The sequence below is a fragment of the Photorhabdus sp. HUG-39 genome, assembly GCF_963878365.1.
Classification (GTDB): domain Bacteria; phylum Pseudomonadota; class Gammaproteobacteria; order Enterobacterales; family Enterobacteriaceae; genus Photorhabdus; species Photorhabdus kayaii.
In genome coordinates this window covers 1-57,671 of record NZ_CAWNWY010000031.1, presented here as the reverse complement: position 1 = coordinate 57,671, position 57,671 = coordinate 1, and the positions used below count along the sequence as shown (strand labels likewise).

The 57,671-nt window shown below is 43.2% G+C and carries 52 protein-coding genes and 3 pseudogenes; 35 read left to right on the top strand and 20 right to left on the bottom strand.

The annotated features are described in order from the left end of the window. Window positions 1-326: 326 nt before the first annotated feature. A pseudogene (locus AAC155_RS18015) lies at window positions 327-1,189 on the top strand (tyrosine-type recombinase/integrase); the annotation flags it as partial. Between the two features lie 134 nt (window positions 1,190-1,323). Then, window positions 1,324-2,853, top strand: a complete 1,530-nt coding sequence (locus AAC155_RS18005; RefSeq protein WP_113043612.1) for a hypothetical protein — start codon at window positions 1,324-1,326, stop codon at window positions 2,851-2,853. Window positions 2,854-2,878: 25 nt separating this feature from the next. Here the strand turns inward: AAC155_RS18005 and AAC155_RS18000 are convergent, their stop codons facing one another. The 9 genes from AAC155_RS18000 to fecI all read right to left on the bottom strand — a co-directional run bounded on the left by AAC155_RS18000 (window position 2,879) and on the right by fecI (window position 15,622). Further along, window positions 2,879-3,763 (bottom strand): IS982 family transposase, encoded by an 885-nt coding sequence (locus tag AAC155_RS18000; protein ID WP_113043620.1) that lies wholly within the window; start codon window positions 3,761-3,763, stop codon window positions 2,879-2,881. 401 nt (window positions 3,764-4,164) lie between these two features. Beyond that, window positions 4,165-7,476, bottom strand: a complete 3,312-nt coding sequence (locus tag AAC155_RS17995; RefSeq protein ID WP_113043611.1) for a DEAD/DEAH box helicase — start codon at window positions 7,474-7,476, stop codon at window positions 4,165-4,167. 528 nt (window positions 7,477-8,004) lie between these two features. Then, on the bottom strand, window positions 8,005-8,772 hold the full coding sequence (gene fecE, locus AAC155_RS17990; RefSeq protein ID WP_113043610.1) for a Fe(3+) dicitrate ABC transporter ATP-binding protein FecE: 768 nt from the start codon (window positions 8,770-8,772) through the stop codon (window positions 8,005-8,007). Next, the gene (gene fecD / locus AAC155_RS17985; protein ID WP_113043609.1) at window positions 8,773-9,729 is read right to left on the bottom strand and encodes a Fe(3+) dicitrate ABC transporter permease subunit FecD; all 957 of its coding nucleotides are present in this window, start codon (window positions 9,727-9,729) and stop codon (window positions 8,773-8,775) included. Then, complete coding sequence (gene fecC / locus AAC155_RS17980) at window positions 9,726-10,724, bottom strand: iron-dicitrate ABC transporter permease FecC (protein WP_113043608.1); 999 nt, start codon at window positions 10,722-10,724, stop codon at window positions 9,726-9,728. Before fecC ends, fecD begins: the two co-directional genes overlap by 4 nt. Beyond that, window positions 10,721-11,629, bottom strand: a complete 909-nt coding sequence (locus tag AAC155_RS17975; protein WP_113043607.1) for a Fe(3+) dicitrate ABC transporter substrate-binding protein FecB — start codon at window positions 11,627-11,629, stop codon at window positions 10,721-10,723. Before AAC155_RS17975 ends, fecC begins: the two co-directional genes overlap by 4 nt. 59 nt (window positions 11,630-11,688) lie before the next feature. Beyond that, entirely contained in the window at window positions 11,689-14,049 is a 2,361-nt protein-coding gene (gene fecA / locus AAC155_RS17970) for a TonB-dependent Fe(3+) dicitrate receptor FecA (protein ID WP_113043606.1), read from the bottom strand. 84 nt (window positions 14,050-14,133) lie between these two features. Continuing rightward, window positions 14,134-15,099, bottom strand: coding sequence for a ferric citrate uptake sigma factor regulator FecR (gene fecR / locus AAC155_RS17965; RefSeq protein WP_113043605.1), 966 nt, complete (start codon window positions 15,097-15,099; stop codon window positions 14,134-14,136). Window position 15,100: 1 nt separating this feature from the next. Further along, entirely contained in the window at window positions 15,101-15,622 is a 522-nt protein-coding gene (gene fecI, locus AAC155_RS17960; protein WP_113043604.1) for a ferric citrate uptake sigma factor FecI, read from the bottom strand. Window positions 15,623-16,024: 402 nt separating this feature from the next. Here fecI and AAC155_RS17955 point away from each other — a divergent pair, with 402 nt between their 5' ends. From AAC155_RS17955 to AAC155_RS17940, 4 genes are all read left to right on the top strand, one after another. Next, entirely contained in the window at window positions 16,025-16,177 is a 153-nt protein-coding gene (locus AAC155_RS17955) for a molybdopterin-dependent oxidoreductase (protein WP_113043603.1), read from the top strand. Between the two features lie 320 nt (window positions 16,178-16,497). After that, complete coding sequence (locus AAC155_RS17950) at window positions 16,498-17,445, top strand: 2OG-Fe(II) oxygenase family protein (RefSeq protein ID WP_113043602.1); 948 nt, start codon at window positions 16,498-16,500, stop codon at window positions 17,443-17,445. Next, the gene (locus AAC155_RS17945; protein ID WP_113043601.1) at window positions 17,442-18,173 is read left to right on the top strand and encodes an SDR family NAD(P)-dependent oxidoreductase; all 732 of its coding nucleotides are present in this window, start codon (window positions 17,442-17,444) and stop codon (window positions 18,171-18,173) included. Before AAC155_RS17950 ends, AAC155_RS17945 begins: the two co-directional genes overlap by 4 nt. A 124-nt stretch (window positions 18,174-18,297) precedes the next feature. After that, window positions 18,298-18,591 carry a hypothetical protein gene (locus tag AAC155_RS17940; protein WP_113043600.1) on the top strand — a complete coding sequence of 98 codons (294 nt, stop codon included), beginning with the start codon at window positions 18,298-18,300 and terminating at the stop codon, window positions 18,589-18,591. Between the two features lie 103 nt (window positions 18,592-18,694). Here the strand turns inward: AAC155_RS17940 and AAC155_RS24555 are convergent, their stop codons facing one another. Next, window positions 18,695-18,811, bottom strand: coding sequence for a helix-turn-helix domain-containing protein (locus AAC155_RS24555; RefSeq protein ID WP_390904684.1), 117 nt, complete (start codon window positions 18,809-18,811; stop codon window positions 18,695-18,697). Between the two features lie 97 nt (window positions 18,812-18,908). On the opposite strand from AAC155_RS24555, the gene AAC155_RS17935 reads away from it, so the two are divergent. From AAC155_RS17935 to AAC155_RS17925, 3 genes are all read left to right on the top strand, one after another. Then, a complete protein-coding gene (locus AAC155_RS17935) occupies window positions 18,909-19,169 on the top strand; it encodes a type II toxin-antitoxin system Phd/YefM family antitoxin (protein ID WP_113043599.1) in 261 nt (86 codons plus the stop codon). A gap of 140 nt (window positions 19,170-19,309) precedes the next feature. Further along, entirely contained in the window at window positions 19,310-19,465 is a 156-nt protein-coding gene (locus AAC155_RS17930; protein ID WP_315901995.1) for an arylsulfatase, read from the top strand. 5 nt (window positions 19,466-19,470) lie between these two features. After that, window positions 19,471-19,785: a type II toxin-antitoxin system RelE/ParE family toxin gene (locus tag AAC155_RS17925; RefSeq protein ID WP_113043598.1), complete on the top strand. Its 315-nt coding sequence runs from the start codon at window positions 19,471-19,473 to the stop codon at window positions 19,783-19,785. A gap of 94 nt (window positions 19,786-19,879) precedes the next feature. Here AAC155_RS17925 and AAC155_RS17920 read toward each other — a convergent pair. Next, window positions 19,880-20,899 (bottom strand): annotated as a pseudogene (locus AAC155_RS17920) (IS630 family transposase). A gap of 87 nt (window positions 20,900-20,986) precedes the next feature. Between AAC155_RS17920 and AAC155_RS17915 the strand changes: the two are divergent. Both AAC155_RS17915 and dcm read left to right on the top strand, forming a co-directional pair. Then, window positions 20,987-21,463, top strand: coding sequence for a very short patch repair endonuclease (locus AAC155_RS17915; protein ID WP_113043597.1), 477 nt, complete (start codon window positions 20,987-20,989; stop codon window positions 21,461-21,463). Window positions 21,464-21,710: 247 nt separating this feature from the next. After that, the gene (gene dcm / locus AAC155_RS17910) at window positions 21,711-22,811 is read left to right on the top strand and encodes a DNA (cytosine-5-)-methyltransferase (RefSeq protein WP_113043596.1); all 1,101 of its coding nucleotides are present in this window, start codon (window positions 21,711-21,713) and stop codon (window positions 22,809-22,811) included. 61 nt (window positions 22,812-22,872) lie between these two features. Here the strand turns inward: dcm and AAC155_RS17905 are convergent, their stop codons facing one another. Together AAC155_RS17905 and AAC155_RS17900 are read right to left on the bottom strand one after the other, a co-directional pair. Further along, window positions 22,873-23,907 (bottom strand): restriction endonuclease, encoded by a 1,035-nt coding sequence (locus tag AAC155_RS17905; RefSeq protein ID WP_229015571.1) that lies wholly within the window; start codon window positions 23,905-23,907, stop codon window positions 22,873-22,875. Window positions 23,908-23,987: 80 nt separating this feature from the next. Beyond that, window positions 23,988-24,113 (bottom strand): annotated as a pseudogene (locus tag AAC155_RS17900) (IS1595 family transposase); the annotation flags it as partial. A gap of 251 nt (window positions 24,114-24,364) precedes the next feature. Between AAC155_RS17900 and AAC155_RS17895 the strand changes: the two are divergent. Continuing rightward, window positions 24,365-25,117 (top strand): sulfite exporter TauE/SafE family protein, encoded by a 753-nt coding sequence (locus AAC155_RS17895; RefSeq protein ID WP_113043595.1) that lies wholly within the window; start codon window positions 24,365-24,367, stop codon window positions 25,115-25,117. Here the strand turns inward: AAC155_RS17895 and AAC155_RS17890 are convergent. After that, window positions 25,082-25,273 carry a hypothetical protein gene (locus tag AAC155_RS17890; protein WP_146748117.1) on the bottom strand — a complete coding sequence of 64 codons (192 nt, stop codon included), beginning with the start codon at window positions 25,271-25,273 and terminating at the stop codon, window positions 25,082-25,084. The genes AAC155_RS17895 and AAC155_RS17890 overlap by 36 nt on opposite strands. A gap of 77 nt (window positions 25,274-25,350) precedes the next feature. On the opposite strand from AAC155_RS17890, the gene AAC155_RS17885 reads away from it, so the two are divergent. The 3 genes from AAC155_RS17885 to AAC155_RS17875 all read left to right on the top strand — a co-directional run bounded on the left by AAC155_RS17885 (window position 25,351) and on the right by AAC155_RS17875 (window position 30,205). After that, window positions 25,351-26,541, top strand: coding sequence for an MFS transporter (locus tag AAC155_RS17885; RefSeq protein ID WP_113043594.1), 1,191 nt, complete (start codon window positions 25,351-25,353; stop codon window positions 26,539-26,541). A 396-nt stretch (window positions 26,542-26,937) separates the two neighbouring features. Continuing rightward, window positions 26,938-28,284 carry an NCS2 family permease gene (locus AAC155_RS17880; RefSeq protein WP_113043593.1) on the top strand — a complete coding sequence of 449 codons (1,347 nt, stop codon included), beginning with the start codon at window positions 26,938-26,940 and terminating at the stop codon, window positions 28,282-28,284. A gap of 271 nt (window positions 28,285-28,555) precedes the next feature. Then, entirely contained in the window at window positions 28,556-30,205 is a 1,650-nt protein-coding gene (locus tag AAC155_RS17875) for a Na+/H+ antiporter (protein ID WP_113043592.1), read from the top strand. A 204-nt stretch (window positions 30,206-30,409) separates the two neighbouring features. Here AAC155_RS17875 and metR read toward each other — a convergent pair whose 3' ends face one another. Further along, window positions 30,410-31,366, bottom strand: a complete 957-nt coding sequence (gene metR / locus AAC155_RS17870; protein ID WP_113043591.1) for an HTH-type transcriptional regulator MetR — start codon at window positions 31,364-31,366, stop codon at window positions 30,410-30,412. Between the two features lie 108 nt (window positions 31,367-31,474). On the opposite strand from metR, the gene metE reads away from it, so the two are divergent. The 3 genes from metE to AAC155_RS17855 all read left to right on the top strand — a co-directional run bounded on the left by metE (window position 31,475) and on the right by AAC155_RS17855 (window position 34,952). Beyond that, window positions 31,475-33,751, top strand: coding sequence for a 5-methyltetrahydropteroyltriglutamate--homocysteine S-methyltransferase (metE, locus tag AAC155_RS17865; protein WP_113043590.1), 2,277 nt, complete (start codon window positions 31,475-31,477; stop codon window positions 33,749-33,751). Window positions 33,752-34,032: 281 nt separating this feature from the next. After that, window positions 34,033-34,173, top strand: a complete 141-nt coding sequence (locus tag AAC155_RS17860; RefSeq protein WP_158536601.1) for a hypothetical protein — start codon at window positions 34,033-34,035, stop codon at window positions 34,171-34,173. Next, window positions 34,119-34,952 carry a dioxygenase family protein gene (locus tag AAC155_RS17855; protein ID WP_113043589.1) on the top strand — a complete coding sequence of 278 codons (834 nt, stop codon included), beginning with the start codon at window positions 34,119-34,121 and terminating at the stop codon, window positions 34,950-34,952. Before AAC155_RS17860 ends, AAC155_RS17855 begins: the two co-directional genes overlap by 55 nt. Before the next feature lie 174 nt (window positions 34,953-35,126). Here AAC155_RS17855 and pcp read toward each other — a convergent pair whose 3' ends face one another. Next, a complete protein-coding gene (pcp, locus tag AAC155_RS17850) occupies window positions 35,127-35,783 on the bottom strand; it encodes a pyroglutamyl-peptidase I (RefSeq protein ID WP_113043588.1) in 657 nt (218 codons plus the stop codon). Window positions 35,784-36,521: 738 nt separating this feature from the next. Between pcp and udp the strand changes: the two genes are divergently transcribed. Both udp and AAC155_RS17840 read left to right on the top strand, forming a co-directional pair. Continuing rightward, window positions 36,522-37,277 carry a uridine phosphorylase gene (udp, locus tag AAC155_RS17845; protein WP_113043587.1) on the top strand — a complete coding sequence of 252 codons (756 nt, stop codon included), beginning with the start codon at window positions 36,522-36,524 and terminating at the stop codon, window positions 37,275-37,277. A gap of 94 nt (window positions 37,278-37,371) precedes the next feature. After that, the gene (locus AAC155_RS17840; protein ID WP_113043586.1) at window positions 37,372-38,154 is read left to right on the top strand and encodes a tyrosine-protein phosphatase; all 783 of its coding nucleotides are present in this window, start codon (window positions 37,372-37,374) and stop codon (window positions 38,152-38,154) included. Here AAC155_RS17840 and AAC155_RS17835 read toward each other — a convergent pair. Next, window positions 38,139-38,261, bottom strand: coding sequence for a hypothetical protein (locus AAC155_RS17835; protein WP_262405156.1), 123 nt, complete (start codon window positions 38,259-38,261; stop codon window positions 38,139-38,141). The two genes, AAC155_RS17840 and AAC155_RS17835, sit on opposite strands and share 16 nt — an antisense overlap. Window positions 38,262-38,353: 92 nt before the next feature. On the opposite strand from AAC155_RS17835, the gene AAC155_RS17830 reads away from it, so the two are divergent. The 9 genes from AAC155_RS17830 to hemB all read left to right on the top strand — a co-directional run bounded on the left by AAC155_RS17830 (window position 38,354) and on the right by hemB (window position 46,310). Continuing rightward, window positions 38,354-38,884, top strand: a complete 531-nt coding sequence (locus AAC155_RS17830) for a DedA family protein (RefSeq protein WP_113043585.1) — start codon at window positions 38,354-38,356, stop codon at window positions 38,882-38,884. Window positions 38,885-39,049: 165 nt separating this feature from the next. After that, complete coding sequence (rmuC, locus tag AAC155_RS17825) at window positions 39,050-40,345, top strand: DNA recombination protein RmuC (RefSeq protein ID WP_387493078.1); 1,296 nt, start codon at window positions 39,050-39,052, stop codon at window positions 40,343-40,345. A gap of 72 nt (window positions 40,346-40,417) precedes the next feature. After that, window positions 40,418-41,173, top strand: a complete 756-nt coding sequence (gene ubiE / locus AAC155_RS17820) for a bifunctional demethylmenaquinone methyltransferase/2-methoxy-6-polyprenyl-1,4-benzoquinol methylase UbiE (protein ID WP_113043583.1) — start codon at window positions 40,418-40,420, stop codon at window positions 41,171-41,173. Window position 41,174: 1 nt separating this feature from the next. Continuing rightward, window positions 41,175-41,825: a ubiquinone biosynthesis protein UbiJ gene (gene ubiJ, locus AAC155_RS17815; RefSeq protein ID WP_113043582.1), complete on the top strand. Its 651-nt coding sequence runs from the start codon at window positions 41,175-41,177 to the stop codon at window positions 41,823-41,825. Next, window positions 41,812-43,452, top strand: a complete 1,641-nt coding sequence (gene ubiB, locus AAC155_RS17810) for a ubiquinone biosynthesis regulatory protein kinase UbiB (protein WP_113043581.1) — start codon at window positions 41,812-41,814, stop codon at window positions 43,450-43,452. The genes ubiJ and ubiB overlap by 14 nt, the downstream gene beginning before the upstream one ends. 223 nt (window positions 43,453-43,675) lie before the next feature. Continuing rightward, window positions 43,676-43,936 (top strand): Sec-independent protein translocase subunit TatA, encoded by a 261-nt coding sequence (gene tatA, locus AAC155_RS17805; protein ID WP_113043580.1) that lies wholly within the window; start codon window positions 43,676-43,678, stop codon window positions 43,934-43,936. 3 nt (window positions 43,937-43,939) lie between these two features. Next, window positions 43,940-44,383, top strand: coding sequence for a Sec-independent protein translocase protein TatB (gene tatB, locus AAC155_RS17800; RefSeq protein ID WP_113043579.1), 444 nt, complete (start codon window positions 43,940-43,942; stop codon window positions 44,381-44,383). Window positions 44,384-44,404: 21 nt separating this feature from the next. Then, entirely contained in the window at window positions 44,405-45,187 is a 783-nt protein-coding gene (tatC, locus tag AAC155_RS17795; protein ID WP_011148498.1) for a Sec-independent protein translocase subunit TatC, read from the top strand. Window positions 45,188-45,296: 109 nt separating this feature from the next. Further along, a complete protein-coding gene (gene hemB / locus AAC155_RS17790; RefSeq protein WP_113043578.1) occupies window positions 45,297-46,310 on the top strand; it encodes a porphobilinogen synthase in 1,014 nt (337 codons plus the stop codon). A gap of 49 nt (window positions 46,311-46,359) precedes the next feature. Here hemB and rfaH read toward each other — a convergent pair whose 3' ends face one another. After that, window positions 46,360-46,848 carry a transcription/translation regulatory transformer protein RfaH gene (gene rfaH / locus AAC155_RS17785; protein WP_113043577.1) on the bottom strand — a complete coding sequence of 163 codons (489 nt, stop codon included), beginning with the start codon at window positions 46,846-46,848 and terminating at the stop codon, window positions 46,360-46,362. A gap of 611 nt (window positions 46,849-47,459) precedes the next feature. Between rfaH and ubiD the strand changes: the two genes are divergently transcribed. After that, window positions 47,460-48,932: a 4-hydroxy-3-polyprenylbenzoate decarboxylase gene (gene ubiD / locus AAC155_RS17780; RefSeq protein WP_112878800.1), complete on the top strand. Its 1,473-nt coding sequence runs from the start codon at window positions 47,460-47,462 to the stop codon at window positions 48,930-48,932. Window positions 48,933-48,942: 10 nt separating this feature from the next. Continuing rightward, a complete protein-coding gene (gene fre / locus AAC155_RS17775) occupies window positions 48,943-49,644 on the top strand; it encodes an NAD(P)H-flavin reductase (RefSeq protein WP_113043576.1) in 702 nt (233 codons plus the stop codon). An 82-nt stretch (window positions 49,645-49,726) separates the two neighbouring features. Here fre and fadA read toward each other — a convergent pair whose 3' ends face one another. Both fadA and fadB read right to left on the bottom strand, forming a co-directional pair. Next, entirely contained in the window at window positions 49,727-50,893 is a 1,167-nt protein-coding gene (fadA, locus tag AAC155_RS17770; RefSeq protein ID WP_113043575.1) for an acetyl-CoA C-acyltransferase FadA, read from the bottom strand. A gap of 11 nt (window positions 50,894-50,904) precedes the next feature. Then, window positions 50,905-53,091, bottom strand: coding sequence for a fatty acid oxidation complex subunit alpha FadB (gene fadB, locus AAC155_RS17765; protein WP_113043574.1), 2,187 nt, complete (start codon window positions 53,089-53,091; stop codon window positions 50,905-50,907). A 273-nt stretch (window positions 53,092-53,364) separates the two neighbouring features. Between fadB and pepQ the strand changes: the two genes are divergently transcribed. From pepQ to hemG, 4 genes are read left to right on the top strand one after another with little or no spacing between them, the layout of a single operon-like run. Further along, the gene (gene pepQ / locus AAC155_RS17760; protein WP_113043573.1) at window positions 53,365-54,699 is read left to right on the top strand and encodes a Xaa-Pro dipeptidase; all 1,335 of its coding nucleotides are present in this window, start codon (window positions 53,365-53,367) and stop codon (window positions 54,697-54,699) included. Further along, entirely contained in the window at window positions 54,699-55,310 is a 612-nt protein-coding gene (locus tag AAC155_RS17755; RefSeq protein WP_113043572.1) for an IMPACT family protein, read from the top strand. The genes pepQ and AAC155_RS17755 overlap by 1 nt, the downstream gene beginning before the upstream one ends. A gap of 37 nt (window positions 55,311-55,347) precedes the next feature. Next, window positions 55,348-56,799, top strand: a complete 1,452-nt coding sequence (gene trkH / locus AAC155_RS17750) for a Trk system potassium transporter TrkH (protein ID WP_113043571.1) — start codon at window positions 55,348-55,350, stop codon at window positions 56,797-56,799. Window positions 56,800-56,822: 23 nt separating this feature from the next. After that, complete coding sequence (gene hemG, locus AAC155_RS17745) at window positions 56,823-57,359, top strand: menaquinone-dependent protoporphyrinogen IX dehydrogenase (RefSeq protein ID WP_113043617.1); 537 nt, start codon at window positions 56,823-56,825, stop codon at window positions 57,357-57,359. The last annotated feature ends 312 nt before the right edge of the window (window positions 57,360-57,671 follow it).

Genomic DNA, 57,671 nt, shown 5'->3' with positions numbered 1-57,671 from the left:
TCTGCAGAAACTGGAGATGGCTTTTTACGTATAACATAGGTGTGTCGCTAAGATAGTGAGAATATTGATGTTGCTCAACATCTTTAGATCGGTCTTAGATTTGCACCGAACTGGCATCAATAGAGTAGACTTGAGTGGAGAGTTTATGAACGTCTGTGTTTCACCATTTGATCTTCCAAAGACGTCCATAAACTTCCATAACTACCTGAAAAAAAATTATTTAGTTTTTAAGTCTATAATTGTCCATTCGTATCCGTTGACATCCATGATATTTGGGGGTCAAATTGGGGGTCAGTTCTTTTCGATAATGAGTTGACCCCCAAATTATGCCTTTAACAGACATGGAAGCTCGTGCGGCAAAGCCCCGTGAAAAAGAATACAAATTTACTGATGTACAAGGTTTGTATCTGCTCATTAAACCCAGTGGCTCAAAACGCTGGTATCTGAAATATCGGTTTACGGGTAAAGAAAGCCGGATTGCTTTAGGTGCATATCCTCAAGTAACACTGGGGAAAGCTAGAGAGCAACGCGATAGTATTAAGATAATGATCCGCAATGGCATCAATCCCAGTAAAAAAAGAGAAGTAGAAAAACAAGAAGCGATTGCCGAAACCTTAACTTTTGAAAAAGTGGCTAGAGATTGGCACAGTAGTAATAAGCGTTGGTCAACAACGCATTCAGAACGAGTATTAGGGGATCTCCGACGTAATGTTTTCTCTGCGATTGGAACTCGCTTCCAGACAACACAAAGGATTACTGCTATTATGCGCTATACGGTACAGAATGGCCTGATGGCTCGCAATCCTGCTCAAGGTCTCAAAGGTGCGTTGGCGACACGTAAATCAACTCATCGTTCTGCTCTTCCTCTTAAAGATTATCCGATTTTCTTACTCGTCTTGAACACCATAAGGGACGTCACTTAACTATTTTAGCTGTCCGACTGACTCTATATATGTTTATTCGTTCCAGTGAACTCGGCTTTGCGCGCTGGAGAGAAGTTGATCTGGATAAAGCACTGTGGACAATTCCAGCAGAAAGAGAGCCTATTGATGGTGTTAAACATTCTCATCGAGGTTCAAAGATGCGAACGATATATTTTGTACCTTTATCCCATCAAGCTCTTGAATTACTAAAACAGATTAAAAAATTATCTGGAGATAATGAGTTAATTTTTCCGGGTGATCATCACATCACTACAAACTGGTTGAGTTCCCTCAACTGATTTACTATTTGGCGCGGTTATTTAGTACAGCCCTTAAATTTAAATCTACCTCCGTAACAGTTATAATTGCAAATTAAAGATTCAATTAAAATGGAGTTTGTATGGAAAACGAAATAAATAAGCTTCTAATAGAGCGAGAATTTTTACGTTATAAAGCAGAGCTTGATAAAATAAAAGAAGAGAACTTGCGTTTACAGCAGTTAGTGGTTGACCGCATTGATTTAGCTAAGTCAGAAATTACAGAGTCAGCTATTAATAAAACAATGGGGGTTCTTGAACATACGAAAAAATGGTTAGTAGTTGTATTCTTTGTAACAGGTTTTTTTATTTTTGCAGCAAGTTTTTTTGGTGTAAAAAGTATAATTGACAATCTGACAGTATATTATACTGATAAAGTCAATAATTGGTTAAGGTTTGATAATGATAATAGTGGGGGAAGAAAGGTGTTAGAGGAAATAAGGACTAGGGCATTGTTGGATTCCTATAGTATTCGTTTATCCCGTGAAGGAAATAACACTCCGTTCTCCATTAGGCTTACAGGTTCTGAAACGGAAAGATTAATGGCAATTGTTCTTGAACCTAAGACATCAGATTCTGATTTTATTGATGCTTTAAATATTATTATTGCAAGTAAGAGTTTTTTAGGGCGGAAATTTATTAGAGATGATATTAACACGCAAAATATTTCTGATATTGTTGGTAATCCAAATTTTAGTGAAACAAAAAGAGGTGTGGTTTTTGATAAATTAAGTTGGAATCGTTCGCTGTTACGTTGGTCTCTGTCAATTCTTGATAACCCGAATATCTCATATAGTGAAAGTATGCTGATGGCAGCTTTTGATAATGTTAGGCATTTTGATGAGAAAAGGGCTAAGGAGTTTGCAATGGAAAATATTGATAAGTTTGAATCCGATCTGAATAAAGTCACATTGGCAAAATATTTGATGCAAATTGATTTTGCAGATGCAAACTCCAAAATCAACGAATTGATAGTATATTTAAAAACGAATAGAAATAGTGCTTTTTTTACTGTTGGTTATGAGTCTATAGTGTTTTATAAGCTGAATAACTGGTTGGCTCGTAATGATAGCTTCACTCAGCGTTTAGCAGAGTATCTTTCGGCGCAAATAGAAAATGGGTTGAAGATTTCATTTGATGAAATCCAAGATAAAGGTAAGAAGCTTTATTTTAATCTTGAAAATAGCTTATCGGCAATTGAACATTCTGATAAATTATTTGGGAATGAAAAGCTTGTTAATGCGGTCATTAAAATAAAACCAATTGATTATCAACGATTGGCTACTATGGTTGATTTTTTTCAGAAAAATGATAATGGTATTTGGCTTACAACATTGATGCTTAAGCCAAGCAAGGATATGCTGATTCAATTTAAAGATGATTCATTTCTTAATGCCCATGAATATTTGTCTGATATATGGATAAAGAAAGAAAAGATACTCGGGAAGGAAACTCTTTTGGCTGTTTGGAGAGATAGCATTGGCATTATAAGGAGTGAGGAAATAAAAAGAGTGAAATCCTTAAATGATACTTATTTTTATGTTTCTTTTGATAAGAAAGTCTTGAGGGAATACTCTCAAGATTATGTTTATGACGAATTTGATAGACTGTGATTTCCTTATATAACCCGAATTCTGCTTAAGCCGTCATTGAGAAATCTTCTTCTGAGTAGAAAACTTTCAGTGATGGCTTCTTCAATTTAAGGCAGTAAGCAATCAATCCACCTAAAACGCACAACAGAAAACCTTTTATACTTCGGTGGCGGGAATGCTCTATTTGAGAAATAGTTTTTAATTGCCCATTAATCGTTTCAATGATAAAACGCTTTGACAACATTATCTTATCCCACTCAGCTTGCAGGTGAGCTTTCATATTTCGGCGCTTTTGGGTGATGAAAGTGAGCCCCGCTTTAGCTAAGTCGTCAGCCAATTCCTGACTGAGATAACCTTTATCGCCGTACAGAGAACCCGTTAATTCTGTTGTTAATTCGCGAACAGGTTCCCGATCATCCACATTACCCGCAGTCACTTTAAGCGCGAGAATTTCACCCTGATGATTGACAACCAGGTGTAATTTGAAACCGTAAAACCAGCCCATTGAATTTTTTCCGCGCCTGGCTATCCCTGCGAAGACCTTATGTCGAGGGATGCGAATGTTATGGCAGACACTCAAACGGGTGGAATCAATAAAAGCAATGCCTGTGGGTTTCCCTTTTAATTGAGTCAGATAGCTGCATAATGGCACCAAAACGGAAGGAGCCACACTGACAAAACGAGGATAGCTAAGCAAGGTTGGAAAATCCTTATGGTGATATTTCCAAATATGTTCTAGATAAAAATGTTTAAAATCACGGTAATGCGACATATGAAAAAGGATCAAAATGGTCATGATTTCACTGGGAGACATGTGACCTTGTCGGCGGCGTAAACGATGCCCGCTATCGAGACAAAATTGTTCCCATTGAGGGATGAAAAAACGGCAAAAATCATCGACATCACAGAAAATTTCAACTAAGTTGTCCATAGCCTGTTCCCCCTCGGAGCTGTTTTTGGTGTGCACCAAAACTTTGCTCCTGGAACAGGCTTCTCGTCAATTTCTTATCCAGAATTCGGGTTATATAGGATATCTCAATAGAACAATGGGATATCCTATGGTTAATCATATTTAATTAACCTGAACTTCGCTTAAGCAGGGAACTAAAGCGCCTGAGGTACGATCAAATTTTGCTAAAGAAAACAAAATCGTGGAGATCCTCAGGCTATGGTTACTTTAGAAGAACTTTAGGGGGTATTCTTAACATGGTGGCAAGCTCCGTTTGGTAAACGCAACTTAATTAAAACAAAGTGCCGGATAAAAAATCAGCATTTTGTCAATAATCTGTTTACTCATTTCGTTATTCGTTTTTTGATCATTCCACCTTGGAGTTATTGTAAATGATGATATGTTCCCACTGGCAACTCCTTGGCTACATCACGAAACCAAGGCAAACCATGCCATACCGCTGGATCGCCAATTATGAAAATGTGTTTTTTTGCTCGGGTGAGCGCAACGTTTAACAGATTAGGCTTGCTGGCAGCCCATTTTGCGCCGCCATCATTATTTTCGTCGCAGCCTAGGACAAAAATGACAATATCGTTTTCTTTGCCCTGAAAAGTATGCACTGTACCAATACAATTTTTTTGCCATACGTTGAGTTCTTTTCGTGTCATCAATGGCATAGATTGCCGCCAGGTAGCCAGATCACGCTTTCCTAATAATTCACACAGTGCTGACTTAACTGCTTTGAACGGTGTAATAACATAAATCGAATGAAGAGAAACATTTGCAACAAGCAGTTGGTCCAATAACTTGAGCAAATCTTTACCGTGGCTGTCACGATATTGTTTTTCACCTGTCCCTCCAACCGATGCCAGCCAATGGTTTTCCAGAATGTTGTTCATAGGTTGGCAGCGAATCTTGTCAGCATCAAGCCCATGAATCATGCGGCCATTGTAGGCCATCTTATTAGCCAAACTGAACATTGGTTCAATACAACGACGGTGTACCCACAATGGAATACCTAGCCAGATCAGGTTGTTCATGACTTCTAATTCACATCCCCAATGATTGACGCGATCAGCAACCTGTTGCACTGAAAGTAATCCCGGATTCCAGTCTTTAGCCTTTTCATTCAGAGCATCTAGGCAAAGACGTTCAACCAACGGCGGAGGGGTCGTAAATACCGGTTCAATCTGCAAAGGGTCTCCAACAACCAGTACCCGTTTTGCACGCCAGAGTCCCCCGACAGCTTGTTGTGGAGGTGCTTGGCCGGCTTCATCGATCATTAACCAGCCAAGTTCTTCGCTTTCCACTCCGTGGAACATGCGCCCTATAGATGCGAAAGTTGTGGATAATACGGGCACAAACATAAACAGCGTTTGCCACCAGCGTATAGGCGTGATTTTGGAATGAGGTTGTGCTAAAAAAGCCGCGAGATTAAATATTATGAAGTCTCTAAAACGAGGTACTCCTAGTGCTTCATAAAGCCAAGCCTGATGAAGTTCCATCGCTGTGATAAATAATGCGGAACGTTGACGATTTATCTGTGCGTTCTGCCAAAGGGCCGTTCGTTGTAATGTTGCATCAGTGATAGGTTGGTTGATATCTGGCAATGTGATATCGGAAAACTGCTGCTTCAAAGTTTGTAGAGAACGATGGTCATTCACCCGCTGTTGGATAATTTTTTCGATATTCTGTTGTAAGGTTCGCTTTTTTTCAATTATGTCATTAACTGACTTGCGTTGTTCCGCAACACGCTGGGCTTGTTCGGCTTGCAATCTCATCAGTCTTAATACTTCGTGTTGTGCACACTGCAACGTTTCTTTATACACATGCACTCGCTTGCGATTCATCAGACGCATTAGCCATCCTGGTGCATCACTTTCGATAATTTTTTGTTGCTGTTCCGCATGTTGGAGCTGTTTTCCTAATACATCTTGCTCTGTTTTCACCTGTTCCAGCCTGTTAAGCTGTGTTTCGTACAGTCCTTCTATTTGCTTCAACTTCAGTGATAACGTGTCGAATGAATCGTTATGCTGTTTTTCTATCAGATGCACAAACATTTCTAGTTGCTGTTGAAGTTTTTTTGTCTTTTCCAGACATACGAGGAAACGTTTTTTAGCGGTGGCGAAAGAGATGGGGTTGTGATAGTGCCTCCAGCGCCAAAGACTGAGAAAGTTCTCTTCAGCGGGACGAGAGGCTTCAGTTGGGGTGTCGCGTAAAAAATGTTCATCAAAAAATAAGCGATCAGAAAATTTAGTCCGGTTTGGTTTGTTGCCCAAAGCAGCGGAAATGATCCCCCAGCATTGTTTCTCTTCCTTCAATGGACGATAGAGGTGATAGGTTCTAACTTTTCCCTGACTATTTTTACTTTTTTTATGTTCGCGCTTCGGGCGGTTCTCGGCAGCTATCTGGTTTGCGGTTGGTGCTAAATAGTCAAGCGATTGGAATTCTTCAGCCAATGATTTCTTTTGCGGCAATTCTTTTGATATGTTTTCTGCTGCGGCGTTGTTGGATGACGCAATGACCATTTCGAAACCAGTGAGTGCATTCACAATAAAACCGGAATTGTCCAGCGTGTCATCAACTTTTTGATAACGCGTAAGTATCTTCGCTCGTTCAACAATGTTATGTGCTATTAGATCGCGCAGAAGCGTTGTTTTTCCAGTTCCCGGAGGGCCGTTGACGGAAAGCAGCCCACCATCAGCGAGCTCTTCTATCGCCGTATTAATAGCAAATTGCTGCATTAGCGACATGGCATGTTTGGGATCGGAAGGCCAGCGTCCATGAGGCATCTTCGCTGGATGGAGTTTACTGATGATGGAGGCAAGCCCGTCTTGTGAATAAAGGTCTGGATTCCTGGGGACACTATGATGAGAAAGATATGCTCTGAGAGCTTTGCATCTATCTCCTCGTTTTAGGGCCGTAATAGCGTATTCAATGTCCTCAAAGAAAAAACTATTTAAAATAGGAAGTGCAAAGGTTTTATCATTAGCGCTGACTTCTTCTTCAATTTCATCGCTATTTTCTTGTGATGCTTCTGTACAGTCGCCATTTCCCTCCATCCAGTCTATTTGTAAAGCATATTGCCATTGGGGTTCAAAATCTGCCCAACTCACCAGATGTGTCGTCAACAGTGTTAAAATATCATTTGCTTTTAAAATACCGGGGCCATTTTCTCGTATTGGCTTCAGAGAGACGCTAAAGTTGCCGAGGGTATTTTTAAGATGCTCGCAACTGGCTGAAAATACCTTCGTATTAAGCTGTTCAAAACGTTCATCACGCAGGTGCCCTAAAGCCCAAGGAAGAGAACTCACTGAAAATTTATCCAGAGCAGGGTTTCCTTCCGTGCCTAATGGAATTTTGGCAAAGCAGGTTGTTCCTTCTTTATCCAGCCGTTGCTCAAATTCTTCTGCATAATACCCTTCATCTGGACCAAACACCGCTTGGCTGATCGCGTTAGCGATAGCTTTATCAAACAAACCGACGTACAAGTTGTATAAGACTTTTTGATCGGGAATATCATGTTGTTGACGGAGTTCTGACGAAAGCCAGGGTAGTGCCTTATCTCCCAGCTGATAGAGTGTTTTAAGCGGAATTAGTAAGCTTTTATCTTTTTTTTCAAGTGTATAAGGTTGGAAGAACTCTATACGTTGCCAGGTACGGAGAATATCATTCGAAAGGGAAATTGCGGCCATCATAGCTCTTTGAATTATCTAATAAATGCCTTGAATGATAAGAGTACAGCAATCAATATGGGTTTTGTAGGCGTTTGGCTTAAGCGTTATGACATACGTCACAGTCTGGTAACAAAGCCCCCCATACTTTATTCATCTTCCTTATCACGAAGCACTATTCGGGAATGCTAGCTACAAGATAGGTTAAGTGTCGTATATTTGCTGTGATGAAGAAATAGCCAGAGGAGAACAGCAAATTAAATGGATGATTTAACAAAATTATTCCCTGATGTTGCGGATGCGAGAGCATCTTCACTTCGATAAAAATGAGCCCCAAAATGAAGCCTAATGTTCGTCAAATCGAGACCGCAAAGCCTAAATAACGTTAACTTTACCTAAGAACAGCAATTATAAGCATCACATAAATTCAAGCTCGGCTTTTTGGGTTGGAAGGTATAAACAATTAATCCCGAAACAACCTTTAACAAAAAGCCGAACATATTAAGCCGCACTGGAAAAGAGAACCAACACGTTACATTAGATTCCTGCTTAACACACTACACACATTGGTTTACCTGAAACGGGTTCGGGGTGAATTTCCGCTTCAATGCTGAATACCTGCTGTAATAATTTCGGTGTCATAACTTCCTCGGGTGAGCCTTGGGCGACAACCTGCCCTTGAGAAAGTAGTACCAGATGGTCACAGTACCGGCTAGCCTGATTGAGGTCATGAAGTACGGTCACGACCGTTTTTCCTTCGTTGTTCAGCTCACGCAGCAGCTTCATCAATTCCACCTGATGGTTGATGTCAAGATACGTAGTAGGTTCGTCGAGTAGCACCAACGGCGTATCTTGGGCCAAAACCATCGCCAGAAAAGCACGCTGGCGCTGCCCGCCTGAAAGGTCGGCAACGCGTTTATCGGCAAGATGGCTAATCTGCGTTTTTTCCATTGCTTGTTGTATAAGATGATGATCATGAGGTGCTAAACGCCCCCAAAATGTCAGCCAAGGGCTACGTCCGTATGCAACCAGTTCATGGACGGCGATCCCTTTTGGTGTGAGAGGGTGTTGCGGTAAAAGCGCCAGATGTCTGGCGAGCTTGCGTGAGGAAAAGTGCGCTAAAGGTTCACTATCTATTGTTATCTTTCCAGATAATGGTGTTAATAGCCGCGAAAAGCATTTCAGTAATGTTGATTTCCCGCAGCCGTTAGGGCCGAGCAACGCCGTGATTTTCCCGGTCGGGAGGGTGAGCGACAGGTCATTCAGAATGCGTTTCTCCCCGTAGCCCGCAGATAACTTTTCCGTAGCCAGTTCCATTTAACGTGTCCTCACTAAAAGCCAGAAGAAATAAGGAGCGCCAATGATGGCGGTCAGTACGCCAGCAGGCAATTCCATTGGTGGAGCTATGGTCCTTGCCAGCAAATCGGCTAGCAGCAGAACCTGTGCACCCATAAGCATGGATGCTGGTATAAGCCAGCGATGTCGTCCTCCCACAAGTCTGCGAACGAGATGGGGTACCACGAGGCTGATAAAGCCAATCGGACCGCAAACGGCGACGCCTGTTGCGGCGAGCGCGACTGCCAGCATTAATCCCCAGGATTGTACGTGTAGGAGCGAGACGCCCAGTGTGCTGGCGCTGTCATCACCGAGTGCCAGCAAATCTAAATCGCGACAAAAGCGTAGGCTGAGCGGTATCAGTATCATCAATACCGGCAGGGCTATAGCCACAAACTGCCAGTCGCGTCCCCACAGACTGCCCGTCAGCCACAAAAGCGCATTGTTGATATCTTGTGGGCGTGAGAGCATGAGGTAATCGGTGATGCTTGTCCAGGTAGCTGAAAGTGCCACGCCAACCAGTGCAAGGCGCAGTGGCGAAGAGGGACCGGCAATCGCCCGCAGCAGGATTAGCGCGGCTATTCCACCGCAAAAAGCGAGTAGCGGAAGCCACTGCACCGACAGAGAAGGGAAAAGTATCAGCGCACTTACCGACGCCAGGCTTGCTGCATGATTTACCCCCAGTACATCGGGGGAGGCCAGTGGATTACGAACAATCCCTTGGACCAAGACGCCGGAGAGCGCCAGTGCAGCGCCTACAGTGATGGCGAGTAAAATACGTGGTAGACGGTACTGCGTTAGCACAAAGTGGTGTTTGTCACCGGGTTGCCAGCCGCTTATTAAAGCGTCCCAGGGAAGTGGTTGCGTGCCCATGCGTAGCGCTAGCACCAGCGTAACTGCCAGCAACACGACTAAAAGTAAGATAACCTGACGATTCATGTTCGCTTCCTTGCTAGCCAGACAAAGCAAGGGGCACCAATCAGCGCCAGTACCGCACCTGCCGGGAGTTCTCCTGGCCAGGCCAGTGAACGGGCCAGTAAATCCGCAAGTAGCATAAATACCGCTCCCAGCAACATGCACATTGGCAGTGTGCGGCGCAGATCGTAGCCAACCCAGAACCGCGCCAGATGGGGCATTAGCAGACCAATAAACACGATTGGTCCCGCTACACTGACGCAGGCCCCTACCAGAATCAGTACTGCCAGACTGACGAAGATGCGCAGTCGCGTCAGGTTCACGCCAAGCGTATGGGCACTGACATCGCCAGCGTTGAGCAGATTAAGTGATTTCACCAGCAACAAAACTACAGGTACAGTGACCACCACGAAAGGGAATAGCTGCCAGAATTCAGGCCAGCGGACATGGGAGACTCCACCCGCCAGCCAATAGAAAATGCCGTAAGCATGATCTTCGGCAAGCAGTAGCGTAATACGTGTTAGTGCCATACATAAGGCAGATAAGGCAATGCCCGCCAGAATTAGTTGGTTGCGATCGTATTTTTGCTGCCAGCTACCACTTGCGGCCATCACCATCATCCAGCTAATGGCACCGCCGCAAGCTGCCACCAAAGAAATGGAATATCCGGCCAGCGGTGCCGGGCTGAAAGCGCTGGTCAGCGCCATAGCCAGTGCTGCTCCACTGTTAATGCCCAGTAAGGAGGGTGAGGCCAGCGGATTATGAGTGAGCGTCTGGAGTAGTGCGCCGGACAATGCCAGAGCTGCGCCAAGCAGAATAGCAACCAGACTGCGTGGTAGCCGCAGATTGATAACCAGCGCTTCAGGCAATGTCGGTGTATGACCTGGCACCAGCGCCTTAAGTGCGCTAATGGCGGGAATGGGAATAGCGGAGTAGCAAAACAGGCTTAGCCAGAACGCACTAAACAGGGCAACCAGCGGCAATCCCCAGCGCCAGACCGCATGGTGATGGCGTCTCATGGTGTTTCATTAACGGGTTGATGATGGAAGATTTTTACCGCATCACTGCCAATGCGTTCAGCGGCAAATATCCCGCGCATACGAGCCCAAGTATTGCTATCTACCGCTGTTATCTGATGCTTGTGCTGTGCTGTCATCATCTGCCACAGCGTATCTTGCTGCCAGCGCTTCACGATGCTTTCTTGGCGATAGTGGGCGACGATAAGCCAGTCAGGATTGAGTGCCAGTAACTGCTCTAAGTTGAGAGAAGCCATTGCTGCATGATTAACTGGCGCCGGAACTTTCAGCCCTAATGCCGTTAAGACGCTGCCGGTATAAGTATCGCTGGAGTGCAGGTTAAATTGCTGTTCGCGCGAGGTGCCAAAAACCACACTGACGCCTTGTGGCAACTGACTGGCATAGCCTTTCATGCGTTCACGGTGTTCTGCCAGCCGTTGTTGCATCTCACTCTCTTTCCCCATGATTTTGCCGATGATCGCGGCAGATTGCAGGTTTTCTTCGTAGGTTTCGTTGCGGGACTTTAGCAGTAGGACGGGCGCGATGCCTTTGAGCGCCCGATAAATCCCCGCGTGGCGTTGGCTGTCTGCAATGATGAGATCAGGTTTTAACGCGCTGATGGCTTCAAGGCTTGGCTGAGCGCGAGTGCCCGTTGATTGCCAGGGTTTAATACGCTGGCGAACATCCGTGAGGATGCGCTGCGGATCATTATCATCGGCAATACCTACCGGGCTGATATTGATGGCGGCCAATGCATCAACAAACGATAATTCCAGCACAACGACGCGCTGGGGAACGGTATTGAGGGTAAAACTGCCCTGCTCATCCTGTACCGTGACCGCAATGGCATGGGGCAGGCTGGTGAAGAAGAGCAAAACGATAAACATTACGTGAATCGGTGCAAGCATAACTTAGCTCCAGAAATAGCAAAGCCGGGCAATAGCCCGGCGAGCGGATGAGTGTAACATCAGAATTTTAGCGAACCCAGCATATAGAACGTACGTGGCTGCCCGGCGTAGAGACCTTTGTTATTATCATCATAGGAACGGGTGTAATACTCGTGGTCAAAGATGTTTTTCACCCCAAAGGCCAGACTCAGATTAGCCATTTGTGGACCGAAGTCATACGCCACGCGCGTATCCCACAGCATAAAGCCCGGAATACGGCCGGTGCTTCCATTGGCGCTTTCCTGCACGGTATTAGCGTTATCAGCAAACTGGCTGGATTGGGATGCGCTGTTGAGGTTGAAAGTCCAGCTACCCGGTTTGTAATCTATGCCAAATGCACCTTTATGTTTCGGTGAGAACGGCACTTGATTCCCGTAGCTGTCACCTTCTTCACGAATTTCTGCGTTGACATACGTGTAACTGGCGTAAACCGAAACGTTATTCAGCTTGGGCGTAAGTTCGGAAAGATCGTAACGTGCCTGAGTTTCCAGTCCTGTGTGTCGGGTTTTCCCACGTGCCGTAACGGTATCATTAGTCTGGTTGGAGTCGTACTGATTGTTGAAGTTAATCAGGAACAGCCCCATTTCCGCTGCCAATGCGCCGTCATCGTAGCGAGTTCCAACTTCCCAAGTTCGCGCCTTTTCAGGTTCTACATTGCCGCTTTTCACAGCCTTGCCAATTTGGCTGTACTGTACGGTACCGAATGAGCCTTCCGTATTGGCGTAAAGATTCCAGCTATCAGTAATATGATAAAGAACATTGAGTGCAGGCAGCGGCGCATCGTAACTTACTTCTTGGCGGGTGCCTTTCACATTGTTGTTTTGGAAGGATTTGATATGTTCGAATCGTATTCCAGGCGTGATGGTCCAGTTGCCGATATCAATGCGGTCGTCAATATACCAAGCATGAGCCTCGGTGCCGGAGCGAGTATTACGGTCATAAGGGCTTGATGTGCTGGGTAATTCGCCGCTGCTGGTGGCGGTGTAGTAACGCATTTCGTGACTGGATTCATTCACATAACGGTAGCCAATCCCTACTTCGTGGGCTGAAGGACCTAAATTGAAGAGCTGGCTATAGTGTGGTTCGATGCTGCGCACCCAATATTCTCGCGGGGAAAGGGTAATGCGCTTGCCCTGCTCAAGATAACCGCTGCGCAAGGTATGAGTGTATAAGCCCTGAATATTGAATTTGTGCTGCTGGTCGGGTTGATACTGATAGCTGAGACTTGCGAGCTGACGGCGGCCCCAGAAGCGGTCATATGGGCGAGTGGATTGCCAGCGATTGGCATCGTAATCGGCGCGTGAAAGGCCACCGGGCATATCCGCACTGCCATCGTAATATTGCAGTAGGCTGTTGAAGGTATGCACTTCATTGGGTGCATAGCGGCTTTTGAGCATCACGTCGTCAATGTGCGTGGCGCTGTGCTCGCGCCAGTCGCTGCCGCGTGTGCCGGAGTAGAGAAGCGCTGTGCCGAAACCATTATCTGCCGTACCGCCAATCATCAGATTATTGGTCTCTTTTGGATTATTTTGTGAGGATGTGGGGCTAAGTTGTCCTTCCACACTGGCATCAATACCAAAATCCTGCGGGATAGCGCGGGTCACGAAATTCACCACACCACCTACGCTTTGTGGCCCGTAGCGTACAGCGCCGCCGCCGCGTACCACGTCTATTGCGTCCATATTGCCGAGAGATACTGGCGCTAATGATAGCTGTGGCTGTCCATAAGGCGCGTAGGGTACCGGAACGCCGTCCATCAGAACCGTAGAGCGGCTGGCGAGACGTGGGTTCAGGCCACGAATGCCAAAGTTCATCGCCAGGTCGTGGCTGCCGGTACCGTTGTTTTCCGGTGCGTTGACGCCGGGAATGCGGTTCAGCACTTCACGCATTGTGGTTGCGCCTGTTTTAGCAAAATCTTCTCGGCGGATGACATCACGTGCGCCTGCATGTTCAAACACGTCAGCTTCACGGGCACTCCCTAGCCAGTCGCCTACTACGGTCAGCACGTCTTTCTGCGCAACAGGGGCAGGTTCGAGTGTGAACGTGTTATTGCCCAATGTTTTCACCTGCAAATCAGTGCCGACCAGCAAGGTGTTCAGTCCATCGGTGATGGAGTAATTGCCGTGTAGACCGCTACTCTGTTTGCCGCGGGTTAAGCTGGCATCTACTGAAAGGGTAATACCGGCGTGGGTGGAGTACTGATTAAGGACTTTATCCAGTTCGCCCGCATTAATGTCATAGTGTGCGCTAGTTGGCTCTACCGCAGCATACGTTATCCCTGAGGTTAGGCAAGCCACCGGTAACAGGCTCAAACGAATCGCCATTACCAGCGGTGTTGCTTTGTGAAGCGCGCGCAGTGGCTGTGCACGTAAAGGCATCATAACGTCTCCGTAATCATTTTGTTGCTGTATTCATTTATGAAGTCGAACGAGGAAACAAAAAGGACAATTGAAAATGATTATTTTTTACGTTAATGATTTTTCTGCGGGCAGAACATTCACCCAGAAACGGGTAATGTATTGAATCTTAACGGGAAGTGTTTTCTCTATGACGGTTAATATCGTATCGGTGTTTTTCATCGGGAAAGTGCCGCTTAACCGTAGCGAGGCGACGGCTGGGTCGCAGCGTAATATACCGCTTCGATAGCGGGAGAGGGTTGCTATCACTTCATTCAGTGGTTTATCGCTGAAACTTAGTACACCCTGCGTCCATGCGTTGTCTTCGGCGGTTGCCGCGGTCAGTTCACCAAAATCGGTGGAGCTGAATCTTAGACTTTCTCCCTGACGCACAATACATTTACGGTCGGCACCGGTCAGTATCACCTCTACGGCATGTTGCTGCACGCTGAGTAGTGTGGCGTTGGCTTCCTGACGAACCGTAAATTTGGTGCCTAGCGCAGTCAGTTGTGCATGACGGGTTTGTACACGCAACAGCTTTGCTTCGGTATCATGCCCGGTAGTGATGGCAATTTCGCCGTACCAGAGATGTATCAGACGTTGTTGAGGAGTAAAATGGACATCTACGGCACTGTCGGTATTAAGTGTAAGCAGTGTGCCATCGCTCAGTCGATGATGCTGAATATCCCCTTTAGTAGTATGGTAATCGGCCCGCAGGCCTTCTCCCACCTCCGAACACCACAGTTGCCAGCCACCGCCAGCTCCTAGTAGTAACAGTATGCCTTTCATCACCTTGCGTCGTGACAGGTAAGTTTCCTGAAGTGCGTGGCTTGCCACATTACCTGGCACTACAAGCATCTGGTTGCGCAGATTTTCCACTTGCTGCCATGCCCACTGATGATCCTGATGCTGTTCGTACCAGCGCTGCCATTTTTCAGTTTGCAGCGGGCTTACCTGATCGCTATTCAGTATCGCATACCAGTGTGATGCTGATTTTAATGCCTGGCGGCGAGAATGGGTTAACATGGTGTCCATATCAGAGTCCATGCTCCAGACGAAACAGCAGGCAGTGCTCGGTGGCTTTGGCCATATATTTTTTCACGGAACTGACGGACACATTGAGGCGTGAAGCAATGTCGCTATAGGTCAAATTTTCAAGCTGAGACAATAAAAATGCTTGGCGCATTTTGCTGCTCAGGCCATCGATCATCTGGTCGATTTGCTGGAGTGTTTCAAGTTGACACTGACGGATCTCAGGCGAGGGCATAAATGCCTCGGGCCGTTGCGCCAGCAGTTCCAGATAGGCGTTTTCCAGCGCGTTGCGGCGAAACAGATCGATCATCACTCTTTTGGCGATCGTGCAGAGGAAAGATTTTTGGTCGCGAATGGCTTGCAGCGAGTCGCCGGCCATCACACGCAGGAAGGTATCCTGCGCTACGTCGTCGGCGTCAAAGGACGATTGCAGTTTGCGAGTGAGCCAGTTTTTCAGCCAGCCATGATGCTCGCCGTAAAGCGATTCAAGTGTTAGCTCAGCGGAAACAACAATGTGGTCAGACATAACCTATAACATCAAAAGTCAATAATCACGGCATCATCTTAATGTGAGAATGGTTATCATTACAATCATTACTAAGGTTTTTTATTTCATATTGATATGATTCGAGTCGGTGTAGTCGGGAGACTTATCACTCATTCAAGTAAATACGCCTTATCCTAAACGTGATAAAACAGGTATTAAGAAAAGCCATTTTTGTCTATCAGTGTGGTTTTAGAATCTGGAAAAAGAGGCAAGTGTACTATGTGTAACAGCCCGCGTTTAAAATCCAGCGGACTCGCATTTATCCGTTTTTTCGGCTCAAATTAATTGCAAATGAAATTCATCATATCGGCAACCTAACCGCCAACATTCTGTCGCGCGAACCGGAACAAGCTGATTGTTAAACAATGCCCTGATTTTCCTATGAAAAGGACGCAACCAAAAGGAGCAACAGATCCCGGTTGGGAAAGCATCAGTTGGGAAGAAGCTATGGCCACGCTTGCTTCGCAATTAGAAAAATTCAAAAAGGAAAATGGTGCTGAATCTGTCTCTTTTTCAGTAACATTTGAATCATGAATACTTCAAACTGATTTCTGCATATATTGCTAAAAAGTAGCGAATCCTTGAAATTACCAAATAGGGCATCACAAGATGAGGATTCAACAAATACCAGTCATAGAGTATAAGGATATTTCTGTTGGCCATTTTGAAGTCGGCCAGTTTATACTCAAATATTCCCCAGGAGGCCAGGCAGAAAATAAAACGAAATAGATACAGAGATAGATATGGATATGAGATTGTTGGAAAATTTGAATCATGAATGCTTCAAACATGACTTCTGCATATATTGCTAAAAAGTAACGAATCCTTGAAATTACCAAATAGGGCATCACAATATGAAGATTCAACAAGTACCAGTCATGGAGTATAAGGATATTTCTACTGGCCATTTTGAAGTCAGCCAGTTTATTGAAATTTTGAAAAAGTTCGGACATATTCACATCACCAATATTATTGATCCTGCTTTTGCCATTGGATCCGTACATCTAAAGCGTGTTGCTCAGCAATTATTTTATCTACCTGACGAAATTAAAATGCAGTTTTATATTGGTAACTCTGACGGTCATCGAGGATACGTTCCGGTTACTGAGAAAGGACAATATGCAGACGAAAAGGATCGAGTGTACGAGGCGCTTGATATCGGCCCCGCAGGTGGTGCGCCTGGGTGGATTCTGAGCGGAGAAAATCGCTATCCAAGACAGGTTTTAAACGCAAGCGAGGTTATCGATAGGTATTTTGATTTTTCGCTTTCACTCGGGCGTTTGATCACTTCTGCGCTCATATCACATTACAGCCATCATGAAATCAACATTGTTGATGCAACCTGTAATCCAGCGAGCCAGCTCCGACTGATTCATTATCTTTCGCATGAGCCAGAAGAAATCCAACAGGCGTCCAGCATGGGTGCCCATACAGACTATGAGTTTTTCACTCTTTTATTGCAGGATTCTCCGGGACTGTTCTATAGAATGAATAATAACGAGCCTTGGCAGGCCATACCTGCAATGAAAAACTCTCTATTACTAATTGCGGGCGATGTACTGGAAGTACTTTCAAATGGAGAAATTCGCTCACTTATTCACCGGGTGTTGGCTAATGGTGACGAACGATATAGTTTCGCATTCTTTATGAACTTTAACCCTGATATACACTTAAAACGGCCAGGCAAACCTGATTTTAATATTGGTAATCATCTGATTTCACAACTGACTCGGGATTTCCCATATCTTCGCAGCAAAATAAGTGCAACTTATAACCCCGTATTTGAGGAGAGCACAAAGTGAGGAGGTTTGAAAATAAACGAGTGGTTGTAACTGGCGGGGCAAGCGGGATAGGAGAAGCTACCGCAAGGCGGTTTGCATCAGAGGGCGCGAGAGTTGCTGTCATTGATTTAAACGAGATGCCACTTATAGACGAAACATATATTAAGTATGGGGGCGAACTTTTTCTTGTCTGCAATATTTGTTGTGAAAAGTCTGTAGCAAACTCATTTGCGACCATTCGTGAATGCTGGGGTGGAATCGATATTCTCGTCAATAATGCTGGGATTAGCATTCGACACCAAAGCTTCAGGAGCATCTCTTCTGAGGCATGGAATAAGGTAATTAATACTAACCTTAATGGACTATTTAACATTAGTAAAGCGGCACTAGATATCATGCATGAGGGGGTAATTGTTAATACTGCATCTGTAAATGCTTTAGGGGCGTTTCCACACTATGCGGACTATAATGCATCAAAGGGCGCTATTGTTTCACTCACTCGCACAATGGCTATCGAGCTCGCCCCCAAAATCCGTGTTGTCTCAATATCTCCCGGCGCAGTCCTTACTCCCATGCAACTTGCTGAATATACCCCTGAAATGATTGAAGAGGTGAACAAGGGTATCCCCCTTGGAAGGCATGCCAGACCGGAAGAAATTGCTGCGATGACCGCATTCCTTTGCTCAGATGAAGCTGCATTTATAACTGGACAGAATTTTATAATTGATGGTGGAGAAACTGCCAAATGATCATTCTTGAAAAGTCGATAGACACGGTTGATGTTTCTGGATAGGGGGATAAAGTACGAGAGTGCGCAAGTTCTTTTAATCCTTTTCTGTAATTTTATCACTTGTGGGGTAGCTCTTATGTCTTATGTCTGGTCTGCGTCTTAATGGCCTTGATATAGGTTATATGTATGGATTGATGGCTGCATTGTGTATATCGGCAGCCATAATCATCACTGAGAATCTTTCCCGGCTTCTTGGTGTGAGTCGTTTTACCCTTGTTTTTTGGCAGTTGCTGGCGGGTACATTCATTATGAGTTACTGGCCAGTAACTCATGGGGTCAGTGGTATGTTTGAGAAGCATGAGATCGTGGCAGTACTGTTCGCTGGTGTCTTCGTTTCAAGCTGTGTGTCTGTTCATTCAGGTGACATGGCAACGTAGAATCACCGACACTCAAACGGCTCTTATTTTAACATGGACCTGGTGTTTGCTGCCCAGTTTCGGGTCCAGTGGAAGAACCTCCAGATCTGTAAACTTGTGAATGCTACGAATTGTCAGTGCACTTAAATGTGTTCAAAACGCGGTAGATTGTCGCTTCGCCTAGCTTGAACTCCTTGGCTAATTGACCAATCGTGGCTCCAGACTGACGACGTAGATAAATGTCATTTCGTATACTTTTTGATAGCTTTAAATTTGATCAAGTCGTTCGATTCGTTTATATTGTTTGAATCATACCATTATTCAATGAGGGGATTATTATGGATGCTCTTTCTGCCAATGAAGCCAAAACCCAGTTTGGCGACATGCTACTCAAAGCACAACGTGCCCCAATTCAAATAAATAAAAACGGAAAACCCGTCGCGGTGGTTATCTCAATGGATGAGTACGAAGGTATTGAAACACTCCGGTTAAAATTATTACAGTCAAGAGCGGCACAGGCCAGCGTTGATATTGAATCCGGTAACACCGCCGATGGTGAAGCTTTTTTTAATGAACTGAGATCAGGTCTGTACGATTAGATATTAAGGAGAAAAAAATGTCTGTAGCCGGGCTGAGTGCAGAACAATTACAGCGGGTGTAGCGTATACACGACTATACTACCCGTTTTCCTCTTACCGAAACTGGCAATACGCAATTACTGAAAACGTGTTACGACTATATGGGTATATTCAAACAAGTGATAGACAGTACATCAACTGCCCAACTGGATGATATCTGCCAGCAATACACCGGGTTTTTCCGATTCGCCAAACTGATGGAAATGCTGGCTCAGGGTATTGCTGAGGGCATTATCGACGCTCCCAGGGATCATTAACCATAATGGACATACCAAACTACCGCTTAACGCCTGATGCACAGGCCGATTTTATCGAAATCCGCCGTTTTACTGTACAGCAATGGGGTAAGATGCAATCGGAAAAATACCTGTTAGAACTTCAACAAACCTTTCGTTTGCTGGCTGTTACCCCTGCTCTGGGGAGAAGCAGGCCGGACGTGGGAGCGGAAGTATTGAGTTTCCCTCATGCCAGTCATGTTATTTATTACATAATCCATGAACGGCAACCCTTTATATTTGGTGTACTGCACAAACGAATGGTGCCCGCAAATCATCTGGACGGACGCGGGATGATTTGACTGTTTGGCCTCATTGAATCCGGGACTTACAATGGAAAATATCAAGCGTATTCACTTATTATCCAGTACAGAAATCGAAGAATTCTATACCCGCTTAACTTGAAGATGCAGGATTCAGAACCTGGAAGTTGTCATTAATACGGCACGACAGGTTCCCGGCAAGTTCCGGTAATATTTCCGTAAAAAAGCGATGTATTGCCTGCCGGAACAAGGCCGTCGAGGCGAAATAATGGTTATTTCTGACCTGTTCATTCATCACCTTCCACAGCCTTTCTATCGGGTTCAGATTCGGGCTGTATGGCGGTAAGTCATGAAGGTCGATATTCATCACATAAGCCCAGTCTTTCACCAACTTACTCCGGTGGTAACCGGCTCCGTCAAGGATAATATGAACCTTGATAGGTTTCACGCAGGGTAATGAAGAACTCGGCGATGTGATAACTGTCGATACGGTCATATTCGCACACCACCGTTTTACTGATATCGGCCAGATTCAGGGCACCCATCAGGTTCAGACGGGTACGGCTGTCCATTGTTTTCACCGCATTTTCTGGCCTTTGCGCATCCAGCCATAAGCGAGTTTCGTCCCCTGCGTGGGATGGACGCTATCAATGAACAGGATGGGCTCATGGTCTCCGGCTTCCTGCTTCAGTTTCCTGTAGGCTTCCATAAAGGCCCGTTGCTGTTCCGCATTGAACTTGTGTGGCACGCCGGTCGGTTTTTTATAGCTGAAGCCATTGTGGTGCAGCCATTTGTTCATGCCGGGAACGGTGTAACTGATATCCCACCCTTCTTTGACAAGACGGATAACCGCCTGTGTAGTGGGCAGAAGATTGGCGGTCAGATAAGCGATAAGTTCCTGGGTCTGTGTTTCGCTGAGATGGCTCTGAGAGCCGCCATTTTAGGGTTTCAGTTTGCGGTGATTAAGGTAATCGCTGATATGATGGTTAACGGTCGTTTCATGAAGACGCAGGGCCTGAGCGATCATCACTGAACTCCAGCCCTCAGAGGCCAGCAGAACCGCTTTTATGCGATCACACTCCCTCTTATCACGGCAGGTGTGATGGAGGTGTTCAAGTTCGGCTTTTTGTTCATCGGTAATGAATATTTTCATGACTGATACAATGATCCTCACTTTGGGGAAAGTCAAGCAGTTTCAATGAGTACGGGTATATTTGTTTTTGTTAAGGAGGAAAATGGAATGAAAGCGATATCAAAAATTAAACGCTCGCATATCATGAGGTCTATACACTCAAAAAGCACAAAGCCAGAAATCATTGTCGGAAAAATCCTAAACAATCTTGAGATTAATCACATCTCCCAATGTGAAAAAATATATGGCAAACCAGATTTTGTGTGTGTCGAGCATAAGGCCGCCATACTTGTTAATGGCTGTTTTTGGCACAGTCATTCGTGCCACATGTTTAGGCCGCCAAAATCTACAAGTGAATATTGGACCAAAAAGCTCAAAAATAATATAGAAAGGGATATGCGTGTTATATCTAATTTAAACAATCTTGGTTATAGGGTTCTGGTTGTATGGGAGTGTGCATTGTTAGGGAAGAAAAAACTGGACAGCATTATTTTGCAGGATTGTATTGAAGAGTGGATTTTTACAGGTATTAGAAATTGCGAGATAGACTATCAAGGGATTAAACTTATGCAGTCGTTATGCTAGCAAACCTAAACAGTGAAGATCGAGAAATCATCCCTCTCTCCTTTCTTTGACTCATTAAGCTCTTACTTCATCCTTCATTATGGCGTTTTTTATACGGTTTTGCGCACACTTAAATAAACAAAAAAACTATAAAAACAATAAGATAAAAATAAAAAAATTATTTCACAACTTATGTTGTGCACACATCAGGTTTTGTTTATCATGTATAAAAGATCAGGTTAAGGCCGATGAGAACGAGAGTGAAGAAATGACAACAAGCATTACACCAGAAATTAAAAGCGAGAAAATCCATTTACGGATTACTCCATCTCAAAAGGAAATATGGAAAGCTTTAGCTGAGGCGCAAGGTGTAAGTTTAGCAGCATGGATTGAAAATAAAATATCGATGGCATTAGCATCGAATAGTGATATCTTTCAAAAAGAAAAATATAAATTGGTTTCGCTTTTTGCTGGTTGTGGCGGAATGGATTTAGGCTTCTGTGGCGGTTTTTCTGTCTTGAATAAAGAATATAAAAAAACAAAATTTGAAATTATTTGGGCTAATGAATTCAACCCCAATGCAGTAAAAACATATAAGAAAAACTTTTCTCATGATATCGTTGAAGGCGACATATGGGAACTTATCGATTCAACCCCTACAGAATGTGATGTACTGATAGGAGGCTTCCCCTGCCAAGATATATCTATCAATGGTAAAAGAGCTGGCGTAGACGGAAAGCGCAGCGGTTTATATCTTGCTATGGTCGAAGCTGTTAAACGCTCACGACCAAAGATTTTTATTGCTGAAAATGTCAAAGGGCTACTCATGAAGTATAACGAAGAATCTTTAGCCCGTGTTATAAAGGATTTCAGTGAATTGGGTTATAATGTTAGCTATAAACTATATAATTCAGCCAATTTTGGTGTACCCCAAACGAGAGAGCGAGTTTTTATTGTTGGAACATTACATGGAAACCCTTTATTCAAAGAACCTGTTGATATTCTCCATAAAAACGAATGGTTGACTTGTTATGATGCGATTCATGATTTAGAAACCGTTGATGAAGATCGCAATCTTAATCATATTTGGAGTAAGGCTAAAAAAAGCCCAGACCAAGGAAGTAGACGTTTAAAGGAAGATAAGCCATCTCAGACTATAAGAGCGGAATGTCATGGTAATATTCAGTTCCATTATAAATTAGATCGTCGTATTTCGATGCGAGAGGCTGCACGTCTCCAGTCATTTCCTGATAATTTTGTTTTCGAATCGAACTTGAGGGAAACCGAAAGACAGGTTGGAAATGCTGTTCCTCCGGTTTTAGCTTGGCATTTAGCGCAAGCTGTTGAAGAATATCTCGATAAATTATAAACAATATATTTAGAATACCATGACTGATAACAAATAACAGTCATGGTATTGTTGTAAAGACTCAATATTTAGCAGTTATAAATAGAGTTTCTGATGGTCTCCATCCTACAGCATAGGTATCTGCCAGTTTTAACCAGTACTTAATTCTTTCTTCTTTGGGAAGAATTACTCCCCAATACTCTTCAAATAAGGCATCTTCTAATTCATAAAACGCTCGAAGCATTTCGGCCTCTATATCTTTTAATGCCCTTTCTATATAATTGCCACCTCTTTCTGGCGATGATCTCATTGCAACACTTCCAGCAGAAAATAAATCTCTAGCTTGATTACACAATATGCCATAATATGTTAGAAGAAACATTGTCACATCATCGTATTTTCCCGATACTCGGCTAGATTTAACAATCTGTGGACAAAGTACTGCTGATTCTGCTCGATACTTTCGCTTCTCCGGCTGAGAAAGTTTTGTATATAGCCTTACTTCCAATGGTAGAGTTCTTTCATCAGGTTGATCATCAATCCACCAAAGCCTTTCACCGGGCTTTAACCTATTTTTTGCATACTTTCTAATGAAGGGCATTTTTTCTTCCGGACTTAAAATCCTGAAGTCGTTATAGCTTATATTGAGCTTATCGAATAATGGTTCTTTGGCATTAATTTCCACTTCAAATCTTGGAACATGAGACGTTCTTACATGCATGATACATTCTTCATAACGCCCCCATTTAGCTTCTGGTTCTCCGCCAATTTTTCCAAAAAGTAGATATACATAATCTACTCCCTGCTTACGACTCCCTTCGAAAATGCTATTTGCTATTGATCTCCATGTATTATTATCTGAATATTTTACTTCTACACCAAAGTTTCCAATAATTATGTCTGGAAACTCTTGTGCAGGCGGATTCATATCTACAGATAACCCCATGTCCGTTAATATTTCTCCTAAAACCGCTCTGACTCTTTGCTCAAATTTTTTTGAGTTATGATGCTCGTTTGATGATTTCAAGTCTTGAGTGAGTTTTTCTGTTGCCTTGGTTAATAAGGTCTCAAAAATTTGGCGCTCTATCATTTTCCATCTAACATTTTTTCTATCCATATATGCCATTAGATTACAACGACATGCGCCGTGGTCACAAGTTATAATAAAGTGCGTAAAAATCAATTAAATAGAGCAAGATACCAAAGAGCTGAAGTCGTTTTGTTGACACCCACTAACTCTGCCGCAGTGCGGGTTGTAGCCCCCGCCACAAAGAGTTCCTGAAGACGTTTTTGCTTGTATTGGCTAATCCGACTTTTTCTCATTTGGATATCCTAGATCAAATTACTTATCTAGGGCAGCCCCAATTATTTGTTGTTAGGAAATATTTCCAATTGATTATAATTTTAACATGTTATCTTTCCACCAAAACCATACCCGCACCATATGTGCATAAGTACCTCTTTAACTGGCGTGTCCCATTTTTTGCAGACTGACCTGACAAATGATAGTAAAAACTATTAGTATTGGGAAAACGATCACTTTAGATTGAAAACTTATTTTCAGGGAAGTAGAAATGTTACATGTACTTGCGTGGCCTGATCTGTTTATTTGCATTTTTGTCGTTTTCTTTGCTTATCTGGTTTTTGGTATGGCCGGGTTTGGTTCTGCTCTTATTGCTAGCCCAGTTCTGGCATTTTATATTCCTGTAGCGAAAATTGTTCCTATGCTCGCGTTGGTAGATTTAATCGCCGCAGTGATTAATATTACTAGAGAGGGTAAAAAATCAGAGTTTAGTGAGTTCAAATTAATGATTCCATTAATGGTTGTCGGTAGCTTGATTGGCGCCGCCATTTTATTGATGGCCCGACCTGATGTTTTAGTTCTGGTGTTGGGGTTATTTGTTGTTTTCTATTCAATTTATTCGCTATTTTTCAGTAAAACCTATCGTCAATTCCCCGCTAAAGCCGCTATTCCATTTGGTCTGGGTGGAGGTATTTTCAGTGCGCTATTTGGTAGTGGGGGTTTTCTTTATGCAATTTATCTAACTGGGCGGATAGCAGATAAGGAAATTTTCAGGATCACTCAGACGACTTTAATTGGTTTCAGTACCCTGACGAGAGTGATTATTTTTGTTGTCATGGGGATTTATCTGGATACCTCATTTTTGTTATTGATACTGGTATTTATTCCAGCCATGTTGTTGGGAATCTATTTTGGTCGCCAGGTGACACTGAAAATCTCCAGAGAAACATTCTTGAAGTTTATCAATATTATTGTACTGGCTTCGGGGTTAATGCTGATATATCGTTATATATTTACTATTTGAAATATACCCGTCATCTTTCAAGTTGCCTCTTTGTTGGCTGCACTCACTCACCCCAGTCACATAGTTATCTATGCTCCCGGGGATTCGCTCCTTTGCCGCCGCGATGCATCTTGAAATCAATAGGGTATAGTAACTAATTGGAATTAATGTATTCAATATAATATTATTAATTTGTTGTTTTCAGTTCATTTCATATTTATTCTCTTTGTTTTTGCTGGATAGGCATAAATAAAATGAGTAGTCGTGATTATAGAAATAATAATTTTTTTGCCATTTTTACTATTACCACGAGTGTCGCTGTTATTGGCATTGTCATTGGTTTGACTATCCCAATGATAGCGTTACGCTTAAATAGCCAAGGTATTGATGAGTTGTACATTGGTTTAATTTCTGCGGCTCCGGCATTGGGGGTTCTTTTGAGTGCTCCGGTAGTCCAGAAAATTGTAGCTCTGGTAGGTAAGAAACACGCCATGATGATTGCAACAGGGGTTTCTGCTGGCAGTTTGCTCCCACTTTTGGGTTCGTTGCCGATGGAGTTGCTTTTTCCTCTGCGGTTAGTTACTGGTGCTGCTAACGGGTTAATGATCTGTCTCGGTGAAACCTGGATTAATGAACTCTCTGAAGAGAATAAACGAGGCAGGGTACTGGCTGTTTATACAACAGTTTTTACTATCAGTCAGTTGCTTGGCCCTTCTATCATTGCTTTTTATGGTATCGCAGATAAAACGCCGATACTGATTTGTACTCTGATCCATATCTTTTCACTGGTGCTCTTTGTCATGGTAGATCAGAAGAAAGGCGATAAGTTGCCGCAACACAGTAAGAAATCTAATTTCTCTATTGTTCAATTTGTGAAGATTGCACCGGCGATCTGTGGTGGTGTGCTATTTTTTTCCTTTTTCGACGGGACCATTCTTTCTATGTTTCCCATCTACGGGATGAGTTGTGGGTATACCGAAGCGGTAGCTGCACTGATGATAAGTGTCATTCTTGCTGGTGATGCAGTGATGCAGCTTCCGTTTGGTTGGCTGGCGGATCATATGAATCGTATGCGCCTATACCAGATTTGTGGTGTAGCAACGCTCGGAGCAAGTGCATTATTGCCGTTTGTTATGACATATCAATATCTTATCTGGCCTTTGTTGATTGTTTTAGGGGCAACTGCGGGGGCTATCTACACCATTGCATTGGTCCAAATCGGTCAGTATTTTTCAGGAAATGATCTGATAGTGGCTAATGCCGCGGCGGCTATGTTGTGGGGAATTGGGAGTTTGTTTGGACCACTGCTTGCCGGTATAGCGAGTTCAGTGACGCCATCAGGTTTACCTGTTCTGCTTGTCATCATTGCAGCACTGTTTCTGGTTTCAACCATGGATCGGTTTAATCCACAAAGTGATAAAAGTAATAAAAGTAATAAAAGCTGAAGTATTCAGTCGGTAGTTGTACAGGTGCAAAAGCTGGCGGTGAATAGCAGTCAGCACTGAGTAAATATTATGTTTTTTCAAAGGGCTGGGGAGTCGAATCCTAAGATTGAAACATTGCGATTAATTATTGTGAAAAGTTTAATTTCTGGAAGTCATTTTGTTAATGCTTGGCTAAATAATACTTTAGCTATTGATTTCGACACTATGATCACTGGATAATCTTTCGCCTCAAATTCTCTCACTGTTTTCTATTCTAAAAGCCAAACGATTGCTTTTATGATTTGTTGAACCGATTGGTGCAATGTTCATTAAGTTGTTGTGTTATTAAGCAAGGTAATCGTTTTCGTTTGATGAGGAAGTGGAAGAAGTACCATTAACATAATGCAGGGGAACGACATGTCTGGCACTCAGGCACCAGTTAAATGCAAACTGGATAAGTATTTTAAATTGACTGAACGTGGCACAACGGTACGCCGTGAAATTCTGGCAGGGATCACAACTTTCTTGGCGATGGTTTATTCAGTCATCGTTGTACCAGGAATGTTAGGGCAGGCAGGGTTTCCCCATACTGCTGTCTTTATTGCGACTTGTTTAGTTGCCGGTTTTGGTTCTTTGTTAATGGGGCTGTGGGTTAACTTGCCAATGGCAATTGGTTGTGCAATTTCGTTGACTGCATTTACCGCTTTTAGTTTGGTTTTAGGACAGCAAATCACTATTCCGGTTGCACTCGGTGCGGTATTTTTGATGGGGTGTTTGTTTACAGTGATTTCTGTTACCGGTATTCGTTCTTGGATTCTACGCAATATACCCATGGGCATTGCGCATGGTGCAGGGATTGGTATTGGGCTGTTTTTGTTGCTGATTGCATCAAACGGTGTTGGTCTGGTCATTAAGAACCCTCTGGAAGGTTTGCCTGTTGCTTTGGGGTCGTTCACCTCTTTTCCGGTTATGATGACTCTGCTTGGGCTGGCTGTTATTTTTGGTCTGGAAAAATTGAAAGTTCCCGGTGGTGTGCTGTTAGTGATCGTGGTGATTTCAGTTATTGGGCTGGTTTTTGATCCGGCGGTAAAATATCAAGGGTTCTTTAAGATACCAAGTCTGGGAGATGATGGCCTGTCCTTGATTTTTAGTATGGATATTATGGGGGCTTTGCAGCCAATTGTGTTACCCAGTGTGTTGGCGTTAGTCATGACTGCGGTGTTTGATGCGACCGGTACCATCCGTGCGGTAGCAGGGCAAGGGAACCTGTTGGATAAAGGCGGACAGATTATTAATGGCGGTAAAGCACTGACTGCCGACTCTGTTAGTAGTATTTTTGCCGGTGCTATCGGTGCTTCTCCGGCTGCGGTATATATCGAATCAGCCGCGGGTACCGCAGCCGGCGGTAAAACAGGTTTAACCGCAACAGTTGTCGGTATCCTGTTCTTGTTAATTTTGTTCTTTTCTCCACTTTCCTATCTTGTACCGGCGTATGCCACCGCGCCGGCGTTGATGTATGTTGGTTTGTTGATGCTGAGTAATGTCAGAAAGCTGGATTTCGATGATTTTGTTGGGGCGATGTCCGGTATGCTTTGTGCAGTCTTTATTGTTCTGACCTGCAATATTGTAACCGGTATTATGTTGGGTTTCAGTTCGCTGGTTGTTGGTCGTATCTGTTCCGGTGAATGGCGCCAATTGAATATCGGTACCGTGGTAATTACGATCGCTTTAGTAGCATTTTATGCTGGTGATTGGGCTATTTGATTGATTAAAAAGTGCGTAATGGGTGTTCACCCCTGCGCACTTTGCCAATTCTTGCGATTACTTTTAAATTCTCAATTATTTCCCCTGTATTTATCTGATTAGTTTACAATATTCCTGTAATTCTTTCAGATACGGCTCCGCGTGTATCTACCTTTTTCGATTGATTCAGTTATTTTAGTATTAAGATTTATTCTCACTGTTTTGTGTTAACGGGAAGAAAAAGAGTTTCAATCTGTATACCAACGGTTCTTAGGCAAATTGTAAGGGCAACATGGAAATATTCTTTACTATTCTGATCTTGATTTTGGTGGTTTCAGTTTCTGGCGTTCTGACTAAAGTGATTCCGTTCCGCATACCTCTGCCGTTAATGCAAATTGCTATGGGAGCATTGCTGGCTTGGCCGCACTTTGGCTTACATGTGACTTTTAATCCTGAGCTATTTCTCGTTCTGCTAATTCCTCCTTTGTTATTCGTTGATGGCTGGAAAATGCCGACCAGAGAGTTTTTCCAGTATGGACGGGAAATTTTCATACTGATGCTGGTATTGGTGCTGGTTACTGTTGTCGGTATTGGTTATCTGATTTACTGGCTGATGCCTGGTATTCCGTTAATTGCTGCTTTTGCCCTTGCTGCTGTGCTATCGCCAACAGATGCGGTGGCTTTATCATCCATTGTTGGAAAAAGGCGTATGCCTAAGCGCATGATGAATGTGATGGAAGGGGAAGCGTTAATGAACGATGCTTCCGGCCTGGTAGCCTTAAAGTTCGCTGTAGCGATAGCAATGGGAACGATGGCATTTTCTGTTACTGGCATGACCATAGAATTCTTCAAAGTTGCTATTGGCGGTTTGTTATCCGGTATTGCAGTAACCTGGTTGTACAGTAAATCCCTGCGCTTAATGAATCGTTGGAGCGGTGGCGATCCGGCAACCCAAATTGTTTTCATGTTGCTGTTGCCGTTTGCTTCTTATCTGATTGCAGAACATATTGGTGTTTCCGGTATCCTTGCCGCGGTTGCCGCGGGTATGACGATCAGTAAATCTGGGGTCATCCGCAATGCTCCGTTGGCAATGCGTTTGCGTGCTGATAGTGTCTGGTCAATGCTGGCGTTCGTATTTAACGGCCTGGTGTTTGTCATGCTGGGCCTGCAATTACCGGGGATCTGGCAAACTTCCGTTATACAGGCAGAAATTGATCCAACTGTTGAAACCTGGATGCTGTTCGCCGCAGTTGCAGTGATTTATGGAGCCCTTTTATTACTGCGTTTCTGCTGGTTATGGCTGATGAAGAATATCAGCAAATTTTTTATGAAAAAAAATCCACTGAATTTTGCGACTTATACCACTCGTGAATTATGGCTGGCATCTTTTGCCGGAGTTCGTGGAGCAATCACACTTGCTGGCGCACTGTCTGTTCCTCTGTTTCTGACGGATGGTACGCCATTCCCGGCCCGTTATCAGCTTATCTTTATTGCCGCGGGAGTCATTCTGTTCTCGTTGTTAATTGGCGTTCTCTCTTTGCCATTCCTGTTACGGGGAATGCAAACTTCCGATAAGGAGGCAGATATCAGTGAGGTCCGAATGGCGCGGGCAGCTATGGCGGAAGTGGCGATTGTCAGTATGAATAAGATGGAAGAGCGTCTTTCTGCTAGTCCCGAAGAGCAATTGGATGCTGAAGTGATTACTGAAGTTGCTTCCAGGGTAATTGGCTATTTGCGTCGCCGTACTGTGGGGCAAGATGAGATAGAACATAGCCTGCTAGTGGAAGATTTGGAGCGTCGTTTTCGTCTGACTGCATTAAGGGCAGAGCGTGGTGAGTTATATCATCTGCGTGCAACTAGAAAAATCAGTAATGAGACACTTCAAACCTTGCTGCATGATTTGGATTTACTGGAAGCTCTACTGGTACAGAAAGAGCATTGATATCCTATAATTTGTGAGTTGTCACGATAATCTTGTGAGTCGCCGTGTTCAGCCTGATCGGTGGATATTTCGCCTGTCAGGTTGATAACTGATTTTATATGTTTACTCGTATCTGGCTGGTGGTATTGGGTTTCCCGCCGTGGATACCGGAACCTCTCGGCAATGATGAATAATATGTTGGTTCCGGTGGAATGGCTGATCAATTTACCATTGGTGGGAGTTTGGTTGTTGCGTTGTTCTGGGGGCATCAACGTTTAATTTTGCAATTCCTTTTACGAATGGCAGATTATCCATCGCGTGCTGGCGTGCGGAATGGATAAACGCGTCAATCTCAGGCTGATACTGTTCTCCTTCACGAACGGCAGCGTACAGCCTGCTCCATAAACCTTCTCCCAGTGTTTTAGTTACCACTAACTCTTGCCTTTCAAATGTCTCAACAACCCAATGTGGCAGAGCCGCGATTCCCATGCGGGCAGCGACCATTTGGATCAGTAACAGGGTGTTATCCACATTTTTCAACATAGGGACAACGCCCGCCGGTTGCAAGAAACGCCGCCAGATATCGAATCTCTGACGTTGAACGGGGTAGATCATCAACGTCTCATCAATTAAATCTTTTGGCTGGATGTGCAGTTTATTGGCCAGAGGATGATCCGGAGCAACAACCAGTTTGACCTCATAATCAAATAGCGGTGTGTAGTGCAAATGACTCTCAGGGAGAATATCTGATGTCAAAACGACATCCAATTCTCGTTGCAGTAATGCAGGTTGTGGATCAAAAGTGACGCCGGATTTGAAATCCACATTGACTTGTGGCCAGGTTTCTCGGAAATGCTTGAGTGCAGGTGTCAGCCATTGAATACAACTATGACATTCAATAGCGATACGCAGATTTGTTTGGCTCGGTTCTTTACATTCGCGCAGTGCATTTTGAACCAGAGGGAGCACTTGTTCTGCTAGTCGTAATAAAACTTCACCCTGTGGTGTGAAACGAAGCGGTTGACTTTTACGAATGAACAACCGGAAGCCAAGGCGATGTTCAAGATCGCTGAACTGATGAGACAAAGCGGATTGTGTTTGATGCAGATGATTGGCTGCTGCCGCTAATGAACCACAATGACTCAATGATTGTAATGTTTTTAGGTGTTTTATTTCGATCATGAGAAACCTTCAGGATGATAATGAATAAATTGCGCTTGTGGTTTATACCTTACCTGTTGATTATGGATGTGTAAACATCTAGACGGCTAAAAATGACGGGATAATGAAATGACGACTATTAATCACACACTTGGCTTTCCACGTATCGGTTTGAAAAGAGAACTCAAAAAGGCTCAGGAAAATTATTGGGCAGGGAAAATTTCTCAGCAAGAATTATCGGAAACTGGCCGTGAGTTACGTGCCCGTCACTGGGAACAACAAAAGCAGGCTGGTGTTGATTTAGTGCCGGTTGGTGATTTCGCTTGGTATGATCATGTTCTAACCACCAGTTTACTACTCGGTAATGTGCCACCGCGTCACCAGAATCCAGATGGCACGATTGATCTAGATACACTGTTCCGTATTGCTCGCGGTCGTGCGCCGACGGGTGAACCTGCCGCCGCCGCAGAAATGACTAAATGGTTTAATACTAACTACCATTATATTGTGCCGGAATTTCAGCAAGGGCAGGAATTTAAGCTGAGTTGGACTCAGTTACTAGAAGAAGTGGATGAAGCCTTATCTCTGGGCCATCAAGTGAAACCAGTTTTACTGGGGCCGATAACTTACCTGTGGTTGGGTAAAGTGAAAGGTCAGGTATTTGATCGTCTCTCTTTATTGAAAGATATTCTTCCTGTTTATCAGCAAGTATTAGCTGAGTTAGCTAGACGTGGTATCGAATGGGTTCAGGTTGATGAACCTGCGCTGGTACTGGAACTGCCAGCAGAGTGGTTGGCAGCTTATCCGGTTGCTTATCAGGCACTTCAAGGACAGGTTAAACTATTGCTGACTACCTATTTCGATAGCGTTGGTCACAATCTAGAAACGATTAAATCTTTGCCGGTACAAGGGCTACATGTGGATCTGGTTGCTGGTCAGGATGATATCGCGCAACTGAATGAGTCATTGCCGAAAGATTGGGTGCTTTCCCTTGGTGTGATTAATGGTCGTAATGTATGGCGTGCTGATTTAACCGCTAAGCATCAGCTAATTAAGCCATTGGTAGGTAGCCGTACACTGTGGATCGGTTCTTCCTGTTCTCTTCTGCATAGCCCTATTGATCTGAGTGATGAGACTGCGCTTGATGCAGAGGTGAAAAGCTGGTTTGCGTTCGCATTGCAGAAATGTGAGGAGTTAGCTTTGCTGGCTGCGGCATTGAATCAGCCAGATGGCAGTAAACAAGCAGAATTGGATGCTTACAGTGCGCCAATCCGTGCACGTCGTGAATCTAAACGGGTGAATAATCAGGCTGTTACTGAGCGCCTGGCGGCAATTAAGCCACAGGACAGTGAGCGTAATCAGCCATACCCACAGCGTGCGGAAATACAGCGTCAGCGCTATAACTTGCCATTGTGGCCGACAACAACCATTGGATCATTCCCGCAAACGACGGAAATTCGTGGCTTGCGTTTGGATTTCAAAAAAGGCCGGGTAGATGGTGCCAGCTATCGTACCAATATCTGTGAACATATTAAGCAGGCAATTAACGAACAAGAACGTTTAGGATTAGATGTATTGGTTCATGGCGAAGCTGAACGTAACGACATGGTGGAGTACTTCGGTGAACACCTCGACGGTTTTGTCTTTACGCAGAATGGTTGGGTTCAGAGCTATGGGTCCCGCTGCGTGAAGCCACCAGTGATTATTGGCGACGTCAGTCGTCCAGAAGCTATCACGGTAGAATGGGCTAAATATGCTCAATCGCTGACGGAGAAACCTGTCAAAGGGATGTTAACCGGGCCGGTGACAATTCTCTGTTGGTCATTCCCAAGGGAAGATGTCAGCCGTGAGACGATTGCTAAACAGATTGCATTGGCACTGCGTGATGAAGTGGACGATTTGCAAGAAGCGGGTATTGGTATCATCCAGATTGATGAGCCAGCATTGCGGGAAGGTTTACCACTGCGCCGGGAAGAGTGGCAATCCTATCTAGATTGGGCGGTAGAAGCATTTAAATTGAATGCTGCAATTGCCAAAGATGACACACAGATTCACACTCATATGTGTTATTGCGAGTTCAATGACATCATGCCTTCCATCGCAGCATTAGATGCGGACGTGATTACCATTGAAACTTCCCGTTCAGATATGGAGCTGTTGGATTCATTCGAAAACTTCTCTTATCCGAATGAGATCGGGCCGGGGGTTTATGACATTCATTCACCTAACGTACCTAGTGTTGAATGGATTGAAGCACTGTTACGTAAAGCGGCTGATCGTATTCCGGTCGAACGCTTGTGGGTTAACCCGGATTGTGGCCTGAAAACCCGTGGTTGGATTGAAACTCGCCAGTCACTGGCAAACATGGTACAAGCAGCGAAACGCCTCCGTGAATCAGTGAAATAACGTATCCTGTAATTTGCCTGTCATCTTTAATTGGTGATGGGCATTTTTCATAAAATAATCTTTCTTTTTGCAATAGCACGTAGAGGTGCGGCTTGGCTGGGATCTTTTCTGTTACCAAACTTTTAGTAACTTATATATGCCATATTGGTATTTGAAAAAATACATTTTATTAACAAAATAACCCGGGTAGTAACAAGATGGAAGCATTGTAATATACCCTATGGATTTCAAGATGTATCGCGACGGCAAGGGAGCGAATCCCCGGGAGCATAGGTAACTATGTGACCGGGGTGAGTGAGTGCAGCCAACAAAGAGGCAACTTGAAAGATAACGGGTATAGAAACTTAATAATTAAAGAGAGGATTATATGGATGTTAATAAGTTGCAAGGTAAGAAAAGTAGCTCTCGAAGAAATTTTTTAAAAAGTAGTGCTGTTATTACAGCGACTGCTGCACTTGCTCCGATGAGTTTAGCTCGTGCGGAAACAAAGTTATCCCCACAACATGGAATAGGCGTATGTACGCTTGCGCCAGAGCAGATATCAGGGCCGTATTTCCGAAATGACAAAATTGTAAGAAGGGATATTACCGATTCAGAAGTAGGAATACCTTTTTTATTGAAAATTACTGTCATGGATAAAAAAACATGTAAACCCATTGATAATTTATTTATTGATATCTGGCATTGTAATAGTCGGGGGAAATATTCTGGTTGGAGTTATATCAGCCCCGATATAGTACCTAACGTTGCTGGAATAGCTTCTATCAATAGAACTGATGATAAAAATTTTCTAAGAGGAGCCCAACCATCGGATAAGAATGGGATAGTTAATTTTACGACTATTTATCCTGGGTTTTATGCTGGTAGAGCGACTCATATTCATGTTGCAATCAGAAAATTGAGTACAGATATAACTGACAAAGAGCACTTTGCTTTTGTTGGTCAAATGTATTTTCCAGAAGAAATAAATACAGCTGTTTATAAATATGATCTGTATTCAAAACAGAGGGTAATCAGAACAAAAAATCATGAGGATGAATATTTTAAAAATATGAATGGTCACCTTTCAGAAATAAAAGTAACAAAAATAGATGAATCTGATATTAACCGTGGGATACTGGGTGAAATAATTCTATCGATAGACTTGGAAAATATATCTAATTTCATAACTAAAGATGATTTATATTTTCATACGGTATGACCGGTTTTGTTGAATAAACTAAATTTCAATGTAATAATAGTTTACATATGAATATTGTGCAGGCACAGAGAGGATTATCTTTACTGTTTGATTGATATTATCAGTAGATTATATTTTCTGTGCCTGTTGTTTTCTCAGAGAAAAAAATTTTAGTCCTGCAAGCAGAATATCGAATTAATGAGTTGTGCCTCCATTAATGGCGATATCTTCACTGTTTTTTAATGCTCCAGCGATAGCAATTTCCAGTGCTGTTCTAATTGTTTCCAGGATCATACTCGGAGCGCCTGAATACCGAACTGCTTGTTCAGGTAGAAAAGGAATATGGATAAATCCACCGCGTATTTCAGGATGGATGCATGCCAAATGATGCAACAAGCCATACATGACGTGATTACAGACAAAAGTACCTGCGGTTTGTGAAATGGAGGCAGGGATTCCTGCTTCACACAAACTTTTGACTATCGCATTGATCGGTAATGTGGCGAAGTAGGCGGCAGGGCCTGTTGCGATTATGGGGGTATTGATAGGCCGATTGCCTTGATTATCAGGAGTGCTAGCATCATTGATATTAATTGCCACGCGTTCCACGGTAATATTTGGTCTACCGCCTGCCTGCCCCACGGCAATAACCAGATCAGGCTGCACATCATCAATAGCAGCATACAGACAAGACAGAGAGACGTCGAACACACACGGAAGCTGACGCGCCTCAATGTGGGCCCCGCATAATTCTCGCCCTTGCAGTTGTTTAGCTGCTTCCCATGATGGATTAGTCGTTTCTTTGCCGAAAGGCTCAAAACCTGTAATTAAAACTGTTTTCTGTGTCGTCATAGATAGTACCCTTATATGGTGGAAAGATTCTAACGTACCTAAACAATATGCATCCTATAAATGATAACCGTGATATTTTTATTTGACATACCTGTTATCTTTCAAGTTGCCTGTTTGTTGGCTTCGTTCGATCACCCCGGTCACAAAGTTAGCTATGCTCCCGGGGATTCGCTCCCTTGCCGTCACAATGCATCTTGAAATCCATAGGGTATACAGTTAATTTTTTAATATGTTCATCGTAAGAGAAAATTATTTTCAAAATAATTCAGCTTATTGCGTTGTTGGTTTATCAATGTTAAGAAAATATTTTAATAGCGCCGGTGATTTAATATTTGCTTAAGTTGATAGTTTATGGGAAATATTTTGTTTTATGACTGAGTTGTGAAACGATAATTTTTTCTTTGTGATGGGATGGATATTAACCGCTATTAACTCTCAAGGAGAAAATATTTCGATGAGATAGTCCGTGATATATTTTTCCCAGTACGTTTAAATATAATTAAACAATTGGTTGTTTTTTCCCATAATATGAACTCATTCAAGTTAGTTTATGGATGGAAGAAAACGCCCTGTTTTGTCCGTTTTGTGTTTTTTTTGTGATTTATATCTCAAAATAATGTACGTTTTTCTTTTTTATATTACTTTAAGGTGACATTTATCACTAAAAGATGTCTAAATGATCAATACAGTAGATCTCAACTAATTTCATTATAAATTCTTCTTGCTGAGGAGTCTGATATGTCTGATGTATTTCACTTAGGTCTGACCAAAAGCGACCTGCAAGGCGCAACGTTAGCTATTGTTCCGGGTGATCCGAAACGTGTGGAAAAAATCGCAAGATTGATGGATAACCCCGTTCATCTTGCTTCTTTACGTGAATTCACGTCATGGCGGGCAGAAATTGATGGTAAAGCTGTCATTGTGTGCTCTACGGGCATTGGTGGCCCGTCAACCTCTATCGCTGTTGAAGAATTAGCGCAATTGGGTGTGCGTACTTTTTTACGTATCGGCACAACAGGTGCAATTCAGGAAAATATCAATGTTGGTGATGTGTTGGTTACCACCGCAGCTGTTCGTTTGGATGGTGCCAGCCTGCATTTTGCTCCGATGGAATTCCCGGCGGTTGCCGATTTTGAATGTACGACAGCTCTGTACGAAGCAGCAAAAGATTTAGGTGCAATGGTACATGTGGGGGTAACGGCCTCTTCCGATACTTTTTATCCCGGCCAGGAGCGTTACGATACCTATTCTGGCCGTGTTGTGAGCCATTTTAAAGGTTCAATGGCTGAATGGCAGGCGATGGGGGTTATGAATTATGAAATGGAATCGGCAACTTTATTAACAATGTGTGCAAGCCAAGGGCTGCGTGCAGGTATGGTTGCCGGTGTTATTGTTAACCGTACTCAGCAGGAGATTCCTAATGTTGAATTACTTGAGAAAACAGAAAGTAACGCATTGGGGATTGTAGTAGAAGCTGCTCGCCGTTTGTTGTAAATCATACTTTTTGGGCCGGAGTATTCCGGCTCACTCTTATTTTGAATAGAAATCTGTTAATGTGTTAATACCTAACAACTGATTAAAAGTCATCATGATCACAACATCTTTATTGCATCCATCAGTGCTTCCCCTTAATGGAGGGATTAATTTTCGTGATTTAGGCGGTAAAAAAGTCGCGAGTGGTGGAAAAATCAAATCAGGCTTGCTTTTCCGTTCTGGTTCTCTGGATCGCTTAACAGAACAAGACCAATCTTTCCTGGCAAATAAAAATCTCTTTCAAATCATAGATTATCGTGATATCAGTGAAATAGTGGATAAACCCGATTTGATATGGAATGGCGCTAATTATCATCATGCTCCGGCCAATCCCTTATCTGATGAAGTGAATGCAAATCTGGAAAAATTGGCGTCAGAGATGTTGGAACAATTTAATCCTCAGGCATTTATGTTCCGTCTTTATGAATTACTGCCTCTAAAAAATTCAGCCTATAAGACATTAGTTAAATTACTGCAACAACCGGAAAAAGGTGGGATAGTCCAGCATTGTGCGGTAGGTAAAGACAGAACCGGTGTAGGTTCCGCGCTGGTATTATTTGCATTGGGGGCTGATTTGGATACGGTAATGGAAGATTATTTAGTGACTCACTCTACTTTGGCTCCTTACCGTGAATATCTGTTAAATGAGCATGCGAAAACCATGAGTGACGATGTGGTTGATAAATTCGCTTATGTTTATTCCGTGAGAGAAGAGTTTTTAATGACGGCATTAAACAGTATTAACCAGCATTATGGCAGTGTAGATATATGGCTGGAGAAAGATCTTGGCCTTGATTTTGCTGCTCGTAAGAAATTACAAGGTTATTTCCTTGAATAAAAAGTTGGTTTAATTCTGGTTAATGCAGCGGTGGTTAAATTGAATGTAGTATACCCGTTATCTTTCAAGTTGCCTCTTTGTTGGCTGCACTCGCTCACCCCAGTCACATAGTTATCTATGCTCCCGGGGATTCACTCCCTTGCCGTCGCGATGCATCTTGAAATCCATAGGGTATATTAATCAATATAGGAATTTGAATTTGAGCCTTCATGAAATAGTTGAGTTGGTAATCGCTTTTGTTAAAGCACACGATACCTGGATCATGCCGATTGTTTTCTTACTTGCTTTTGGTGAATCTCTGGCTTTTTTCTCATTGTTATTACCTGCAACAATCATATTGCTTGGGTTAGGTGCATTAATAGGTGAAAGTGGCCTTAATTTCTGGTCAATTTGGTTGGCAGCCGCGATAGGGGCCTTTTTGGGCGATTGGGTATCCTATATCGCCGGTGCGTATTTTAAAGGTGATGTTGGTAAAATCTGGCCGATTTCCCGTAAACCACAACTGCTGACACGAGCGCATAATTTTTTTGAGCGCTGGGGTATCTGGAGCATTTTCCTTGGTCGGTTTTTTGGGCCATTCCGTGCAATTGTGCCATTAGTCGCGGGCATTTGTACCATGCCGTTGCGCTACTTCCAGATTGCCAATATCTGTTCCGCACTTATCTGGTCTTTTGGCGTATTAGCTCCAGGAGCATTTGGTTTGCAATGGTTAGTGAAATGGGTGAGTTAATTGGGAGCGGCTTCGCAGACTGAACCATCTGTATAAATCATTCTGGACATCTATACAGTGGCAATTTAGTTTATCTGGTCTAAGCATTAGATAGAGGAAGTACCGGTGGGTATCCAGTTGTTATATACGTTGATAGGTACACTTGGCGGTCTTTTGGGTGGTGGTATTCTCGTTTGGTTCTCCGTTCATCAACGTATTCAACAACAAGAGTTGGAATTACGGAAATTGGACAGCCAGCTTGCCGTTGCCAATGAGAAACTTGAACAATCCGCTTATTGGCGGGTTGAATGCGAACAATTGAACCAAGAATTGCGGGCTCAGAGAGAAATCAATAGCGTGCAAGAATCTGAACTGCGGGAAGTGACGACACGTCTGGAAGAGAGTCGCCTTGCGGCTGAAGAGAAACAGCGGTTGCTGATCAACAGTGAACTACGTTTGAATACTCAATTTGAGAATTTGGCTAATCGTATTTTTGAACAAACGGGGCGCCGTACTGATGAACAAAATCGGCAAAGTCTCAATACGCTTTTGGCACCATTTCGTGAACAGCTCGATGGCCTTCATCGGCAAGTACAGGAGAGTTTTGGTCAGGAAGCCCGTGAACGGCATACTCTTGCACATGAAATCCGTAATTTACAGCAACTCAATGTCCAGATGGCGCAGGAAGCTATCAATCTGACAAATGCCCTTAAAGGTAATAATAAAATTCAGGGAGATTGGGGGGAAGTGGTGTTGGCTCGTATTTTGGAAGCTTCTGGTTTACGGGAAGGACATGAATTTCGCACTCAGGTGAATATCAAGGTAGAGGGTAACCGCCGTTTCCAACCCGATGTTATTGTTCATTTGCCGCAAGGGAAAGATGTGGTGATTGATGCCAAAATGTCGCTGGTTGCTTATGAGCGTTATTTTAATAGTGAAGATCAGCATCAGCGGGAATTAGCCCTTCAAGAACATATCGACTCAATTAAAGGTCATATCCGTGGTTTGAGCCGCAAAGATTACCAGCAGTTGCCTGGGCTGAAATCGTTGGACTATGTATTGATGTTTATTCCGGTTGAACCCGCTTATCTGGTTGCGCTGAACAAGGCGCCTGAGCTGCTTGATGAAGCACTTAAATACAATATTATGCTAGTTAGTCCATCAACATTGTTGGTTGCTGTGCGTACTATTAATAACTTGTGGCGCTATGATTATCAAAGCCAAAATGCGCGTTTAATCGCCGATAAGGCTGCCCGTATGTACGATAAAATGCGTTTGTTTGTCGATGACATGCAAGGTTTGGGGCAAAGCTTGGATAAGGCTCAACTTAATTATCGACTGGCAATGAAAAAGTTGACTGAGGGACGTGGCAACCTGATAAGTCAGGCGGAGAGTTTTCGTAATTTAGGTGTTGAGGTGAAACGTCCGATTGATCCTGAATTGGTTGATAAAGCCAGCCAATCATTCTGCGCTAATGATTAATACCAGGATAGGGTTTTATCTGAAAGGCTGATACACTTTTATAACGCTTTGAATAAAAAATGGGCAAATAACATGGTAGACCAAACGAAACAAACCACGCATTTTGGTTTCCGTACTGTAGCAAAGGATGAAAAAGCAGGCATGGTGGCCGAAGTGTTTCATTCTGTTGCAGCGAAATACGATTTAATGAATGATTTAATGTCGTTTGGTATCCATCGTATCTGGAAACGTATGGCTATTGATGCCAGTGGGGTGCGCAGAGGTCAGAGGATACTTGATTTAGCCGGTGGTACCGGAGATCTGACCGCCAAATTTTCTCGCATAGTTGGTGAAAAAGGCGAAGTTGTTCTTGCTGATATCAATGAATCTATGCTGAAGGTTGGGCGTGAGAAATTACGTGATGTTGGTATTGTTGGTAATGTCAGCTATGTGCAGGCTAATGCGGAAGCGTTGCCTTTCCCTGATAACTATTTTAATTGCATCACTATCTCTTTTGGGCTGCGCAATGTTACTGAAAAAGAAAAAGCCCTGCGTTCTATGTTTCGGGTGTTGAAGCCGGGTGGGCGTTTATTGGTACTTGAATTTTCTAAGCCTTTGTTCGCTCCGTTAAGCAAAGCGTATGATGCTTATTCTTTCCATGTGCTGCCAAAGATTGGTCAGGTTTTTGTGCAGGATGCTGACAGTTATCGTTATTTGGCGGAATCCATCCGTATGCATCCTGATCAGGATGCGCTTAAAACGATGATGGAAGAAGCTGGCTTTGAACAGGTGACTTATACCAATATGACTGGCGGCATTGTTGCACTACACAGAGGTTTTAAATTCTGAGATGGAAAGACCATCACTGAGTACAGTTATTAATTCCACACTTGCGCCGGTTTTAACCGCAGTGATGGAAACATCGTTGAATTACCTGTTGTACCGTGAACCCGTGTTAAGGCCAGCTCGTATGCGGCTGGTGGACAAAGTTTTGTCGATAGAATTAAAAGAAATGAATACACCACTCACGTTGGTGTTCAGTGAAAAACAGGTGGACGTATTAAGCCAATGGGGTGAATCTGCCGATTGCACTGTTAAAACTCACTTTTCTGCTTTGCTTAAACTACGGGATCGCCAACAAATTTCCAAGTTGCTCAATAGCGGTGAAATGGTTATTGAAGGGGATATGCAGGTTGTTCAGCAATGGTCTGCTTTGTTAGATATGGTTGAATGGGATTTGGCCCATTATCTTTCTCCTTATTTCGGGGATATCGCTGCCGAAAGTATTAGTCAAGCCCTTAAAAAGGGATTTCAGTGTGTTTCCGGCTCAATGGAATGCCAGAAAAATTATCTGGCGGAAGCGTTAACGGAAGAATGGAAACTGGCCCCAAATCAGCTTGAAGTGGCTTATTTCAGTGAAGAAGTTAGCATGTTGGCCAAAGATATCGAGCAAATAGAACAACGATTGGCAGTATTAGAGGGAAAATATGACTCCAGGTGAATTAAGGCGCCTTTATTTGATCATACGGGTTTTTCTTTCTTACGGATTAGAGGAGCTAATTCCTCGGATTCGCCTAACTTGGCCTCTTCGTTTTGGTCGTTATTTGTTGTTCTGGATCCCAAATAGACATAAAGATAAATCACTTGGGGAGAGATTACGGCTTGCCTTACAGGAATTAGGGCCTGTTTGGATTAAATTTGGACAGATGCTTTCAACGCGGCGTGATCTGTTTCCTCCAGCAATAGCGGATCAACTGGCATTGTTGCAAGACCGAGTTGCCTCTTTTGATGGTGCTCTGGCGCGTCAATATGTTGAAACCGCTTTAGGAGGGGCATTGGAAACCTGGTTTGATGATTTTGAACCTATTGCTCTGGCCTCTGCTTCAATTGCTCAGGTCCATACTGCTCGGTTAAAAGAGAATGGACAGGAAATTGTTATCAAAGTCATCCGCCCTGATATTCTGCCGATTATCAAAGCGGATATCCGGTTAATGTACCGTCTGGCTAATTGGGTACCAATGTTATTACCCGATGGACGTCGTTTACGTCCTCGTGAAGTTGTACGTGAATACGAGAAGACGTTAATTGATGAACTGAATTTGCTGCGTGAAGCGGCTAATGCAATTCAACTCCGCCGTAATTTCGAAAATAGTTCAACGCTTTATGTACCGGAAATTTATTCTGATTATTGCCGTGAAAATGTTCTGGTAATGGAGCGGGTTTATGGTATCCCTGTTTCTGATATTGAAGCATTGGAAGCGCAGAATACCAATATGAAATTGCTGGCCGAACGGGGCGTACAGGTCTTTTTTACACAGGTTTTTCGCGATAGCTTCTTCCATGCTGATATGCATCCGGGAAATATTTTTGTCAGCTATGAACATCCTGAAGATCCGTTTTATATTGGTATTGATTACGGTATTGTTGGTTCTCTTAATAAAGATGATAAACGTTATCTGGCTGAGAATTTTATTGCTTTCTTTAATCGTGATTACCGGAAAGTTGCTGAGCTTCATGTGGATTCAGGCTGGGTTCCTAGTGATACCAATGTTGAAGATTTTGAATTTGCAATTCGTACGGTTTGTGAGCCAATATTTGAGAAGCCACTTGCTGAAATTTCATTTGGTCATGTACTTCTGAATCTATTTAATACTGCACGTCGTTTTAATATGGCAGTGCAGCCTCAGTTAGTTCTTCTACAGAAGACGCTTTTGTATGTAGAAGGATTAGGACGGCAGCTCTATCCACAGCTTGATTTGTGGAAAACAGCAAAACCGTTTCTGGAGGAGTGGTTACATAGCCAGGTTGGATTGCCGGCTGTTATCCGAGCGTTGAAAGAAAAGGCGCCTTATTGGGCAGAAAAGTTGCCAGAACTACCTGAATTAGTGTATGACAGTCTTCAGCAGCATAAACATTTGCAGGTGAGCATTGAGAAGCTATCAGGTCATTTGAAAGGGCAACAGATAAAACAGCGGCAGTCGCAGTATTTGCTTGGTGTTGGTGCGATATTGTTTCTCTGTGGCAGCTTGTTTTTGTTATCTGGCTTAGCAAATATTCCTTGGTTGTTTATAGGCGCGGGTACCGTTTCATGGTTATTTGGCTGGTGTCGTCTGAATAAAGTTGAGTAAAATTTGTCTTAGGTCAGATTTTTTTGAAGATTGGTTATAGTTCGTCGTATATATATACCCTAAAGATTTCAAGATGCGTCGCGACGGCAAGGGAGTGAATCCCCGGGAGCATAGATAACTATGTGACTGGGGTGAGCGAGTGCAGCCAACAAAGAGGCAACTTGAAAGATAACGGGTATAATGAGCTATTAAAATAATCCCTGTTGAATAGAGGTGAATCAGAATGGGTGGTATAAGCATTTGGCAGTTACTCATTATTGCGGTCATTGTGGTGCTGTTGTTCGGCACAAATAAACTCCGTACTTTAGGTTCTGATCTTGGGGCATCTATTAAAGGTTTTAAAAAGGCGATAGGGGATGATAATCAGCCTCAACAGGCTCAAAAAACCAGTAGTGATGCCGATTTTGAGACTAAAAACATTACTGAAAGACAATCTGTAGCTCAATCTGAACCATCTGAGAGCAAAAACAAAGAGCAGGTATAAACCGTGTTTGACATTGGTTTTGGTGAGTTGCTGCTGGTTATGGTCATTGGCTTGGTGGTTTTGGGGCCAGAACGGCTACCGGTGGCAGTAAAAACGGTTGCTGGTTGGATCAGGGCACTGCGCTCTTTAGCTGCTAACGTCCAAAATGAGTTGGCCCAAGAGCTGAAATTGCAGGAGCTCCAAGAAAGCCTGAAAAAAGTTCAAGAAGAAGCGGGGTTGCAGAATTTATCCCCGGAACTAAAAGCTTCGATGGATGAGCTAAAAGAAACTGCTGAGTCTTTGAAAAAAGCATACCAAAATGAACCTGATGCGGGGAGTATGAACGCATCAGAAATAAATGAGGTGGCACAAAAGCCAGCAGCGTCTCAGGTTGTGGCTTCATCTGGACCTTCTGCTCTAGTGGATGATCAAGCGGCTTCTGCAACAAAGAAAAAAACTTCTAATTAAGTTAATGGTGAACACTAAAACATGGCTGTTGATGATACTCAACCACTTATCAGTCACCTTATTGAACTGCGTAAGCGAATTCTAAACAGTTTACTTACTGTATTAGTGGTTTTTTTAGCATTGGTTTATTTTTCTAACGACATCTATCAGATGATTTCTGCACCTTTGATTAAGCAGTTGCCTCAAGGTGCCAGTATGATAGCGACAGATGTTGCTTCTCCCTTTTTTACGCCAATAAAACTGACCATCATGGTGTCAATATTCGTATCTGCACCTATGGTTCTCTATCAAGTATGGGCATTTATTGCACCTGCGTTATATAAGCATGAACGCCGCTTGATGATCCCTTTGCTTGTTTCCAGTAGCCTGCTATTTTATTTGGGGATGGCGTTTGCTTATTTTGTTGTATTTCCGATAGCTTTTGGATTCTTTGCTAAAACGGCGCCTGAAGGGGTGCTGATTGCAACGGATATCAGTAACTACTTAAGCTTTGTCATGGCACTGTTTATGGCCTTTGGTGTCTCTTTTGAAGTACCCGTTGCCATTATTTTGTTATGTTGGAGTGGGGTAGTTACACCGGAATCCTTAAAGAAAAAGCGTCCGTATATTTTGGTCGGGGCCTTTGTTGTTGGCATGTTGTTAACGCCGCCGGATGTTTTCTCGCAAACCTTGCTGGCTATTCCTATGTATCTGCTGTTTGAATTGGGGATTTTGCTCTCCCGTTTTTATACCGGACAGCGGAAATTGGGGGATCGTTCAGAGGAAGATGAGCAGGAAGCGCCAGAAGTGAATACGGAAAAGTGATAATAGTAATCTTAACATGTTGTTCTGTAGTGCTAAGATAATTAGCACGAAGCGATAGCATATTAATTAACCCAGCGCGAGTGCGCTGGGTTTGAGTTAGGAGAGCTATATGAGCTATGCATTTCCAGGAACTTTCCCTGGTCGACGTATGCGCCGGTTGCGCTGTCATGATTTTTCCCGCCGTCTGGTTGCTGAAAACCAATTAACTGTTAATGATTTAATCTATCCTGTATTTGTGATGGAGGGTACTAATCGTCGTCAAGAAGTGCCTTCTATGCCAGGGGTGTATCGTCTGACGATGGATCTTTTGCTGAAAGAAGCTGAAGAGATTGCCCGACTGGGGATTCCTGTATTGTCTCTGTTCCCCGTTATTGAAGCAGATAAAAAATCTCTGGATGCGGAAGAAGCTTATAACCCTGATGGGTTGATTCAGCGTACGGTTCGGGCGTTGAAAAATGCTGTTCCTGAACTAGGGTTACTAACTGATGTAGCATTAGATCCATTTACTACACATGGTCAGGATGGGATCATCGACCAAGATGGTTATGTAATGAATGATGTCACCAAAGAGATCTTGGGCAGACAGGCATTGTCACATGCAGAAGCTGGTGCTGAGATTGTAGCGCCGAGCGACATGATGGATGGGCGTATTGGAGCAATCCGTGAACTGTTTGAAACGGAAGGACATGTAAATACTCAAATTATGGCTTACTCCGCTAAGTATGCTTCTAGTTATTATGGCCCATTCCGTGATGCAATCGGTTCAAATCGTAATCTGAAAGGGGGCAATAAAAAAACCTATCAGATGGACCCTGCGAATAGTGATGAAGCATTGCAGGAGATTGCACAGGATTTGCAGGAAGGCGCTGACACTGTAATGGTAAAACCAGGTATGCCCTACCTAGATGTTATTCGCAGGGTAAAAGACACATTTGGTGTACCAACCTTTGCTTATCAAGTATCTGGCGAATATGCCATGCACATGGCTGCTATCCAGAATGGTTGGTTACAAGAACAGGTAATTGTGGAGTCTCTGTTATGCTTCAAGCGTGCAGGAGCAGATGGTGTACTGACCTATTTTGCGAAACAGGTTGCTCAACAGTTATATGAACAGAAGCATTAATATTTGATTAAAAACGGGCGAATGTAAATTCTGCCCGTTTTTTGTCTGGTTAAATTTTCACAAACTGCTTATTATCAAGTGCCTTAGGTAATTGTTTATTCAGAATATTAAGTAACAGAATAGAACGGGTTTCTCCATCTGGCTCATTGTAGATAGCTTGCAATCCTTCAAAAATACCTTCGGTGATTAATACGGTATCGCCAGCCACAGGTGTATCTGGTGATACATATTCTTGCTCAGTTGCTGATACGATCTCTTTAATCAGTGTTTCCGGTACGATAGCAGGGTGCACGCCAAAACGGACAAAGTGGCTAACACCGCGTGTTGAATTGATAGTTGTAGTATGAATAATTTCAGGGTCAAACTGAACAAACAGATAATTAGGAAAAAGTGGTTCTATATTCACAGTACGTTTACCACGGGTTATTTTTTCAATTCTCGCGGTAGGAGTTAGGCAAGCAACATCTTGTCGTTCCAGATTTTCTATTGCTCGTGAAATTTGCCCACGTTTACAGTAAATGAGGTACCAGTTTTCCATCTTTATTTAACCTTAATCTAATGACTATTAAGCATAGCAAAATAGAAAAGGGCATTACAGGTATTATCTTAGTGATAATTGTTTAATGATGCATATTTATTGTTATGAGTGGGTCCTATGTTTTTCAATAAAAAAGCGATGAGTAATATTTTGGTAAGTAACAGATAAAGTAATTAATATAAAGTTGGTTGTTATTTGTTCAGTAAATATTAATAAAAGAAAAATATCAGTATTTCTGTTGAGTAATTGCAAAATTTGATAGTCATTGAGTAGCCATATGGGAAATCCGTGGTGATCAATTGGCTGCATCTTGTGCAGTGAACCCAGAGGAGATAGTGATAGCATTATTTCTGTGGTAAGAACAAAGGTATCGAGATGTTCCAATGCAATATGTTCCAACTAAACATCTTACTGGGCAATTTAATGCTCAAATATTAACTTATTAGCCTCTATTTCGTTGTATTTGACTTTAAGGTCGCAAGGTTGAATTAACCTCATTGCTTTTTAGTAACTTATTGGTTTACTTTGTAGTCTTCTGAAAAAAACACAAAAAAGCTGAGTGGGATGGCTTATAATGTTTTCCCCCTTAAAAACCGGCATAAATGAATAGTATGAAATACCGTGACTTAAGAGATTTTCTAACCTTATTGGAACATAAAGGTGAGTTGAAACGCATCAGTTTTGAAGTTGATCCTTATTTGGAGATGACTGAGATTGCAGATCGTACCCTTCGCGCTGGTGGGCCTGCCTTGTTGTTTGAAAATCCCAAAGGTTATTCAATGCCTGTATTGTGTAATTTGTTCGGTACTGCTGAGCGTGTTGCTATGGGGATGGGGCAGAAAGATGTTAAAGCCTTGCATGATGTGGGTAAGCTGCTAGCTTTTTTGAAAGAACCCGATCCTCCGAAAGGTTTTCGTGATTTACTGGATAAGCTACCGAAATTTAAGCAAGTCCTTAATATGCCAACTAAACGGCTTAATACTGCGCCTTGTCAGGAACATGTTTCGGTTGGTGACGATGTAGATTTAACCCGTATTCCGATTATGCACTGTTGGCCAGAGGATGCTGCGCCGTTGATTACTTGGGGGCTGACAGTCACTCGTGGCCCGAATAAAGAGCGGCAAAATCTTGGTATCTATCGTCAGCAAGTATTGGGTAAAAATAAACTCATTATGCGCTGGTTATCTCATCGTGGTGGTGCGCTTGATTTTCAGGAATGGTGTCAGGCACATCCAGGAGAACGTTTCCCGGTGGCTGTTGCCTTGGGGGCTGATCCAGCGACAATATTGGGGGCTGTGACGCCAGTTCCTGATACATTATCGGAATATGCATTTGCCGGGTTATTAAGAGGATATAAAACAGAAGTTGTGAAATGTCTTTCAAATAACTTGGAGGTACCAGCAAGTGCTGAGATCGTATTGGAGGGGTATATTGAGCCTGGCGAGTTAGCTCCAGAAGGGCCATATGGTGACCATACGGGCTATTATAATGAAATCGATATGTTCCCGGTGTTCACTGTGACACATATTACTCAGCGCCATGATGCTATTTATCACTCGACTTATACTGGCCGTCCGCCGGATGAACCTGCTGTGTTGGGGGTTGCATTGAATGAGGTGCTGGTACCGATTTTACAAAAACAGTTTCCTGAAATTGTCGATTTTTATCTGCCTCCTGAAGGTTGTTCTTATCGTCTTGCCGTCGTGACTATGAAGAAACAATATCCGGGTCATGCCAAGCGGGTCATGATGGGGGTTTGGTCATATCTACGGCAATTTATGTATACAAAGTTTGTTATCGTTTGTGATGATGATATCAATGCCAGAGACTGGAACGATGTCATTTGGGCAATCACTACGCGGATGGACCCGGCAAGAGATACAGTATTAATGGAGAATACTCCGATAGATTATCTCGATTTTGCATCACCGGTTTCAGGATTGGGTTCGAAAATGGGAATGGATGCAACGAACAAATGGCCGGGAGAGACGCAGAGGGAATGGGGACGTCCTATTGTGATGAGTGAAGAAGTGCGTACCCGCGTCGACAAAATCTGGGATGAATTAGATATTTTAGGACCATAAGAGGGAACGCATGACAACACTGAGCTGCAAAGTAACCTCTGTAGAGGCTATTACTGATACGGTTTATCGGGTACGGTTACTTCCCGATTCTCCGTTCTCATTCCGCGCTGGTCAGTATCTGATGGTGGTAATGGGTGAGAGAGATAAACGTCCATTTTCAATGGCATCAACGCCTTCAGAAAAGGAGTTTATTGAATTACATATTGGTGCTTCTGAACTGAATTTGTATGCAATGGCTGTGATGGATAGAATTCTGGATCAGAAAGTGATCGATATTGATATCCCTCATGGTAAAGCCTGGTTTCGTCAAAGCAGCACTAATCCGCTATTATTAATTGCAGGCGGTACGGGGTTTTCTTATACCCGTTCTATATTGCTGACAGCGTTGGAAGAACAACCTGAACGCCAGATCTCTATGTATTGGGGGGGCAGAGAATCACAACATTTATATGATCTTGCTGAATTACAGTTACTTACAGAGCACTACCCTAATTTGAAGGTTGTTCCGGTTGTTGAACAGTCAGAGAATGGTTGGTGTGGACGTACAGGAACAGTGCTTAAAGCGGTACTAGAGGATTTTGGTAGTTTGGCCAATTATGATATCTACATTGCAGGGCGATTTGAAATGGCAAAAATTGCTCGAGAGCGCTTTTGTGGTGAGCGTGATGCTTCTACTGACAACATGTATGGTGATGCTTTCGAATTCATTTAAAATAATAATAAAAAGCCCGCCCCTGACAGGCGGGAATTACGGCAACAACGACTCAGTTATAATAATTCTTACAGATAAGTTCTTAATCCATTCTTTCTATAATGGTGGCGATACCTTGGCCTAAACCGATACACATGGTTGCCAGGCCAAACTGAACATCGCGGCGTTCCATTAAGTTCAACAATGTTGTTGTGATGCGAGCACCTGAGCAGCCTAGTGGGTGACCGAGAGCAATTGCGCCACCATTCAGGTTAACTTTGTCATCCATACCGTCCAACAAATTCAGGCCCTTCAGGCAGGCAAGTGATTGAGCGGCAAATGCTTCGTTTAGTTCAATCACGCCAATATCACCTAGTACTAAACCTGCTTTTTTGAGCGCCATTTGTGTAGCAGGGACCGGGCCATATCCCATAATGGAAGGATCGCAACCAACAGCTGCCATAGAACGGATACGGGCACGAGGTTTCAGCCCCAGGTTCTTGGCATAACTTTCACTGGTTATCAACATTGCAGACGCACCATCGGATAAAGCAGAAGAGCTGCCTGCTGTGACTGAACCTGTTACTGGATCGAATACAGGACGCAGAGCGGCGAGATCTTTCAGATTAGCATCTGAACGGATTACCTCATCGTAATCAAACCGTTTCAATATGCCATCGGCATCGTGACCATAAACCGGTGATATCTCATTGGAGAATGCACCTGATTGCGTTGCTTGTGTTGCTCGTTGGTGTGAACGGAGTGCAAATGCATCTTGCATTTCACGGCTGATATGGTGAATCTTTGCCAACATTTCAGCGGTTAAGCCCATGACTCCTGCGGCTTTGGCAACACTCAGACTCATTTTAGGATGGAAATCCACGCCATGTGTCATTGGAACATGGCCCATGTGCTCTACACCACCAATCAGTGTGACATTAGCTTCTCCGGTCATGATCATACGAGCGCCATCATGCAGCGCTTGCATTGATGAACCGCACAGGCGGTTAACAGTCACGGCTGGTACAGAGTGAGGGATATCTGCCAGTAAAGCTGCATTACGGGCAATGTTGAAACCTTGTTCTAGAGTTTGCTGTACACAGCCCCAGTAGATGTCATCGATTTCATGTTGCTGTATTGCCGGATTACGTTTAAATAGCTCTTTCATCAGGTGAGCGGAGAGATCTTCAGCCCGGACCTGACGGAATGCACCACCTTTTGAGCGCCCCATTGGGGTGCGGATGCCATCAATAATGACTACATTTTCCATGTTTCCAGACCTCACGCTGTTTTTCCGGTGCTGACAGCAATCGTTGCTGCTGTAGAGTAGTAACTTTCATTACGTTCAGCTTTGGCTTTCAGACCAGGTGGTACCTGATAAAGAGCACCGAGGTGAGCATAATTTTCAGCCATTTTTACGTAAGCCGCTGTTCCCATTGTTTCCAGATAACGGAAAACACCACCGTGGAATGGAGGGAAACCAAGGCCATAAACCAGAGCCATATCGGCTTCTGCTGGGCTGGCAATGACACCTTCTTCCAGACAACGGACAACTTCGTTGATCATCGGGATCATAGTACGAGCAATGATCTCTTCACCGGAGAAATTACTCTTCTGTTGGCAGATAGTTGCCAGCAGTTGGTCTGTTTGCTCGTCCTGCTCTTTTTTAGGCTTACCTTTCTTATCTTGAGTGTACTTGTAGAAACCAAGGCCATTTTTCTGCCCGTAACGTTGATTGTCATATAAAACATCAATGGCATCTTTATAATCACGCTGCATACGATCTGGGAACCCTTGGGCCATGACTGATTGAGCATGATGTGCAGTGTCAAGACCAATAACATCAATGAGATAAGCAGGACCCATTGGCCAACCAAATTCTTTCTCCATGATTTTGTCTATTTGGCGGAAATCACCACCATCACGCAATAGCAGACCGAAGCCAAGGAGATAAGGAAGCAGTACCCGGTTTACAAAGAACCCTGGACAGTCGTTAACGACGATCGGAGTTTTACCCATTTTGCTGGCATAGGCGACTACGGTTGAAATTGTCTTTTCAGAAGTTTTTTCACCGCGAATTACTTCAACCAATGGCATGCGGTGTACCGGGTTGAAGAAATGCATACCACAGAAGTTTTCCGGGCGTTTTAGGGAATTAGCTAATTCTGAAATTGGAATTGTTGATGTGTTGGAAGCTAGGACACAATCTTCATTAACCAGAGTTTCAGTTTCTGATAGTACAGCCGCTTTGATTTTAGGATTCTCTACTACAGCTTCAACCACGATTTGAGCCTGTTCGATACCGGCATAATTTAAGGTAGGTTGAATAGAAGAGAGGGTTCTCGCCATTTTTATAGCATCTAGACGGCCACGTTCAAACTGCTTGTTTAGAAGTTTCGCGGCTTCATTCATACCTAATTCAAGGGCTTGCTGGCTGATGTCTTTCATCATGACAGGAATCCCTTTGCGGGCAGATTGATAGGCTATACCACCACCCATAATTCCAGCACCAAGAACTGCGGCATACTCAGGTGTTGTGACTTCTTTCAGATGTTTTTTTGCCAGTCCTTTTATGTACTGGTCATTAAGAAAAATACCCACTAAGGCACGGGCAACATTTGTCTGTGCTAAAGGAATGAAGCTGGCGGTTTCCTGTTTCAATGCTTCATCGCGACCAAATGTAGCGGCTTTTTCTATGGATTTAACTGCGGTGATAGGAGCTGGATAATGAGGGCCGGCGACTTTCATCACCATACCTTTTGCCACACTAAAACTCATGCCTCGTTCAATTTCATTGAGTTTCAAAGGCTCTAATTTTGGCTGACGTGCGGCTTTCCAGTTAAGGTTCCCTGCAATTGCTTGTTCCAGCATTGATACTGCGGAATCAACCAATTTTTCTTTGGGAACAACAGCATCAATCAAACCGTTTTTCAATGCTTCTTCTGCACCAATGTCTTTACCTGCGGCAATGATATCCAGTGCATTATCAGTCCCGATCAGGCGTGGAAGGCGAACTGAGCCACCAAAACCAGGCATAATACCAAGTTTGGTTTCTGGCAGCCCAATGCGTATATCCGGGGAGGCCACACGGAAATCTGTAGACAGAACACATTCACAGCCACCACCAAGAGCATAACCGTTTATTGCTGAAATGGTTGGTACGGGTAAATCTTCTATCCGGTTAAAAATGCTATTTGAAAAGTTAAGCCATTCTTGCAGTTTTTCTACAGGTGAATCGAATAAAGAGAGGAATTCAGTAATATCTGCACCAACAATAAATGCGGCTTTTTCAGAACGTAATAAAACGCCTTTCAATCCAGTTTGTTGCTCTAGGCTGGTAACAGCCTTATCGAGAGATGCAACGGTTTTGGTATCTAGTTTATTAATCGCGGCTGGGGCATTGAAAACCAGTTCAGCAATGCCATCTTTCAACCAGCTTACTTGAATTGTTTCACTTTGATAGAGCATGTCGTTCTCCTAAATGAGCGCATACCATCTGGTATGACCAGATGGGTTTGATTGTGGTTATTATGTTAAGTAAATGCAAATGAGTGATTAGTTTTTTGCAAGGGTGATCACAAGTGAGATTTGTATCTCATTGGCAATAATTGTTTTTATATCTTGATAAATAAGGTGTTAGTGGGGGTCGATAAATTGAGAAGATTTTTGGGTGATACCTGCAAATATCAACGGTTGTGATAAGCTAATGGTTTAGTCATAAAATAAAAAAGGTCAATTGAAATGGAAAAGTTGGCATCTCTGTACCACGAACATATCTCTACATTGCAGCAACGTACCTGTGAAGCATTGGCCCGTAATCAATTTGATGCTTTGCTTATTCACTCTGGTGAGTTACAGCGTATTTTTCTTGATGATAGAGATTACCCTTTCAAAGTTAATGCTTACTTCAAAGCTTGGGTACCAGTAACTAAAGTGCCTAATTGCTGGTTGTGGGTAGATGGTATTAATAAACCTAAATTATGGTTTTACTCGCCGGTAGATTATTGGCACAGCGTAGAACCATTGCCGACTAGCTACTGGACTAAAGAAGTTGAAATGATTCATCTGGCAAATGCTGGAGATATCAATTTAGAGTTAAGCACTTATGTGAAACAGAATGTTGCTTACATCGGTTGTTCACTGCAAAGAGCAAAAGAGATTGGTTTCTCTGAACGCAATATTAATCCAAAGTCTGTTCTTGATTATTTGCATTTCCATCGTTCATACAAAACAGATTATGAACTAGTCTGTATGCGTGAAGCACAAAAAACGGCTATTGTCGGGCATTTGGCAGCTTATGAAGCATTTCAGGCTGGGATGAGTGAATTTGATATTAATATCTCTTATCTTATGGCAACAGGTCATCGTGATACAGATGTGCCTTATAACAATATTATTGCTATGAATGAGAATGCGGCTGTTTTGCATTACACTGCATTGCAGCACAATGCACCTTCGGATATTCGTAGTTTCCTGATTGATGCCGGTGCTGAATATAATGGCTATGCAGCAGATATCACCCGCACTTATTCAGCAAAAAGTAATAATGAATTTGCTTCTCTAATTAAAGATATGGATGCTGAACAAAAAGCGTTAATTAGTACAATTAAAGCAGGAGTTCGCTATACCGAATATCATATTCAGATGCATCATCGGATTGCTAAGTTGTTGAAAAAATATGGTATCGTGAAAGATGTCAGTGAAGAAGTCATGGTTGAAAAAGGACTGACAACGCCATTCTTTCCACATGGCATTGGTCACCCTCTTGGATTACAGGTCCATGATGTGGCAGGGTTTATGCAGGATGATACAGGTACACATTTAGCCGCTCCGGATATGTATCCTTATCTGCGTTGTACCCGTATTCTAGAACCTCGCATGGTGCTGACTATCGAGCCAGGCTTTTATTTCATCGAATCGCTGCTTGCATCTTGGCGTGAAAGTGAGTTCAGCAAACATTTTGACTGGAATAAAATTGGGACGCTTAAACCTTTCGGTGGTATTCGTATTGAAGATAATATTGTGATCCATGAAAATAAAGTGGAAAACATGACTCGGGATCTTCAATTGCCATAATGAAGCCTTATTTGATACCCGCAGCTTCAGTGAGTTTTACTGAAGAGATTAAAAAAAGTCGCTTTATTACCTTGCTGGAGCATACTGACGGGGTGGATGAGGCTAAAGCGTTTATCCAGAAAATCAAAGCTCAGTACCCTGATGCCCGCCATCACTGCTGGGCATTTGTTGCTGGTGCACCGGATGATTCACAACAGTTGGGTTTTTCAGATGATGGGGAACCTTCAGGAACCGCAGGTAAGCCGATACTGTCCCAACTTATGGGAAATAATATCGGTGAAATAACCGCGGTTGTTGTTCGCTATTTTGGTGGAATAAAATTAGGTACCGGTGGGTTGGTAAGGGCATATGGAAGTGGTGCCCAACAGGCGCTGAAATTGCTGGAGACAAAAAATAAGGTTCCACAGAAACCCTGTTCCTTGCAGTGTGAATATGCCCATATCTCTATGATTGAACAGTTATTACAGAAATCATCAGGGCAAATTATTTCCAGTGAGTATGCAGAGAATGTTACTTTGCGAATTTCACTTCCAGCTACCTTAGTGGGGGAAGTCGGTGATAAATTACGTGATCTAAGTCGCGGTGTACTGTATTTAACACCTGATCTGTAAATATTCTCTGTAACTGGATTTCTAAGGAACCAGCTAAATGCATTTTCGTGCCATAACCCGTATTGTTGGGCTGCTTGTCATTCTTTTCTCTGTCACCATGATAATTCCAGGGTTGGTAGCACTTATCTATCGTGATGGCGCTGGGCGTGCATTTAGTCAGACATTTATTTTTGCCTTAATTATCGGTTTGATGCTTTGGATACCAAATCGGGAGCAAAAACATGAATTAAAGCCCCGGGAAGGGTTTCTTATCGTTGCTTTGTTTTGGACAGTACTTGGTAGTGTTGGGGCTTTACCTTTCATTTTTTCTGAACAGCCAAATCTTTCTATTACAGATGCATTTTTTGAATCTTTCTCCGGTTTAACAACAACGGGTGCTACGACACTGATTGGGCTTGATTCCTTGCCTAAAGCGATTCTTTTCTACCGGCAGATGCTGCAATGGTTAGGTGGTATGGGGATTATAGTGCTGGCTGTTGCAATACTGCCTCTACTTGGGGTTGGGGGAATGCAGCTCTATCGGGCTGAAATGCCTGGCCCCTTGAAAGATAATAAAATGCGCCCGCGAATTGCTGAAACAGCAAAAACTTTATGGTTGATTTATGTGTTACTGACAATCGCCTGCGCTTTAGCGTTATGGGCTGCGGGTATGTCAGTTTTTGATGCCATTTCTCACAGTTTTTCAACTATCGCAATTGGTGGATTTTCTACACATGACGCGAGTATTGGTTATTTCAATAGCCCCGCGATAAATACCATTATTGCGATTTTTCTACTGATTTCTGGTTGTAACTTTGGTTTGCACTTCGCGGTATTAACGGGACGTAGCCTGACAGTATATTGGCGGGACCCTGAATTCCGTATGTTTATCTCCATTCAATTAGTGCTTGTTATTATTTGCACTCTGATCTTATGGCATCACGCTATTTATAAGTCGGGGATAGAGACACTAAACCAAGCTTTTTTCCAGGTTGTTTCAATGGCGACAACAGCTGGGTTCAGCACAGATAGTTTTGCTCGTTGGCCATCATTTTTGCCAATACTGCTGTTGTGTTCCGCTTTTATTGGGGGTTGTGCAGGTTCGACGGGAGGAGGACTGAAGGTGATTCGTATCTTACTGCTATTCCTGCAAGGTTCCCGTGAATTGAAGAGATTGGTTCATCCAAATGCGGTTTATACCCTCAAGCTAGGGCGAAGAGCATTACCTGAAAGAATTATTGAAGCTGTTTGGGGATTCTTCTCTGCTTATGCTTTGGTATTTATCATTAGTTTATTATTACTTATCGCAACTGGTGTAGATGAACTTTCTGCGTTTTCTGCAATAGCCGCTACACTAAATAATCTAGGGCCAGGGTTGGGTGTTGTTGCGGATAACTTCACTGCAATGAATCCGGCAGCCAAATGGATATTAGTTATAACGATGTTGTTTGGCCGCTTGGAAGTATTCACTTTATTAGTTTTATTTACACCAACCTTCTGGCGTGAATAGTCTATTGGGAGAGGGATATGGCTATGAATTGTTTATTACTTTATTCCAGTCGGGATGGACAGACTAAGAAAATCATTACCCGCATTGCTGAAAATCTACGCAGATCAGGGGAGGTATGCGAGCTCAGAGATTTAGCAACAGTAAAAACGATCAATTTGGAATCTTATGACAAGATTATGGTTGGAGCTTCGATCAGATATGGTCATTTCAATTCAGCACTGAAAAAGTTTGCAATCTGTCATCAACAACAACTTAATAAAATGCCAACCGCATTTTTTGGCGTAAATTTGACAGCAAGGAAGCCAGAGAAACGTACACCAGAAACGAATGTGTATGTTCGTAAGTTTCTATTTAATACCCCGTGGAAGCCAGATTTGTGTGGTGTTTTTGCTGGTGCATTACTTTATCCTCGTTATCATTGGTTGGATCGGATAATGGTTAAAATAATTATGAAAATGACCGGTGGGGAAACTGATACAACTAAAGAAGTTGAATATACCGACTGGCAGCAAGTTAATCATTTTACCGATGATTTCCTTAAAATGGTGAGTAAAAAATGACCTATTTGTTCTTTTTATCAGTATTTTGTTGAAAAAAACTGCTAACGGCAGTTTTTTTTAAATAAACGCTTGCCAGCGTCAAAGAACGCCCTATAATGCGCCACCACTGACCGACACAACGCTGATAAACATTGTGAGGTCGGGCAGAGAAAAAGCTAATAAGCGCTTGACTCTGCGGGCGAAAAGCGTAGTATACGCAGCCCGGCTGAACGAGAATATCACGTTTTATTTCAGCCTGCTCTTTAACAATTAATCAGACAATCTGTGTGGGCACTCACAAGACCGTATCACAAAAAAATACGTTTTAAAGTC

Excerpts from the sequence above, each read along its gene's own strand:
- AAC155_RS18005 (WP_113043612.1), top strand. The coding sequence starts at position 1,324 with ATGGAAAACGAAATAAATAAGCTTCTAATAGAGCGAGAATTTTTACGT.
- AAC155_RS18000 (WP_113043620.1), bottom strand. The coding sequence starts at position 3,763 with ATGGACAACTTAGTTGAAATTTTCTGTGATGTCGATGATTTTTGCCGT.
- AAC155_RS17995 (WP_113043611.1), bottom strand. The coding sequence starts at position 7,476 with ATGGCCGCAATTTCCCTTTCGAATGATATTCTCCGTACCTGGCAACGT.
- fecE (WP_113043610.1), bottom strand. The coding sequence starts at position 8,772 with ATGGAACTGGCTACGGAAAAGTTATCTGCGGGCTACGGGGAGAAACGC.
- fecD (WP_113043609.1), bottom strand. The coding sequence starts at position 9,729 with ATGAATCGTCAGGTTATCTTACTTTTAGTCGTGTTGCTGGCAGTTACG.
- fecC (WP_113043608.1), bottom strand. The coding sequence starts at position 10,724 with ATGAGACGCCATCACCATGCGGTCTGGCGCTGGGGATTGCCGCTGGTT.
- AAC155_RS17975 (WP_113043607.1), bottom strand. The coding sequence starts at position 11,629 with ATGCTTGCACCGATTCACGTAATGTTTATCGTTTTGCTCTTCTTCACC.
- fecA (WP_113043606.1), bottom strand. The coding sequence starts at position 14,049 with ATGATGCCTTTACGTGCACAGCCACTGCGCGCGCTTCACAAAGCAACA.
- fecR (WP_113043605.1), bottom strand. The coding sequence starts at position 15,099 with ATGGACACCATGTTAACCCATTCTCGCCGCCAGGCATTAAAATCAGCA.
- fecI (WP_113043604.1), bottom strand. The coding sequence starts at position 15,622 with ATGTCTGACCACATTGTTGTTTCCGCTGAGCTAACACTTGAATCGCTT.
- AAC155_RS17955 (WP_113043603.1), top strand. The coding sequence starts at position 16,025 with ATGAAAAGGACGCAACCAAAAGGAGCAACAGATCCCGGTTGGGAAAGC.
- AAC155_RS17950 (WP_113043602.1), top strand. The coding sequence starts at position 16,498 with ATGAAGATTCAACAAGTACCAGTCATGGAGTATAAGGATATTTCTACT.
- AAC155_RS17940 (WP_113043600.1), top strand. The coding sequence starts at position 18,298 with ATGTCTGGTCTGCGTCTTAATGGCCTTGATATAGGTTATATGTATGGA.
- AAC155_RS17935 (WP_113043599.1), top strand. The coding sequence starts at position 18,909 with ATGGATGCTCTTTCTGCCAATGAAGCCAAAACCCAGTTTGGCGACATG.
- AAC155_RS17930 (WP_315901995.1), top strand. The coding sequence starts at position 19,310 with ATGGGTATATTCAAACAAGTGATAGACAGTACATCAACTGCCCAACTG.
- AAC155_RS17925 (WP_113043598.1), top strand. The coding sequence starts at position 19,471 with ATGGACATACCAAACTACCGCTTAACGCCTGATGCACAGGCCGATTTT.
- AAC155_RS17915 (WP_113043597.1), top strand. The coding sequence starts at position 20,987 with ATGAAAGCGATATCAAAAATTAAACGCTCGCATATCATGAGGTCTATA.
- dcm (WP_113043596.1), top strand. The coding sequence starts at position 21,711 with ATGACAACAAGCATTACACCAGAAATTAAAAGCGAGAAAATCCATTTA.
- AAC155_RS17905 (WP_229015571.1), bottom strand. The coding sequence starts at position 23,907 with ATGGATAGAAAAAATGTTAGATGGAAAATGATAGAGCGCCAAATTTTT.
- AAC155_RS17895 (WP_113043595.1), top strand. The coding sequence starts at position 24,365 with ATGTTACATGTACTTGCGTGGCCTGATCTGTTTATTTGCATTTTTGTC.
- AAC155_RS17885 (WP_113043594.1), top strand. The coding sequence starts at position 25,351 with ATGAGTAGTCGTGATTATAGAAATAATAATTTTTTTGCCATTTTTACT.
- AAC155_RS17880 (WP_113043593.1), top strand. The coding sequence starts at position 26,938 with ATGTCTGGCACTCAGGCACCAGTTAAATGCAAACTGGATAAGTATTTT.
- AAC155_RS17875 (WP_113043592.1), top strand. The coding sequence starts at position 28,556 with ATGGAAATATTCTTTACTATTCTGATCTTGATTTTGGTGGTTTCAGTT.
- metR (WP_113043591.1), bottom strand. The coding sequence starts at position 31,366 with ATGATCGAAATAAAACACCTAAAAACATTACAATCATTGAGTCATTGT.
- metE (WP_113043590.1), top strand. The coding sequence starts at position 31,475 with ATGACGACTATTAATCACACACTTGGCTTTCCACGTATCGGTTTGAAA.
- AAC155_RS17855 (WP_113043589.1), top strand. The coding sequence starts at position 34,119 with ATGGATGTTAATAAGTTGCAAGGTAAGAAAAGTAGCTCTCGAAGAAAT.
- pcp (WP_113043588.1), bottom strand. The coding sequence starts at position 35,783 with ATGACGACACAGAAAACAGTTTTAATTACAGGTTTTGAGCCTTTCGGC.
- udp (WP_113043587.1), top strand. The coding sequence starts at position 36,522 with ATGTCTGATGTATTTCACTTAGGTCTGACCAAAAGCGACCTGCAAGGC.
- AAC155_RS17840 (WP_113043586.1), top strand. The coding sequence starts at position 37,372 with ATGATCACAACATCTTTATTGCATCCATCAGTGCTTCCCCTTAATGGA.
- ubiE (WP_113043583.1), top strand. The coding sequence starts at position 40,418 with ATGGTAGACCAAACGAAACAAACCACGCATTTTGGTTTCCGTACTGTA.
- ubiJ (WP_113043582.1), top strand. The coding sequence starts at position 41,175 with ATGGAAAGACCATCACTGAGTACAGTTATTAATTCCACACTTGCGCCG.
- ubiB (WP_113043581.1), top strand. The coding sequence starts at position 41,812 with ATGACTCCAGGTGAATTAAGGCGCCTTTATTTGATCATACGGGTTTTT.
- tatA (WP_113043580.1), top strand. The coding sequence starts at position 43,676 with ATGGGTGGTATAAGCATTTGGCAGTTACTCATTATTGCGGTCATTGTG.
- tatC (WP_011148498.1), top strand. The coding sequence starts at position 44,405 with ATGGCTGTTGATGATACTCAACCACTTATCAGTCACCTTATTGAACTG.
- hemB (WP_113043578.1), top strand. The coding sequence starts at position 45,297 with ATGAGCTATGCATTTCCAGGAACTTTCCCTGGTCGACGTATGCGCCGG.
- rfaH (WP_113043577.1), bottom strand. The coding sequence starts at position 46,848 with ATGGAAAACTGGTACCTCATTTACTGTAAACGTGGGCAAATTTCACGA.
- ubiD (WP_112878800.1), top strand. The coding sequence starts at position 47,460 with ATGAAATACCGTGACTTAAGAGATTTTCTAACCTTATTGGAACATAAA.
- fre (WP_113043576.1), top strand. The coding sequence starts at position 48,943 with ATGACAACACTGAGCTGCAAAGTAACCTCTGTAGAGGCTATTACTGAT.
- fadA (WP_113043575.1), bottom strand. The coding sequence starts at position 50,893 with ATGGAAAATGTAGTCATTATTGATGGCATCCGCACCCCAATGGGGCGC.
- fadB (WP_113043574.1), bottom strand. The coding sequence starts at position 53,091 with ATGCTCTATCAAAGTGAAACAATTCAAGTAAGCTGGTTGAAAGATGGC.
- pepQ (WP_113043573.1), top strand. The coding sequence starts at position 53,365 with ATGGAAAAGTTGGCATCTCTGTACCACGAACATATCTCTACATTGCAG.
- AAC155_RS17755 (WP_113043572.1), top strand. The coding sequence starts at position 54,699 with ATGAAGCCTTATTTGATACCCGCAGCTTCAGTGAGTTTTACTGAAGAG.
- trkH (WP_113043571.1), top strand. The coding sequence starts at position 55,348 with ATGCATTTTCGTGCCATAACCCGTATTGTTGGGCTGCTTGTCATTCTT.
- hemG (WP_113043617.1), top strand. The coding sequence starts at position 56,823 with ATGAATTGTTTATTACTTTATTCCAGTCGGGATGGACAGACTAAGAAA.